The 57,671-nt window shown below is 59.1% G+C and carries 49 protein-coding genes, 1 tRNA gene and 1 other RNA gene (2 of these 51 only partly in view); 30 read left to right on the forward strand and 21 right to left on the reverse strand.

Going from position 1 to position 57,671, the window contains the following annotated elements:
• Positions 1-1,857, forward strand: partial view of a heavy metal translocating P-type ATPase gene (locus OGM60_02110; protein ID UYI99604.1) — the 3' portion only. Its footprint begins 159 nt before the window's first position; 1,857 of the gene's 2,016 nt are visible here — the last part of the coding sequence; its start codon lies beyond the left edge, outside the window; it ends in the stop codon at positions 1,855-1,857.
• Between the two features lie 64 nt (positions 1,858-1,921).
• Here the strand turns inward: OGM60_02110 and OGM60_02115 are convergent, their stop codons facing one another.
• Positions 1,922-2,356 carry a hypothetical protein gene (locus OGM60_02115; protein UYI99605.1) on the reverse strand — a complete coding sequence of 145 codons (435 nt, stop codon included), beginning with the start codon at positions 2,354-2,356 and terminating at the stop codon, positions 1,922-1,924.
• 237 nt (positions 2,357-2,593) lie between these two features.
• On the opposite strand from OGM60_02115, the gene ssrA reads away from it, so the two are divergent.
• From ssrA to OGM60_02155, 8 genes are all read left to right on the forward strand, one after another.
• Positions 2,594-2,957, forward strand: a transfer-messenger RNA (tmRNA) gene (gene ssrA / locus OGM60_02120).
• Positions 2,958-3,317: 360 nt separating this feature from the next.
• Entirely contained in the window at positions 3,318-4,196 is an 879-nt protein-coding gene (locus OGM60_02125) for a patatin family protein (protein ID UYI99606.1), read from the forward strand.
• Between the two features lie 157 nt (positions 4,197-4,353).
• Positions 4,354-4,797 carry a 50S ribosomal protein L13 gene (gene rplM, locus OGM60_02130; GenBank protein ID UYI99607.1) on the forward strand — a complete coding sequence of 148 codons (444 nt, stop codon included), beginning with the start codon at positions 4,354-4,356 and terminating at the stop codon, positions 4,795-4,797.
• A 2-nt stretch (positions 4,798-4,799) separates the two neighbouring features.
• Positions 4,800-5,195 (forward strand): 30S ribosomal protein S9, encoded by a 396-nt coding sequence (gene rpsI, locus OGM60_02135; protein ID UYI99608.1) that lies wholly within the window; start codon positions 4,800-4,802, stop codon positions 5,193-5,195.
• 123 nt (positions 5,196-5,318) lie between these two features.
• A complete protein-coding gene (glmM, locus tag OGM60_02140; protein UYI99609.1) occupies positions 5,319-6,656 on the forward strand; it encodes a phosphoglucosamine mutase in 1,338 nt (445 codons plus the stop codon).
• A gap of 71 nt (positions 6,657-6,727) precedes the next feature.
• Positions 6,728-7,225, forward strand: coding sequence for a PTS glucose transporter subunit IIA (locus OGM60_02145; GenBank protein UYI99610.1), 498 nt, complete (start codon positions 6,728-6,730; stop codon positions 7,223-7,225).
• A gap of 272 nt (positions 7,226-7,497) precedes the next feature.
• Complete coding sequence (gene nagB, locus OGM60_02150) at positions 7,498-8,226, forward strand: glucosamine-6-phosphate deaminase (GenBank protein ID UYI99611.1); 729 nt, start codon at positions 7,498-7,500, stop codon at positions 8,224-8,226.
• Positions 8,227-8,676: 450 nt separating this feature from the next.
• Complete coding sequence (locus OGM60_02155) at positions 8,677-11,673, forward strand: hypothetical protein (GenBank protein UYI99612.1); 2,997 nt, start codon at positions 8,677-8,679, stop codon at positions 11,671-11,673.
• A 58-nt stretch (positions 11,674-11,731) separates the two neighbouring features.
• Here OGM60_02155 and OGM60_02160 read toward each other — a convergent pair whose 3' ends face one another.
• From OGM60_02160 to OGM60_02185, 6 genes are all read right to left on the reverse strand, one after another.
• Positions 11,732-12,031, reverse strand: coding sequence for a YhbY family RNA-binding protein (locus tag OGM60_02160; protein UYI99613.1), 300 nt, complete (start codon positions 12,029-12,031; stop codon positions 11,732-11,734).
• A 158-nt stretch (positions 12,032-12,189) separates the two neighbouring features.
• Positions 12,190-13,020: a methyltransferase domain-containing protein gene (locus tag OGM60_02165; protein ID UYJ00143.1), complete on the reverse strand. Its 831-nt coding sequence runs from the start codon at positions 13,018-13,020 to the stop codon at positions 12,190-12,192.
• A gap of 373 nt (positions 13,021-13,393) precedes the next feature.
• Positions 13,394-14,758, reverse strand: a complete 1,365-nt coding sequence (locus OGM60_02170; GenBank protein ID UYI99614.1) for a PFL family protein — start codon at positions 14,756-14,758, stop codon at positions 13,394-13,396.
• A 108-nt stretch (positions 14,759-14,866) separates the two neighbouring features.
• Positions 14,867-17,422, reverse strand: coding sequence for a homocysteine S-methyltransferase family protein (locus OGM60_02175; GenBank protein ID UYI99615.1), 2,556 nt, complete (start codon positions 17,420-17,422; stop codon positions 14,867-14,869).
• Between the two features lie 9 nt (positions 17,423-17,431).
• Positions 17,432-18,220 (reverse strand): hypothetical protein, encoded by a 789-nt coding sequence (locus tag OGM60_02180; protein ID UYI99616.1) that lies wholly within the window; start codon positions 18,218-18,220, stop codon positions 17,432-17,434.
• Positions 18,220-19,092: a methylenetetrahydrofolate reductase gene (locus OGM60_02185; GenBank protein UYI99617.1), complete on the reverse strand. Its 873-nt coding sequence runs from the start codon at positions 19,090-19,092 to the stop codon at positions 18,220-18,222. The genes OGM60_02180 and OGM60_02185 overlap by 1 nt, the downstream gene beginning before the upstream one ends.
• A gap of 426 nt (positions 19,093-19,518) precedes the next feature.
• On the opposite strand from OGM60_02185, the gene OGM60_02190 reads away from it, so the two are divergent.
• Both OGM60_02190 and OGM60_02195 read left to right on the forward strand, forming a co-directional pair.
• Positions 19,519-21,606, forward strand: a complete 2,088-nt coding sequence (locus OGM60_02190; GenBank protein ID UYI99618.1) for a glutamine synthetase III — start codon at positions 19,519-19,521, stop codon at positions 21,604-21,606.
• Positions 21,607-21,789: 183 nt separating this feature from the next.
• Positions 21,790-22,551 (forward strand): 4Fe-4S binding protein, encoded by a 762-nt coding sequence (locus OGM60_02195; protein ID UYI99619.1) that lies wholly within the window; start codon positions 21,790-21,792, stop codon positions 22,549-22,551.
• A gap of 277 nt (positions 22,552-22,828) precedes the next feature.
• Here OGM60_02195 and OGM60_02200 read toward each other — a convergent pair.
• The 4 genes from OGM60_02200 to OGM60_02215 all read right to left on the reverse strand — a co-directional run bounded on the left by OGM60_02200 (position 22,829) and on the right by OGM60_02215 (position 27,547).
• Positions 22,829-22,905, reverse strand: a tRNA-Glu gene (locus tag OGM60_02200).
• A gap of 299 nt (positions 22,906-23,204) precedes the next feature.
• Complete coding sequence (locus OGM60_02205; GenBank protein ID UYI99620.1) at positions 23,205-25,382, reverse strand: MurT ligase domain-containing protein; 2,178 nt, start codon at positions 25,380-25,382, stop codon at positions 23,205-23,207.
• Between the two features lie 45 nt (positions 25,383-25,427).
• The gene (locus OGM60_02210; GenBank protein UYI99621.1) at positions 25,428-26,471 is read right to left on the reverse strand and encodes a hypothetical protein; all 1,044 of its coding nucleotides are present in this window, start codon (positions 26,469-26,471) and stop codon (positions 25,428-25,430) included.
• Positions 26,471-27,547, reverse strand: a complete 1,077-nt coding sequence (locus tag OGM60_02215; GenBank protein UYI99622.1) for a hypothetical protein — start codon at positions 27,545-27,547, stop codon at positions 26,471-26,473. Before OGM60_02215 ends, OGM60_02210 begins: the two co-directional genes overlap by 1 nt.
• A gap of 500 nt (positions 27,548-28,047) precedes the next feature.
• Between OGM60_02215 and OGM60_02220 the strand changes: the two genes are divergently transcribed.
• The 4 genes from OGM60_02220 to OGM60_02235 all read left to right on the forward strand — a co-directional run bounded on the left by OGM60_02220 (position 28,048) and on the right by OGM60_02235 (position 33,070).
• Positions 28,048-29,271, forward strand: coding sequence for an iron-containing alcohol dehydrogenase (locus OGM60_02220; protein UYI99623.1), 1,224 nt, complete (start codon positions 28,048-28,050; stop codon positions 29,269-29,271).
• Between the two features lie 83 nt (positions 29,272-29,354).
• Positions 29,355-30,455: a glycerol dehydrogenase gene (locus OGM60_02225; GenBank protein UYI99624.1), complete on the forward strand. Its 1,101-nt coding sequence runs from the start codon at positions 29,355-29,357 to the stop codon at positions 30,453-30,455.
• 144 nt (positions 30,456-30,599) lie between these two features.
• Positions 30,600-31,667, forward strand: coding sequence for a glycerol dehydrogenase (locus OGM60_02230; GenBank protein UYI99625.1), 1,068 nt, complete (start codon positions 30,600-30,602; stop codon positions 31,665-31,667).
• A gap of 149 nt (positions 31,668-31,816) precedes the next feature.
• Positions 31,817-33,070, forward strand: coding sequence for a 4Fe-4S binding protein (locus tag OGM60_02235; GenBank protein UYI99626.1), 1,254 nt, complete (start codon positions 31,817-31,819; stop codon positions 33,068-33,070).
• Between the two features lie 132 nt (positions 33,071-33,202).
• On the opposite strand, the gene OGM60_02240 is transcribed toward OGM60_02235, so the two are convergent.
• Both OGM60_02240 and OGM60_02245 read right to left on the reverse strand, forming a co-directional pair.
• Positions 33,203-33,958: a GntR family transcriptional regulator gene (locus OGM60_02240; protein UYI99627.1), complete on the reverse strand. Its 756-nt coding sequence runs from the start codon at positions 33,956-33,958 to the stop codon at positions 33,203-33,205.
• Positions 33,959-34,023: 65 nt separating this feature from the next.
• Entirely contained in the window at positions 34,024-35,049 is a 1,026-nt protein-coding gene (locus tag OGM60_02245; GenBank protein ID UYI99628.1) for a zinc-dependent alcohol dehydrogenase family protein, read from the reverse strand.
• A gap of 359 nt (positions 35,050-35,408) precedes the next feature.
• Between OGM60_02245 and OGM60_02250 the strand changes: the two genes are divergently transcribed.
• From OGM60_02250 to OGM60_02265, 4 genes are all read left to right on the forward strand, one after another.
• Positions 35,409-37,016 (forward strand): alpha-glucoside-specific PTS transporter subunit IIBC, encoded by a 1,608-nt coding sequence (locus tag OGM60_02250; protein ID UYJ00144.1) that lies wholly within the window; start codon positions 35,409-35,411, stop codon positions 37,014-37,016.
• Positions 37,017-37,171: 155 nt separating this feature from the next.
• The gene (locus OGM60_02255; GenBank protein ID UYI99629.1) at positions 37,172-38,515 is read left to right on the forward strand and encodes a 6-phospho-alpha-glucosidase; all 1,344 of its coding nucleotides are present in this window, start codon (positions 37,172-37,174) and stop codon (positions 38,513-38,515) included.
• Between the two features lie 127 nt (positions 38,516-38,642).
• Complete coding sequence (ychF, locus tag OGM60_02260; GenBank protein UYI99630.1) at positions 38,643-39,719, forward strand: redox-regulated ATPase YchF; 1,077 nt, start codon at positions 38,643-38,645, stop codon at positions 39,717-39,719.
• An 11-nt stretch (positions 39,720-39,730) separates the two neighbouring features.
• Entirely contained in the window at positions 39,731-40,114 is a 384-nt protein-coding gene (locus tag OGM60_02265; protein ID UYI99631.1) for a DUF1648 domain-containing protein, read from the forward strand.
• Between the two features lie 9 nt (positions 40,115-40,123).
• Here the strand turns inward: OGM60_02265 and OGM60_02270 are convergent, their stop codons facing one another.
• Positions 40,124-40,513: a hypothetical protein gene (locus OGM60_02270; GenBank protein UYI99632.1), complete on the reverse strand. Its 390-nt coding sequence runs from the start codon at positions 40,511-40,513 to the stop codon at positions 40,124-40,126.
• Positions 40,514-40,589: 76 nt separating this feature from the next.
• Between OGM60_02270 and OGM60_02275 the strand changes: the two genes are divergently transcribed.
• Positions 40,590-40,808, forward strand: a complete 219-nt coding sequence (locus OGM60_02275) for a helix-turn-helix domain-containing protein (protein UYI99633.1) — start codon at positions 40,590-40,592, stop codon at positions 40,806-40,808.
• Between the two features lie 317 nt (positions 40,809-41,125).
• On the opposite strand, the gene OGM60_02280 is transcribed toward OGM60_02275, so the two are convergent.
• Positions 41,126-42,139 carry an asparaginase gene (locus tag OGM60_02280; GenBank protein UYI99634.1) on the reverse strand — a complete coding sequence of 338 codons (1,014 nt, stop codon included), beginning with the start codon at positions 42,137-42,139 and terminating at the stop codon, positions 41,126-41,128.
• A 268-nt stretch (positions 42,140-42,407) separates the two neighbouring features.
• Here OGM60_02280 and guaA point away from each other — a divergent pair, with 268 nt between their 5' ends.
• Positions 42,408-44,006, forward strand: a complete 1,599-nt coding sequence (gene guaA, locus OGM60_02285; protein UYI99635.1) for a glutamine-hydrolyzing GMP synthase — start codon at positions 42,408-42,410, stop codon at positions 44,004-44,006.
• A 257-nt stretch (positions 44,007-44,263) separates the two neighbouring features.
• On the opposite strand, the gene OGM60_02290 is transcribed toward guaA, so the two are convergent.
• The 3 genes from OGM60_02290 to OGM60_02300 all read right to left on the reverse strand — a co-directional run bounded on the left by OGM60_02290 (position 44,264) and on the right by OGM60_02300 (position 47,173).
• Positions 44,264-44,938: a DUF3800 domain-containing protein gene (locus OGM60_02290; protein UYI99636.1), complete on the reverse strand. Its 675-nt coding sequence runs from the start codon at positions 44,936-44,938 to the stop codon at positions 44,264-44,266.
• A gap of 314 nt (positions 44,939-45,252) precedes the next feature.
• Positions 45,253-45,471: a helix-turn-helix domain-containing protein gene (locus OGM60_02295; GenBank protein UYI99637.1), complete on the reverse strand. Its 219-nt coding sequence runs from the start codon at positions 45,469-45,471 to the stop codon at positions 45,253-45,255.
• 535 nt (positions 45,472-46,006) lie between these two features.
• Entirely contained in the window at positions 46,007-47,173 is a 1,167-nt protein-coding gene (locus OGM60_02300) for a WYL domain-containing protein (protein UYI99638.1), read from the reverse strand.
• A gap of 131 nt (positions 47,174-47,304) precedes the next feature.
• Here OGM60_02300 and OGM60_02305 point away from each other — a divergent pair, with 131 nt between their 5' ends.
• The 3 genes from OGM60_02305 to OGM60_02315 all read left to right on the forward strand — a co-directional run bounded on the left by OGM60_02305 (position 47,305) and on the right by OGM60_02315 (position 48,227).
• Entirely contained in the window at positions 47,305-47,529 is a 225-nt protein-coding gene (locus tag OGM60_02305) for a hypothetical protein (protein ID UYI99639.1), read from the forward strand.
• Between the two features lie 106 nt (positions 47,530-47,635).
• A complete protein-coding gene (locus tag OGM60_02310; protein UYI99640.1) occupies positions 47,636-47,950 on the forward strand; it encodes a hypothetical protein in 315 nt (104 codons plus the stop codon).
• Complete coding sequence (locus tag OGM60_02315) at positions 47,919-48,227, forward strand: hypothetical protein (GenBank protein UYI99641.1); 309 nt, start codon at positions 47,919-47,921, stop codon at positions 48,225-48,227. Before OGM60_02310 ends, OGM60_02315 begins: the two co-directional genes overlap by 32 nt.
• Positions 48,228-48,505: 278 nt before the next feature.
• Here the strand turns inward: OGM60_02315 and OGM60_02320 are convergent, their stop codons facing one another.
• Positions 48,506-50,326, reverse strand: a complete 1,821-nt coding sequence (locus OGM60_02320) for a hypothetical protein (protein ID UYI99642.1) — start codon at positions 50,324-50,326, stop codon at positions 48,506-48,508.
• A gap of 985 nt (positions 50,327-51,311) precedes the next feature.
• Between OGM60_02320 and tet the strand changes: the two genes are divergently transcribed.
• A complete protein-coding gene (gene tet, locus OGM60_02325; protein UYI99643.1) occupies positions 51,312-53,231 on the forward strand; it encodes a TetM/TetW/TetO/TetS family tetracycline resistance ribosomal protection protein in 1,920 nt (639 codons plus the stop codon).
• 521 nt (positions 53,232-53,752) lie between these two features.
• A complete protein-coding gene (locus tag OGM60_02330) occupies positions 53,753-54,451 on the forward strand; it encodes a hypothetical protein (protein ID UYI99644.1) in 699 nt (232 codons plus the stop codon).
• A 135-nt stretch (positions 54,452-54,586) separates the two neighbouring features.
• Here the strand turns inward: OGM60_02330 and OGM60_02335 are convergent, their stop codons facing one another.
• Positions 54,587-54,973, reverse strand: a complete 387-nt coding sequence (locus OGM60_02335) for a hypothetical protein (protein UYI99645.1) — start codon at positions 54,971-54,973, stop codon at positions 54,587-54,589.
• A 157-nt stretch (positions 54,974-55,130) separates the two neighbouring features.
• Between OGM60_02335 and OGM60_02340 the strand changes: the two genes are divergently transcribed.
• The 4 genes from OGM60_02340 to OGM60_02355 are packed head-to-tail and all read left to right on the forward strand — an operon-like array spanning position 55,131 to position 56,478.
• Positions 55,131-55,349, forward strand: coding sequence for a hypothetical protein (locus OGM60_02340; protein ID UYI99646.1), 219 nt, complete (start codon positions 55,131-55,133; stop codon positions 55,347-55,349).
• Positions 55,346-55,558 carry a hypothetical protein gene (locus OGM60_02345; GenBank protein ID UYI99647.1) on the forward strand — a complete coding sequence of 71 codons (213 nt, stop codon included), beginning with the start codon at positions 55,346-55,348 and terminating at the stop codon, positions 55,556-55,558. The genes OGM60_02340 and OGM60_02345 overlap by 4 nt, the downstream gene beginning before the upstream one ends.
• Entirely contained in the window at positions 55,551-55,688 is a 138-nt protein-coding gene (locus OGM60_02350) for a hypothetical protein (GenBank protein UYI99648.1), read from the forward strand. Before OGM60_02345 ends, OGM60_02350 begins: the two co-directional genes overlap by 8 nt.
• Entirely contained in the window at positions 55,678-56,478 is an 801-nt protein-coding gene (locus OGM60_02355) for an N-acetylmuramoyl-L-alanine amidase (protein UYI99649.1), read from the forward strand. The genes OGM60_02350 and OGM60_02355 overlap by 11 nt, the downstream gene beginning before the upstream one ends.
• A gap of 698 nt (positions 56,479-57,176) precedes the next feature.
• Here the strand turns inward: OGM60_02355 and OGM60_02360 are convergent.
• A protein-coding gene (locus OGM60_02360; GenBank protein UYI99650.1) for a serine/threonine protein kinase crosses the window boundary here: on the reverse strand, positions 57,177-57,671 show its end. It continues 1,041 nt past the right edge of the window; 495 of the gene's 1,536 nt are visible here — the last part of the coding sequence; its start codon lies beyond the right edge, outside the window; the stop codon is at positions 57,177-57,179.

The raw sequence follows: 57,671 nt of genomic DNA on the forward strand, positions 1-57,671 counted from the left end.
GCCATTGCCGACGCAAAGACGGGTTACGTGATGCAACTCGAGCCGCGCAAGCACAAACTCGTTATGGATCTTGCCACGCTTGTCGGCGCCCACTATGCGCGCCGATGGTTTTTGCCCACGCCCCTGCGTGCGGTGTTTGTCGTGGCCGGTTACATGACCTTTTTGCGCGCCGCCCTTCGTGAGCTCGCGCAGCCGCGCCTGACTGTTCCCGTGCTCGACGCTTCGGCCATCGGCATTTCGTTCGTCAAACGCGACGTCGACACCGCGGGCCAGACGATGTTCCTGCTCAACGTGGGCGAGCTACTCGAGGACTACACCCGCGCCATGAGCGAAAACGAGCTCATCAACTCGCTGCTCGACGTGCCCGACAAGGCGCAAAAGGTCGTCGGTGACACCGAGGCGAGCGTTGCCGCCACCGAGCTCGAGCCCGGCGATTTGGTCGCCGTGCGCACTGGCATGTCCATCTGCATTGACGGCGTGGTCGAGCAGGGGAGCGCCATGGTCAACCAGGCGACCCTGACCGGCGAGCCGCTTGCCGTCGAGCGCAGCGCAGGCGACGACGTGTTCGCCGGCACCGTCGTGGAAGACGGCAGCATCTTGGTGCGCGTGCGCGCCAATACGGCGCAAACCAAACTGCGCTCAATCGTCTCGCTCGTGCAGACGGCCGACTCGCTCAAGTCCGAGGGCCAGTCGCACATGGAAGACCTCGCCAACAAGATCGTCCCGTGGAACTTCCTGCTCGCGGGCCTGGTCGCGCTTACCACCCGCAGCCTCATCAAGACCTCAGCGGCACTGATGGTCGACTACTCGTGCGCACTCAGGCTCACGGGTTCCGTTGCCGTCATGACCGCCATGAGCGATGCCGCCAAGATGGGCGTGATGGTCAAGGGCGCCAAGTACTTTGAGTCGTTTGCCAAGGCCGACACCATTGTGTTTGATAAGACCGGCACGCTCACCGAGGCGCAGCCGCGTCTTGCCTGCGTACTCACCACCGACGGCTGGAGCGAGGATGAGGTCCTGCGCTTTTCCGCTTGCTTGGAGGAGCATTTCCCGCATCCGGTGGCACGCGCCGTGGTCAATGCGGCACGCGAGCGCGGGCTCGAGCACCGCGAGCGCCATGCCGCCGTCGAGTACATCGTGGCGCACGGCATCGCTTCCTCCATCGAAGGGCGTCGCGCGATTATCGGCTCGGCACACTTTGTGTTTGAGGATGAGGGCGCGCAGCTCGATTCCGACATTAAGGAGCGCATTGAGTCCCAGATGCAGGGCCTGTCGCCGCTGTATCTGGCGGTCGACGGCACGGTCGTGGGCGTGCTCGGTATCGAGGACCCGCTCAAGCCCGGAGTGCGCGAGGCCATCGCCGATCTGCATGCGCTGGGTGTCAAGCATGTCGTCATGCTCACGGGCGATTCCGAGCGCACGGCCGAGCGTATTGCGCGCGAGGCGGGTGTCGACGAGTTTAAGGCCGAGCTGCTGCCCGAGGACAAGTACGCCTATGTGGAGCGGATTAAGCGCGAGGGGCGCCACGTTGCCATGGTGGGCGACGGCGTCAACGATTCACCGGCGCTCGGTTTGGCCGACGTGGGCCTGGCGATGGGTGGCGGAAGCGATATCGCCAAGGAGGTCGCCGACATCATCCTGACCGACACGGATCTCGCCGCAATTGTGCGCCTGCGCCGCATGAGCCAGGGCCTCATTGATCGTCTGACGAGTTCCTATTCTAAGGTAATGCTCACCAACTCGGCGCTGTTGGCATTGGGTATTACCGGCATGATCACTCCGCAGACGTCGTCACTGCTGCACAACGGCTCGACGATTGCCTACAGCCTGAGCAACGCAAAGGCGTACCTGCATTAGCGTTTTCGATTGAGTATATGGCCTGCATTCGGGCGGCACCGCAGCCGCCAGGGTGCAGGCCTTTTTAGGCAAGTGCAGCTTTGATGGCGGGACTTTCTGCGAGCTGCTCGGCTGCCTTTTCGTCGGAGCTGTCGAGTGCTGCCAGACTGCGGTAGACCCACTCGTTGACCTGGGTGTTCTTGACGCCTGCGGTCTGCATAAGGGCGCCTACCTCGCGGATTGCTGCGAACAGATCGGCTTTGGGACCCGCGAGCTCGACCTCGATGCCGTGGTAGGCGGACACGCCGCGGTTCTCACTCACATGGTCGATAAAGCCCTCGACGGTCTCAAGCTGCTGGGCGAGAGCAGCATCATCGTCAGCGTCCAGCGCGACGAGTGCGTTCGATACCGTGAGGGCGGGATGTCCGCAGGGGACAAAGTCTTCGATGACATCCATAGCTTCGGTAATGGTTGAGCCCAGGCCTGCGAGGGCATTGACGAGTTGCTGCTTGGTATCCATAGCGGTCCTTTCGATGAAGTGTTTGCTCGGCGAAAATATACGTGACGTGTCCGGTAGCAAAAGTGCGAAGTGCGGCGCACATTAGGGTCTTCACAGCTCGTGCATAGAGCAGCTGTCTGCCTTTAGAACGTGGTAAGATAGCTATCCACGAGCGGGGTTCACCCCGCGTGTTCCTTGAAAAGTCGACGGTTATCGGGTGTTTGCAGCCCCGATGCCATCCAGACTTTCCCGACATTCGGGGGCGACTGGTTTCGACACGATAGCTCTGAGAGAGGAAGCAAGCCGAGGTCTCCTCGCCTCGTTAAATAGGGGTACCGTCAAATTGAATTGACAACAACTCTTCTTTTGAGCCTATGGCTCTCGCTGCTTAGTTTATAGCGGCGCGTCAACCCGGTGATTTCCCCGACACCGGCGCGACGTCATGTTAGGGGAATGCTCCTGCGCACGTAATCGGTATGGCGCAGGCTAAGACCGAACCGGTTAGGACGCCGCGAGCGTGTCGCTGCGCGCAAAGCGTCCGAGACAAAACCAGCGACTGAGCTTGGAGATGCCAATCAGGGGGCTTTCGTGGACCGGAGTTCGATTCTCCGCGCCTCCACCAATAGTTACAGGCAGGTAGAGAAGTGTTTCTACCTGCCTTTTTTTATTACTTACAGATACCGCGGAGAATCGAACTCTGTGCAGGGCGCGGGCGTAAAGAAAACGCGTGAGCGTTTTTAGCCCGCGGGCGAGGACGCCGGCAGGCGGCCGAAGCCGGTGCGGATTTGCGAAGCAAATACGCGGATTCTCCGCGCAACCCGCCGACCCGGAAGGGATGCGATGCCGATCGAATCCCCGCCCCGAATTGACTACTCTGGGGAGGGTGGCTCGACTGCCCAGACCTCTCAACTCCCAAAACACATGCGCCCTCCGTTGTAAAACTGGGTAGAAGAAGGCCAAAACGAAACAGTAGGAGGTCAACATGACTGCAGAAGATAAGGCAAAGAACGCCGGAAAGGTCGCGCTCGTTTTGGAGGGCGGCAGTTTTCGCGGACAGTTTACCGCAGGCGTGCTCGACGTTCTCATGGAGGCCGGCGTCGAGATTCCGGCTGTTTATGGTGTATCGGCCGGCGCCCTCAACGGCGTGAACTACAAGTCGCACCAGATCGGCCGTGCCAACCGCATCAATCTGGCTTTCTGCAACGACAACCGCTTCATGGGTGCCGCATCGTTTGCGTCCACGGGTTCTATTGTGGGCTACGACTTTATCTTCAATGATGTCCAGGACCGCCTGGATCCCTTTGACAACGAGACGTTTGATGCGAGCCCCATCGAGATGTACGCCGTCGCGACGGACATGCTCTTTGGAACCGCCGCGTACCTGCCGGTCAAAAGCGCCGTGCTCGACCTCGATGCCGTGCGCGCCTCGACGTCGCTGCCGCTGGTGACGCCGCCGGTCGAGATTGACGGGCACAAATACGTCGACGGTGGCGTAGCCGATTCGGTTCCCATCGAGCACGTGCTGGAGGAGGCGGGCTTCGATCGCGCGGTTGTCATTGTCACGCAGGACCGCTCGTACGAGAAAAAGCCCTACGAGTTTATGCCCGCCGCGCGCGCCCGCTATGCCGACTACCCCTACCTGCTCGAGGCTATCGAGACGCGCCACGAGCGCTATAACATCCAGCGCATGCATCTGTGGAAGTATGAGCGCGAGGGCCGCGCGCTGGTCGTTGCTCCGCAAAAGCCAGTCGAGGTCGGCCACGTTGAGCACGATCCAGCAAAGCTCCTCGACCTGTATATTCAGGGCCGCCAGGAGGCAAAGCGCCTACTGAGTGATATCGAGGCATTTGTCGAGCGCTAGTGTCGCGACATCATGACCCATGGACGACATGTGCAGAAAGTCTGGTCAGAACCAAAATACCTGTTGACTCGGGCGACGAGCGGGGTAATATGGACGGGTTACTTGCAGAGCCCCGTGAATCTCTGTAACAACACGTACTGTACATGGAGGAGTCTAAGTGATTTCGAAATCGACTCACTACGCCAAGCAGGGCGAGGTCCAGCGCAACTGGGTTCTCGTCGACGCCGATGGTGCTGTCCTGGGCCGTCTTGCCACCCAGATCGCAATGATCCTGCGCGGTAAGAACAAGCCCCAGTTCACGCCCAACAGCGACTGCGGCGACTTCGTTGTCGTCATCAACGCCGATAAGGTCCAGCTTACCGGTAACAAGGCCGACACGAAGACCTATTATCGCCACAGCGGCTACAACGGCGGCCTCAAGGCTGAGAGCTTCCGCCAGGCTATGGAGAAGCACCCGGAGAAGGTCATCGAGCGCGCCGTTCGCGGCATGCTGCCCAAGACCACCCTCGGCCGTGCCCAGATGACCAAGCTTAAGGTCTACGCTGGTGCCGAGCATCCGCACGCTGCCCAGAACCCCACGAAGATTGAGCTGGAGGCTTAAAGATGGCTGAGAACACCGTTGTCTACCAGGGTACCGGCCGTCGTAAGAACGCCGTCGCCCGCGTCCGTCTCGTCCCCGGCACCGGCAAGGTGACCATCAACAAGCGTGACGCCGAGCAGTATTTCGGCCGTCATCAGCTCGTTGAGAACGCCCTTGCTCCCTTCAAGGTGACCGACACCGCCGGTCAGTTCGACGTTATCGCTCTGTGCGATGGCGGCGGCATCTCCGGTCAGTCCGGCGCTCTGCGCCTGGGCATCGCTCGCGCTCTTCTGAACGCTGGCGACTACCGTGCTGACCTCAAGAAGGCCGGTTTCCTTACGCGCGATGCTCGCGTGGTCGAGCGCAAGAAGTACGGCCTCAAGAAGGCTCGCCGCGCTCCCCAGTTCTCCAAGCGCTAAGGTTTTATCTCCTTACGAGATACAATGTACAAGCGGGGCCTGCCGATTGCTCGGCGGGTCCCGCTTTTCTTTTTCGACTAGGGTGGGCGACTGCGTTTTGCCCACTTGGGAAGGAGCGATCCTATGCCCCAGAACATCTTCGGTACCGATGGCGTCCGCGGCGTCGCCAACGCCGACCTCTCGTGCGACCTCGCGTTTCGTCTTGGCCGTGCGGCGACCAAGTTCCTTGGTCCGGACATTTGCATCGGCCGTGACACGCGTCTTTCGGGCACCATGCTCGAGAGTGCTCTGACCGCCGGCATTATGGCCGAGGGCGGCCGACCGCACTGCTGCGGCGTTATCCCTACGCCGGCCGTGGCACTGCTCACCGTCCAAAACGAGCTCGACGGCGGTATCGTCATCTCTGCTTCGCACAATCCGCCGGAGTTCAACGGCATCAAGTTCTTTAGCCGCAAGGGCATGAAGCTTCCCGATGCTGTCGAGGAAGAGATCAGCGCCTGGGTCATGTCCGAGGAGGCCATGGCTGCCGACACGCTGCCGACCGGCGCCGGTGTGGGTCACATCATCAAGATGAAGGACGCCCGCAAGGCATATGTCGATCATGCCATCAGCACGCTCGACGGCCTTAAACTCGATGGCCTGGTTGTTGCTGTCGACTGCGGCCACGGTGCTTCTTGCCAGACCACGCCCGCCGCACTGCAGCGCCTGGGCGCCACGGTCCATGCCATCAACACCGATTACTGCGGCACCGACATTAACGTCGAGTGCGGCTCCACTCATCTTGAGCCCCTGCGTGAGCTCGTGCTGCGCACCCACGCCGACATCGGTCTGGCTCACGATGGCGACGCCGATCGCGTGCTGTTCGTGGACAGCGAGGGCAACGAAATCGATGGCGACTACATCCTGGCCATCTGCGGCTCCGACTTGGCCGCTCGCGGCAAGCTCGCCAACTCCGAGATCGTCTCGACCGTTATGTGCAACCTAGGCTTCTCCATCGCCATGAAGGAGCAGGGCTTCGAGATGGTCCAGACCGCCGTGGGCGACCGCTATGTTCTCGAGCGTATGCTCGAGGACGGTGCCGTCATCGGCGGCGAGCAGTCCGGCCACATCATCTTCCTGGAGCACAACACCACCGGCGACGGCTTGGTGACGGCCCTGCAGCTTCTGGCCGTGCTCAAGCGCACCGGTCGCACCCTCACCGACCTTGCCGGCATCATGAAGAAGTACCCGCAGGTACTTGTCAACGTACATTCCGACAATAAGGCCGGCCTGGACGATTGTCAGCCCATTTGGGACGCCGTCGCTGCCGTCGAGAAGGAGCTCAACGGTCGCGGCCGCATTCTGGTACGTCCGAGTGGCACCGAGCCGCTGGTCCGTGTGATGGCCGAGGCCGAGACGCACGAGTTGACCCAGCGTGTGGTTGACGACATCGTCGAGGTTGTCAAGCGCGAACTTCCCTAATGGTCAAAAACGGGTGCCAAGTGGTAAACTGTTAAAGTTATTTTGATTGATTGGTATGTCCGAGGGGGAGCATGTTCACTAAAGTCCTGAGGTCTTTTGGTATGCGTGGTCGAGTCCTTACGCTGGATGCTCCCATCTCGGGCGACGTCATTCCGTTATCCGAGGTCAAAGACCAGACGTTTGCTACCGGCCTTTTGGGCCAGGGCGTGGCGATTCAGCCTACCGGCACGCGTGTGATTGCGCCGGCAGACGCCAAGGTCGAGGCCATTTTTCCCACGGGTCACGCCGTTGCGCTCAACACGGTCGATGGTCTAGACGTGCTCATCCATGTTGGTTTGGACACTGTCCAGCTTGAGGGCAAGCATTTTAGCGTGCATGCACAGGTGGGTGATGTCGTCCATAAGGGCGACGTGCTCATCGAGTTCGATCGCGAGGCAATTGCTGCCGAGGGTTACGATGTGACGGTTCCCATCTTGGTGTGCAACTCTGTTGAGTTCTCGAGCATCAAGGGCTCCGTTGGCGAGCATGTCGAGGAGATGGATCAGCTCATCGTTGCTCGCGAGCGCTAGTCGCTCCGCTTGGCCTTTAGCCTACAATTCAATCACGTTTACGGAGGGCGCCCTTGAAAGAGGGCGCCCTCCGTGGCAAGATGGGGATTGTCCGAAGCTAAACAGCTTTGGGTCACCGTGGACGGGCAGGGGCCTCGACGCGGTTAGACACGAGACACATATATTACGCGACCTCGCCCTGGTGGCCGCACACGTTGGTTGCGGCCGACGCGGGCCGCGGGCAAGTGCTTGTAAGGGGAGCCTTGCCTCTCTTGTACGAGAAAGGACGCGTAATGAAAATCATTAAAGCTAAAGACTACGAGGATATGAGCCGCAAGGCCGCCAATATCATCTCGGCCCAGGTTATCCTCAAGCCCGATTGCGTGTTGGGTCTTGCCACCGGCTCCACCCCGATTGGCGCTTACAAACAGCTCGCTGCTTGGTACGAGAAGGGTGACATTGACTTCGCCGAGGTCAGCACCTATAACCTGGATGAGTATCGTGGTCTTTCGCACGACGATCCCCAGAGCTATCACTACTTTATGCGCGAGAACTTCTTCGATCACATCAATATCGATCTGAACAACACGCACGTGCCCGATGGCTCCAACCCCGATGCCGCCGCTGCCTGCTCCGAGTACGACAAGATCGTCGCTGCCGCCGGTTACCCGGATCTGCAGCTGCTCGGCATTGGCAACAACGGGCACATCGGCTTTAACGAGCCCGATGACCACTTCTCCAAGGGCACGCACTGCGTCGACCTCACCGAGAGCACCATTCAGGCCAACAGCCGCCTGTTCGACAGCATCGATGACGTGCCCCGTCAGGCTTACACCATGGGCACCCAGACCATCATGTATGCCCGCATGATCCTGGTTGTCGCCAACGGCGAGGCCAAGGCTCAGGCCGTGCACGATATGTGCTATGGTCCGGTTACGCCCAAATGCCCGGCTTCGATCCTGCAGCTGCACACCAACTGCGTTGTCGTTGCTGACGAGGCCGCTCTTTCGCTCTGCGAGTAACGCGATCAAGCGATCTTACATAGCTTTTCAAAAGGCCCTCGCTTTGCGGGGGCCTTTTTAGTGGACATACGCCGTGGCGTATACATGACGGAAACCTTGCCGCGTGCTTGACTGGAGGGTTTTAAATTTTTGTGATTCATTCTATAGCAGATTCTATGCACATTTGCCACCATAGAGTCGCAGGCGGTAGCGAGGAGTAGGCGAGTTGCGCAACTCAAATAAAAATAGCCGACTGCGCTACACTGCAAATGGGATGGGACATGCTGGCAAGCGCATTGACCTGCGCAAAGACCTATTGGTCGGGGGATAAGTTACCATCGGGCCTCGCTGTACAAAAACTTGCCAAACACGTACCGGCAGACAATTAAAAACTCTAAGTCGCGCTATTCACGGGGCGGCTCATATGGTCCTGCAGCTACGGTGTCCATATGGTCGAGTTGAGGAGCAAGCATGGTAAACGATCTGGGCAATACGGACGACCTCGAGTTGATGCCGACGGGCGGCGGCTATATGGTGCGGCGCGATCGCTTGATGAACGAGCTCATCGTTAAAGGGCGCAAGGCGGGAATTGTTTTGCTCTACGCGCCCGATGGGTTTGGCAAGACGTCGGTGTTGCTGCAATACGTGCAGGAGGTTAAATCGGACCCCACGCGAGGGCCGGTTCGGATTATCGAGGCCGACCGCGCGATTGGACGCGAGCTCTTTATGCAGCTCGAGGTTGTCGCCGATGAGCTTAAGGACAAACCTCATTCGCTCGTTGCGATCGATAACGTGCCCAATCTCGAGCAGCACGAAACCGAGGACCTCATCGATCGAATCCGCAGCTTACGTGCTACGGGGACGGGGGTCTTTATTGCCTGCCGCCCCTCCAACCGATTGCTTATCCACGGGCTGGGCGATTCTGTAAAAGTCAATGCGCAGATGCTCAAGGTGCACGCCTATGAGTATTCGTCATGGGCCACGGCGTTCTCAATCAGCACATCGCTTGATTTCTATCGGCTCACACAGGGTGTACCCGAGCTGGTATCTGCCCTGCAGACGGGAATGTATGGACAGGGCGATGTTGCCGGGTTGCTCGAGAACGAAATCGTCAACGTGTACGGTGCGGCGCTGGCCGATCTCGCATCGCTCGAGAACAACCTGTTGTTTACCGTTGCCTGTTTGATGGTACTGATGGGCGAGGGCCGCATTGCGGAGCTAGAGGCGTGCGGCGTGAGGCTTTCGATGGTCGACCAGTCCATCTTTGTGCGCGATTATCCGATTTTTGGCGTGGATCCGTCTGATCGCACCTTTAGGTGTTTGGGCGCTAAGGACAACGCGCGCCTGAGGCTGCGAAAGCTTGTTGCCGAGATCCGTCCCGAACTTGTATCGCGGGCTGCTCGCATTTTGATCAAGGCGGGCCGATGCGATTTGGCCATGGACCTGGCCGACGCGTTCTTGGACCGCCATGTGGTATTGGAACTTGCCGGGCAGTATGGGGCCGATCTTGCCCTGACCGGGCACGGAGGGGACATTTGCCGTGCGGCGTCGGCGATGATCAATGCGGAAAAGCAGGAGCAAGAGCCGGCACCCGCCGAGGCACTCGGCGTGTATCTGGCGGCTGTCAGCGTGTGCAATACAAAGCCAGCAAGGTATATGGCGTCCGTTATCGAACGTGTGGGTGACCAGGCGGCCCGCGAGGTCGACCCCGCTACCTGGAAAATAGCCCAGGCGCTTACTATCGCCTTTTACGGCGACAATGACCTGGGGCTTCCCGCCAACCCTGTTGTGCAAGAACAGACATCCTGCGAGGTGCTCGACATGCTGTCCGCGCATATCGAGGTCAAGCGCCACCTAACCGAGCGAGCGGAAGACGGCAATGTTCTCGCGAAGCTCAAGGCGTGTAAAGCTTATGATTGCGAGCTCGACATCGCGGGGATTCTCATACAGGCCGACCATATGCTGGTGGAGCTGTTCGACGGCTCGTTTACTAAACCCGACGAACGCGATGACAAGATGGCGCAGATACTCGAGGCACTCGATATCCGCGGGCTTAAGGCGCCATCCATTTGGCTGCGTATGGTGTTGGCGGCGCGGCGCCTGCTCGCGGGCTTGCCCGTGACCGACGATGTGGCGTTTGGCGAGCTCGACCGCTTTGCGGTGCGTGTTCGCGACAATCAAATTCAGCTGTTTGGGTTATTGCTGGAGGGCTGGCAATCGCTGGCGGAGGGGCGGCCGGTCAACGCAAAGTTCCGTGCGGTCCAGGTGCTCAAGCTTGCCGACGAATCGATTACGTACATGCGCGAAAACGCTTTGCTGCTGGAGCGCGTGGCGTATCTGCGCAATACGTCGCTGGTATCGGTTCGCGAAGAGGCGGAGCTGCTCGATATTAGCAAGACGCAGGTCGGCGGCTCAGAAGCCTGGGTCGTGGCGCTGCACCTGGCCGCTGCAGGCCGCGATAGCGATCTTGCTGCCTGGATGTCTATGAATCGCTCGGGGATTTTAGACCCATCGTATCGTCTTTTTGCACGTCTTGCGATGCATTGCCTGGGCGAGCCTGCCGTTAGGATTCGCAAGAAGCTTCCGGTGCGTGAGCTGTCGCGGTATTCACTACGCGATGATTTTGAGGGCGAAAGCGAGCACCTGTTCCAGGCGGGCGAGGTTGAGGCTGTCGATACGATCGGCCATATTGAGATGCGCATGTTTGGCACATTTCGCGCCGAGCGCGACGGCTTTCCCATCACGGATAAGATGTGGCGTCGCAAAAAGGCGGCAACACTTGCCGAGCGGCTCGCGTTGGGCATGGATGCCATGGTCGACCGCGAGACAATCGCCATGGAGTTGTGGCCCCATGCCGAGTTTAGCGCGGCGCGCAACAATCTGTATTCGACGGTATCGCGCTTGCGCTCGGCTTTGGGTCCAACGCCGGATGGCAAGTCGTGCGTGCTCATCCAAAACGAGTGCATAGGGCTCAACGGCGACTACGTTAAGACCGATGTAAGGCTCTTTGACCAGCTGAGCCGCGAGATCCTGGGAAACCGTATGGGCGCGAGAGGCCCTCACCTGGTTGAGCTTTGTCTTAAGGTTGAGCAGCTCTACGCGGGGCCGCTGTATGTTCCCACCGGTTGCAACCCCACGTTTTTTACGCGCATGCGCCACATTATGCAATCCAAGTACATCGACTGCATGATTAGGGGAGCGAATGCCGCTCTCGAGGAAAATGACCTGCAATCGGCAATTTGGCTCGTTGAATCGGGGCTTCGCCAAGAGACTGCGCGCGAGGACATGGTTCGCTGTGCCATGCGCGTTTACGGTGCGGCGGGACGACGCCGCGATGTTGTCGAGCTATACAGCGGCCACATGCACCACCTGCGAGAGCAGGTTCAAGGCGTGCCCGAGCCCGAGACAAGGCGCCTGTATGAGCGCCTGGTCGAAGGCAGGCTCAAGCGCGTGCTTGTCGAGCGATAAAAAACGGGCGCCCGAATCACTCGGACGCCCGCAGACTACTCGGTATGGCCAGTCGGTTTTAGACGAGCTTGATCTTCTCGATATCCTTGCGCGAGGACTCGCGATACAGCGAGAACTTGCGGCCGATAACCTGAACGACGTCGGCGTGGCAGCGCTCGGCGAGCTCCTCGGCGGCCTCGCGGGCAGAAAGGCTGGAGCCGTCCAGCACGGAGCACTTAACGAGCTCGTGCTTCTCCAGGTAGGCGACCGTCTGCTCGACGGTGCCTTCGTTGACATCGGACTTACCGATGATGATGGCGGGGTTGAGGTGATGGGCCATGCTGCGAAGCTGCTTGACCTGGGCTCCTGTCAGTGCCATGGGTTCTCGCTTTCTATGTATGGGGCGCCCCGCAATGGGGCCTTAATCTACGTGAGCTGTCCCAAGATAGCGCAGGAACGGCGTGGTGTGGAGCGCGTTTGCCCAGTTCGCAAAGAATGCGGATGCCGGGCGGGAAGACGATGCAAGCTTTAGATGGGCTACGGGCGGGGTACGGAGACCGGCTCCCAGGCGATAAACGCCCATCGGACTTTGCGGATGTGGTCGAGCATGTAGCGTCCCTGCGGTACGCCCTTGGATCCCGGCTCACCGGCATGCGGGTTCTCGATCATGTGGTGGGCGATATAGTTGCGCAGGCGGTCGATCTTGTCCTCGTTGCCGTGCTCGAGCATGCGAGAAAAGTCTGCCACGCCTGCCTCGAGACTATCGAAGGTGTCGCGGCGGGGTGATTCAAAATACGTGACCTGTGGCAGTGCACCCATCTGAATAAGGATGTTAAAGGCGTACACAAAACCATTGCTGCAGGTAACCGAGGCGCCGATGGCATTCATCAAGTGCAGGTCATAACGCGGGCTCGAGTTGGCGACCATCGTAACGGCACAACGCCGACGAGCCGTTCGATCAAGCTTGGCAAGTGCGCCTTTTAGGTTGGTCGTGGTGACAGAGCGACTGGCAAAGGCAACATCCACCGCTTTTGCGACCGGTCCAACCAAATCCCAATCATCATCCCAAGCAAGCTCAAGCGGTGTAATGCAATCCTCGAGCCCATAGTACTCAATGCCAGCATCAAGCGTGCCCAACATAGCAGGAGAGAAGTCGGCAGCAATTACGGAATGCCCAGCCTGAGCAAGCGGAATAGCAATCGACCCAGCCCCACACCCCATATCGAGCACCGACTCACCAGGCTCAAGCGCCAACAGCTTTATAAAATCCCGAGCATACGGGGCAGTCTCCAGTGGACGAAAATGCCGAGCCCGCTTATCCCACTCAAAAGAATCATCAGCCCGATGCCGATCAGCTTGCAAGCGCATCCATTCGTCATTCCAATCAGCAGAAAGAAGCTCAGAGCGAGCATCCCCATCAACCACGGGCCAACCTCCTAGCAACAAAAAAGCGACTCCTCCCAAAAGAAGAGCCGCAACCAGCATATATCAGAAAGAACCGATCCAACGCCAAACCGCCATACCAGCAAAGTAGGGCAGAAGCGAAGCGACTGCCAAAGGGATAGAACCCAACCGAGGTCCCGTTGTGCGTGAGCCCCGGGGAGGGCAAATATATAAGGTCGATCGCGAGTTCCGCACGAGCCGGAGAGCACTTAATGTGCTCTCCGTGCGAGTCAGGACTGTCCGAGCAGGCGACCTTATATATTTGCCCTCCCCGGGGCTCCTCGCCAGTCCCCCTCAGCTAGTTCTTCAGCGAGTTCAGCGGTGCCGGGAAGCGTCCACCACGGTGTGCAAGCACGGTGCCGGCGTTGGGGTTCACCGGCATGATGGGTGCACGGCCAAACAGGCCGCCGTACTCAACGCAGTCGCCCACGCCCTTGCCGATAGCGGGAATCACGCGCACGGCCGTGGTCTTATTGTTGATGACGCCGATGGCCATCTCGTCAGCGATAATGCCGGCGATGGTCTCGACCGGGGTGTCGCCGGGGATGGCGATCATGTCCAGGCCAACGGAACACACGCATGTCATGGCCTCGAGTTTCTCGAGCGAAAGCGCGCCGGCCTCGACGGCGGCGATCATGCCGGCGTCCTCGGACACGGGGATAAAGGCGCCCGAGAGACCGCCCACGCTGGAGCTGGCCATGACGCCGCCCTTCTTGACGGCATCGTTGAGCATGGCGAGCGCGCAGGTCGTGCCGGGGCCACCGCAGGTGCCCACGCCGATGATCTCGAGGATGCGCGCGACGGAGTCGCCGATGGCGGGCGTGGGAGCCAGCGACAGGTCGACAATGCCCTTTTCGACACCCAGGCGACGGGCGGCCTCGCGGCTCATGAGCTCGCCGGCACGGGTGATCTTAAAGGCGGTCTGCTTAATCTTTTCGGCGACTTCCATCATCGATGCGGAATCGGGCAGCGTCTCCAGGGCTGCAGCCATAACGCCGGGACCCGAGACGCCTACGTTGATGACGGCGTCGGCCTCGCCACCTCCGTGGACGGCACCCGCCATAAACGGGGAGTCCTCGACCATGTTGGCAAAGCAGACAAACTTGGAGGCGCCAACGGAATCCTCGTCTGCCGTAAGCTTGGCGGCATCGATGATGGTCTGAGCCGCCATGAGCACGGCATCCATGTTGATGCCGGCGCGCAGGCTAGCGACGTTGACGCTGGAGCAGACGCGGCTGGTGGCGGCGAGCGCCTGGGGGATGGACTGGATGACACGGCGGTCGGCGTCGCCGATGCCCTTCTGGACGAGCGCGGAGAAGCCGCCCAGGTAATCGATGCCGAGCGTCTCGGCCGCGCGGTCGAGGGCATGCGCGATAGGGGTGAGGTTCTCATCCTTGCAGCAAGCGGCAATCTGCGCCACCGGGGTGACGGAAACGCGCTTGTTGACGATGGGGATACCGTACTCGCGCTCGAGGTTCTCGGCGGTCTCGACCAGGTGCTCAGCCGTGTGCGTCACGTGGTCGTAGATCTTCGTGCACATGCGGTCGAGGTTCTCGTCACCGCAACCCATGAGCGAAATGCCCATGGTGATGGTTCTGATGTCGAGGTTCTGTTCCTCAACCATGCCGCGGGTTTCCGCGATTTCTGCGGGCGTGATTGCCATCCTTGCGCTCCTATCTGCCAAAACGAGCATAGTCTTATCTATTCTAACGTGCCGCACGTGCCAAGTGGCGCGTGCGGCACGTTTTGGTGCTCGGTTGTTTCCGTTGTGTTACTGCCCAAAGACCTCTTCGGCGATGCGCGCGCTTTCGGCGGCGTCCTTGGCGTAGTAGTCCGCGCCGATCTGCTTGGCATATTCGGGGGTGAGCACGGCGCCACCTACGATGATCTTGACGCCCGGCACCTCGGCATGAAGCAGCTTGATGGTCTCCTCCATGGCGACGACCGTGGTAGTCATAAGCGCCGAGAGGCCGACGAGCTTAATGTCGCGTTCCTTGACGGTCTTGAGCACCTCCTGCGGGTCGACGTCGCGACCCAGATCAAAGACGGTGTAGCCGTAGTTATCGAGCAGCATCTTGACGATGTTCTTACCGATGTCGTGGATGTCGCCCTTGACGGTGGCCACGCAGATTTTGCCCTTGTCGGCAATCTCGCCGGCGGGCATCAGGCGCTTGATGGTGTCAAAGCCAGCACGCGCGGCCTCGGCCGAGGCCATGAGCTGCGGCAAGAAGAACTTTCCCTGGTCAAAGAGGACTCCGACCTCGTCGAGGGCGGGGATAAAGTGGTTGTTGATGAGGTCCATGGCGTCGTGATCTGCCAGAAGACGTTCGGTCTCGGCTGCGATCTCGCCTTTGCGGCCCGAGACGACCATGTGGCGGATGGGATCGTCATCGGCGCTTGCGGTGGTGCTTGCGGCAGGCGCGGCATCGCTCGATACTGCTTGAGCTGCTGCCGGGTTAGCGGCGATCTTGTACGGATCGGTCCAGCCGGCGTAGCGTTCGATGTATCCGGTCGAGCCCTCGTCCTCAACGCTCAAGACGCGATAGCTGTAGACGGTATCCATAAAGCGCTTGGAGCCCGGGTTCATGATGGGGGCGTCCAGACCCGCGCCAAAAGCGGCGGCCAAAAAGACCGAGCCCAGCAGCGGGCGAGCGGGCAGGCCAAAGCTGATGTTCGACACACCGAGCGCGCACTTGACGCCCAGGCGCTCCTTGCACAGGGACATGGCGCGCAGGATCTGTTCGGCCTGGCGTTGATTGGTCGAGGCGGTCATGACCAGGCAGTCGATGAGGATGCGGTCCGGTCCGATGCCGTAACGGGCAGCCTCGGCCACGATGCGCTCGGCGATGGCGAAGCGAGCCTCGGCAGTATCGGGGATGCCGCCTTCGTCGAGTGTGAGGCCGACGACGTTGGTGCCGTAGTGGGCGACTAGCGGGAAGATCTCATCCATGATCTGCTGTTTGCCATTGACCGAGTTGATGATGGGCTTGCCGGCGTAGCGGCGCACGGCTGCCTCGACGGCTGCGGGGTCGGTGGAGTCGATCTGCAGCGGCAGCAGCGTGGAGCCCTGGAGCTGCTCGGTCGCCTGCTGGATGATCTTGACCTCGTCGATCTCGGGCAGGCCTACGTTGACGTCCAGGATGTCGGCGCCCTGTTCCTGCTGGCTGATGCCCTGGCTCACGACGTAGTCTAGGTCGCCGTCGCGCAGGGCCTGTTGCAGGCGCTTTTTGCCGGTGGGATTGATGCGCTCGCCGATGACGGCGATCTTGTGGCCGTCACAGGGAAGGTCCACGACCGTCTGGGCGCTCGTGACCGACATACTGGGCTTGCGGTGACGTGGGCTGGGCGTGTGGTTGTCGATGAGGGTGCGAAGTGCCGCCATGTGCGTGGGCGTGGTGCCACAGCAGCCACCCACGACGCTCACGCCGTCCTCAATCATGCCGGCGACGGCCTCGGCGTATTCGGGTGCCTGGATGTCAAAGACGGTATTGCCGTCATCGTCCACGCGGGGCAGTCCCGCATTGGCCTGCACCATAACGGGCTTGTCCGTAACGGTGAGCATGCGTGCGGCGAGCCCTCGGAGCTCGGCCGGTCCCTGGCTGCAGTTGATACCCAAAACGTCGGCGCCGATGGCGTCGAGCGTAATGGCGGCCACCTCGGGACTCGTGCCCAGGAACGTGCGACCGTCTTCCTCAAAGGTCATGGTGGCAAAGACGGGCAGGTCGGAGTTCTCGCGGCAGGCGAGGACGGCCGCCTTGATCTCGGCAAGGTCGGTCATGGTCTCGATAATAAAGAGGTCCACACCCGCATCGACGCCGGCACGCACTTCCTCGGCAAAGAGGTCATAGGCCTCGTCGAAGCTCAGGGTGCCCAAGGGGCGAAGCAGCGCGCCGATGGGACCGATATCGCCGGCGACGTAGTGGGCGCCGGCCGCGCGGGCGCAGGCGACGGCGGCGGCAAAGACATCTGCCACGGTGGCGGCACCGTCGAGCTTGTGGGCGTTGGCACCAAAGGTGTTGGCGGTGATTACGTCGCAGCCAGCCTCGACGTACTGACGCTGAATATCAGTGATAACCTGGGGCTCCTCAAAGTTGAGCAGCTCGGGCAGGGCGCCGGCCTTCATGCCGGCCGCCTGCAGCATGGTGCCCATGCCGCCATCGAACAGCAGGTGCCCCGTGCCCTCGATGGCGGCGCGCAGGCGATCGTCCTTAATGCGAAGGTCGCCGATCGTGCGCGTCTTGTACGTGGCGCCGTTACAACGCGCAGTATTGACGGGCGCTGCCAGCGCGGTACCGTCGGAATCATGAGTGATAAGCGGAGTAAACATCGAGGGCTCCTAATGGCTGGAATAGCAGGTGGTGTGGGCGGCGCGGAAGCGACAGTGCTCGCGCATGCGGCAGATATTGCAGGTGGGGCGGCTCTGGGCGTCGTGGACCTCGCCGTCAAACAGACCGATCACCGCGGTCACGCTCTTTGTGGGCATGAGCAGGCTGGTAGGCGTGACGGTAAGCCCGATGAGCCGCGTAGCGTTGAGCGCAGCAACGATTGAGCGCTGGGCCGTAAGCGGGCAGTCGCCGTAGCCGGGACTGAAGCGCCAGTTACCGGCGAGTCCGTGTGCGGCGGCCGCAGCCTTGACCTGCTGGTCCATCTGCTCGACGGCGGCTTCTACATAGGCAGAGCATGCGGCGTCGAGCACGGCTCCCTCCAGGGGCTGCTGGGCTCCCGTGGTGCGCAGACGACGCTCGGCGTCCATGCCGAGGGTGCATGCCATGAGTGCGGCAAAGCGGGCGTCTTTGAGGTGGCGATAGATATCGCGACCGCGCAGCTCAACGTTGGTGCCGACCAAGCGAATGCAAGGATCGCCCTGTTCATCGACTCCCGTGGCATCGATGGCAAATGTGCGGCGCACGCCGCGGGGCTCAATGTCCAGCTCCAGACGCTCAACGACAAGCTCAATACGCTGCGACAGCTCTGGCTCAATCTGCTGGCCGCCGTAGCCCAGGTAGCGCAGCATCTCGGCACGGTCGACACGAGGGTGGTGGGCAGCGTCGATACGATAAAGCGCCGGCGACGCAAGGTCGGCCGGCACTTCAACAACGGTTATATCGGCGTGCGGTTTTTCCATTACCCCAGGCGCTCCATAATGGTCGCGGCGATTGCAGGACGGTTCATAGTGTACAGGTGCAGACCGTCGGCACCGTGCTCCTTAAGGTCGCAAAGCTGACGAGCAGCATAATCTACACCGGCCGCCTGCAGGCTCTCGGGGTCGTTCTCGTACTTGGCGAGAATCTTGATGACGGGGGAGGGCAGCGACGCACCGCACATAAAGACCATGCGGCTGATCTGCGACTTGCCCATAAACGGCATGATGCCCGCGGTAATGGGCACGGTGATGCCGGCCTTGTCGGCAAGCTCGCGAAAACGGTAAAAGCACTCGTTATCAAAAAAGAGCTGCGTCACAAAGAAGCTCGCGCCGGCGTCCTGTTTTTGCTTGAGGTGCTCGACCGAGAGGTTGAGATCCTCGCAGGCAATGTGGCCCTCGGGGTAGGCTGCGGCACCCACGCAAAAGCCGGCGTCGACGAGCTCGGGGATAAGGTCGCGGGCGTAGGCGTAGTCCGAGGCGGGCTTGTCGTCCTCGGTCGCGCCAGCGGGAAGATCACCGCGCAGGGCCAGGATGTTTTCAACGCCGGCGGTGCGATACTCGTCGATCTTGGCGGCGATGTCGGCGTGGGTGCGGCCCACGCAGGTGAGGTGCGCTACCGAGGGCGTATCGAATTCGCTCGAAATCATATGCGCGATGGGGGCGGTGGTGGCACCGTTACCCGAGCCGCCGGCTGAGCAGGTGACCGAGACAAAGCTCGGCGAAAGCTTGCACAGATTGCCTGCCACTTTGCGAGCCGTGTCGAGGGTCAGCTCGCCCTTGGGTGGGAACATCTCAAACGAAACGGGTACGGTGCCCTGGGATGCTGCCTGCTTAAAAAGCTCGTCGACGCGCATATCGTGCTCCTTTAGATACGTAATAGTGCGATGTGTTGTAAGGATTCTACAGCACCACTGTGCCACGATGGAGTTTCACTCGCTATTTGGGGATACCAATCGAAAATGCTTCGCTATCGGCATTTCCTATAACAGTGCGGTCAATGTAGGATGGGGCTATATCGAATGGTATCTGATACGAAATACCAGTTAATAAAGCCCCGTCCCAAATTGACTACCCTTAAACCATGGGGAGAGGTCTGCAATTTATGCAGTTGATTGGCTGTTGAGGGTGGCAACGCCGCCTCGATAGGGTAACCTCATTGATTGGTTTCGCGACAGCAACATAACGGTAATGTCGCGGAAACACGGCGAGTCTAAGCTATGACTCGTTCGTTAGTAATCAACACCGCTTCTCACGCGGTGCCGATACGAAGGGAGTTCCGTATGGCCGAACTTACTGACCGCTTCGGGACCATGGTGTTCTCTGAGGAAGTCATGAAGGATTACCTCCCCAAGGACATTTGGAAGCGCCTTGCTGCAACCCTCGAGGGCGGTGAGCCGCTCGACCTGGACGTGGCCAACGCCGTTGCTCATGCCATGAAGGTCTGGGCCATCTCCAAGGGTGCGACGCACTACGCGCACTGGTTCCAGCCGCTTTCGGGCATTACTTCCGAGAAGCACGATAGCTTCCTGGAGCCCAACCACGACGGCACCGCCATTACCAAGTTTACGGGCAAGAACCTCATCCAGGGCGAGCCGGACGCCTCCAGCTTCCCCAACGGCGGCCTGCGCGCTACCTTCGAGGCCCGTGGCTACACCGCTTGGGATCCCACTAGCCCCGCCTTTATCAAGGACGATGTCCTGTGCATCCCCACGGCTTTCTGCTCCTACACGGGCGAGGCCCTGGACAAGAAGACCCCGCTGCTGCGTTCCATGACCGCGCTCTCGCGTGAGTCTAAGCGCGTTTTGGCGCTGTTTGGCAAGACCCCCAAGAAGGTCGTTCCTTCCGTGGGCGACGAGCAGGAGTACTTCCTGATCAAGAAGGACGCCTATCGCAAGCGCAAGGACCTGGTCATCACCGGCCGCACCCTCTTTGGTGCTGCTCCCTGCAAGGGCCAGGAGCTCGAGGAGCACTACTTTGGCGCTATCCGCCCCACCGTCTCGGCCTATATGAAGGACCTGGACGATGAGCTGTGGGCGCTTGGCATTCCCGCCAAGACCAAGCACAACGAGGTTGCTCCCTGCCAGCATGAGCTCGCACCGGTCTATGGCGAGGTCAACGAGGCCATCGACCAGAATCTGGTCATGATGGAGAAGATGAAGCTCATCGCCTCCCGCCACGACTTGGTCTGCCTGCTGCACGAGAAGCCCTTCGAGGGCATCAACGGTTCGGGCAAGCACAACAACTGGTCGCTTGGCACCGAGTCCGAGAATCTGCTCGATCCGGGCGACACCCCGCTCGACAACCTGCAGTTCATCGTCTTCCTCACCGCGGTGATCGAGGCCGTCGATAACTATCAGGAGCTCCTGCGTGCCTCCGTTGCCTCTGCCGGCAACGACCATCGTCTGGGCGCCAACGAGGCTCCTCCGGCGATTATGTCCATCTTCCTGGGCGACCAGCTTACCGAGGTCGTCGAGAAGATCATCGATGGCAAGGCTTCCGTCCATGCCACGCGCGGCGTGCTCGACCTGGGCGCCGATACCCTGCCCAAGCTGATGCAGGACAACACCGACCGCAACCGCACCTCCCCGTTTGCCTTCACCGGCAACAAGTTCGAGTTCCGTGCCTGCGGTTCCGAGCAGAACGTTTCCGACTCCAACCTGGTGCTCGATGCCGCCGTGGCCAAGTCGCTCAAGTCCTTCGCCGACGCGCTTGAGGGTACGCCCGAGGATGAGTTCCAGGACGCCGCGCTCGAGTACTGCAAGAAGGTCCTGACCGACCACCAGCGCATCCTGTTCTCCGGTGATGGCTACTCTGACGAGTGGCCCGTTGAGGCCGAGAAGCGCGGTCTTGCCAACAACAAGACCACGGCTGACGCCCTGCCCGCCTTTGTTTCCGATAAGGCCATTGCGCTCTTTGAGGAGACGGGTGTCCTGACCAAGGCCGAGGCCCAGTGCCGCTACGACTGTAAGCTCGAGAAGTACAACAAGCTCATGAACATCGAGGCCACCACGATGGTTCGCGAGGCGCGTCGTACCTATCGCCCGGTCATTACCGCCTATGCCACCAAGGTCGCTAAGGGCCTTGAGACTATTCGTGCCGCTGGTGCGGAGGCCGCCATGCAGTGCGAGCAGAACACGCTCAACAAGCTCTGCAACGGCATCACCACCATCAACGACTCCATCAAGGCGCTCGACGCCGTGCATCAGAAGGCCGAGGCTCTCGATGGCCAGGAGCAGGCCAACGTGTACGCGCACGAGGTCGTTCCCGCTATGGATACGCTGCGCGCCGCCGTGGATGCCATGGAGGAGATCGTGGCCGCCGACTACTGGCCGGTCCCGACCTACGACGACATTCTGTTCTATGTGTAACAGACACGTTTGATTTTGCGTGTGAAGGGGTCTCGCCTGTGTGAGGCCCCTTCTTTTTTGCCGCTTTGACCTGCTTTGAACTTGCAGCCGAGCGGGCGTTTCACGCGGGACATCTTAAAAGTTGTAACCTGTTTTGGCACGCGGACGTTTCGGCCGTTTGTTCATAAAGGGGAGGATTATCCGATGAAGGTATTCGATATCGTGTTTAGCCCGACCGGCGGAACGGAAAAGGCGTCTGGCTACATTGCCAATGCGTTGGAAGGGGAAACCGTTGCTGTAGATCTGACCGATAGCGGGCTTGGTTTTCGCACGGTTGCGATGACAAAAGAGGATGTAGCCGTGATCGCGGTACCCTCGTATGGCGGGCGAGTCCCGGCTGTGGCTGCGGAGCGCTTGGGTATGATGCGGGGAAACGGTGCGCAGGCGGTTCTGGTTTGTGTTTACGGAAACCGCGCGTATGAGGACACGCTGGTCGAGCTTGAGGATGCGGCGAAAGATGCGGGCTTTCGGGTGATCGCGGCGGTTTCTGCCATCGCCGAGCATTCTATTGTTCGCCAGTTTGCAGCCGGTCGGCCTGATGCACAGGACGCGGCGCAGCTCGCTGGGTTTGCGGATCAGATTCGGCAAAAGATGTCTGCAGGAGATGCTTCTGAGCCGGCTATTCCGGGTAATCGTCCCTATAAGAAGGCCGGGGGTACCGGCATGGTGCCTAGGGCCACAAAGGAGTGCACCGCCTGCGGGGCTTGCGTCGCAGCGTGTCCCGTTGGCGCTATCGATAAAGACGATCCCAAGCGGGTGGACAAAAAGGCCTGCATTTCCTGCATGCGCTGCATTGCCGTATGTCCGTGGGGCGCTCGCGCGGTAAATCCCGTCATGCTCTCTGCGACTACCAAGATGTTGAGCAAAGTTTGTGCCGAGCGGAAGGAGTGCGAGCTGTTTATCTAGCGCAGGGGCTTTGAGTCTTCTTCATCTAATGTCAAGAAAGAACGAACCCGTGCGATGGTAACTCGCACGGGTTCGTACATTTTTGAGTTGGTGCCCCCAGCGGGATGTCCGCGTGCGGCTGGCGCCGCCCGCTTCCGCTGCGTCGCTTCACTCCTTGCGCACTGCGCTGGAAAACGCTTGCGCGTTTCCTCAGCTCCGCACCCTGTCGGGTTCGAATCCCGGCACATGGGTAGCAAAAAGCCCGCTACCGAATTGGCAACGGGCTTCTCAGATTCTGTGGTGCCCCCAGCGGGATTCGAACCCGCGATATCCACCTTGAAAGGGTGGCGTCCTTGGCCGCTAGACGATGGGGACAGCGGGAAAGAGTATAGCAGACTTTTTTGCCGGCGCGTATATCGTTGGCAAACTGGAAAACCACCACACAGGAGCTGGCTCCCTATCCTGATTTTCAAATATCTCAATCTGTAACATCTGGGCGGGCAAATCGGCTCTATCTGTTACAGATCGAGACAAACGGCGGGCGTCGGGACGAATATCTCAATCTGTAACAGTAAGACGACTTTTAACGGTCTAGATGTTACAGATTGAGACAAACTGCCGTGGCAGGTCAAAACCACCACAAAGGTGCCTGTCCCCTTTGTGGTGGCGGGGCGTTAGAGGAGGAGCTTCATCGCGGCGTCGTGGGCGGCGTGCTCGTAAGTGTCGTCGAGGGGCTTGAGCGGCAGCAGAGCGGTGGCCCGTGCATCGCCACGGCGCTCGAGAGCGTGGGCGATGAGCCAGTCGGCGAGCTCGGGGTTCTTGGGCAGTGCCGGTCCGTGTAGGTACGTGCCGATGACGCCCTTGTAGATGATGCCCTCAAAGCCATCGTCGCCGTTGTTGCCGGTACCCGTGACGACGGACGTTCCGAGCGGCGTGGCCTCTGCATCGAGCAGGGTGCGGCCGCCGTGGTTCTCGAATCCCACAAAGGGCTCGGGTGACAGGTCGGTCTTGACGGCGACGTTGCCGATCAGACGGTCGGAGCCGCGCACGGTCTCGGCGGCAATGACGCCCAGGCCCTCGATGCGATTCTCGCCCATATAGTACGAATGGCCGAGCAGCTGATAGCTGCCACAGATAGCGAGCAGCGAGCCGCCATCCTCAACATAGGCCGCGACCTTGTCTTTTTGAGCGAACAGCTCGTGTGCCACGGCCAGCTGATCGCGGTCGGAGCCACCGCCCATCATGACGATGTCGGCGTCGGTGAGATCGAGCGACTCGCCCATACGGACCTCGTCCACGCGCACGGGGATGCCACGCCAGGCGCAGCGGCGCTCGAGGGCAATGACGTTGCCGCCGTCGCCATAGAGGTTGAGGGCATCGGGATACAGGTAGACGATGCGTAGCGGGCGCGAAAGCTCGACCGGCGCAATGTCGGTGGGGACAGCGCTGCCATCGGCGCGCGTTACGGCGTGGGAGGCGACCGAGCTCGCATCGGTGCTCTTAAGCTCGTCGAGCTCCTTGATCAGCGGCGGGAAGGCCGTGTAGTTGGCGACGGCGTAGAAAGTATCACCAGCCTCCTCGTCCGCCACGGCACCGATCGCCTGCTCGATATTCGAGATGATGGCGGAGTCGATGCCGGCGTACTTCAGGCGTACCTGCATATCGTGCGCGCGTGTACCCCCGACAAAGGCGATAAGACCTGGGGTATCGGCGATGCGCTCGAAGTCGACGTCGTAGATCCACGATACATCGTGGCCGTCGGCGTCGTTGTCGTTCAGGAAGAAGGCGCAGAGCCTGCCGCCTGCCGTTTTAATGGACTGGATCTGGCGATCGAAGCCCACGGGATTTTTGGCCAGATTTGCCTCGACGGTACGGCCAGCGATTTCCCAGCGGCCCATGCGCCCGCCGGCGGGGACGTAGGCATCGAGCGTGGGCTGCAGATGCGCCGCGTCCACGCCCAGCTCGCGCGCCGCAAAGAAGGCGGCGGCAACGTTGTAGACCATGTACAAGCCGTTGTAGCGCGTGGCGATGTGCGTTGCGGGTGCGTCGGTATTGGGTCCAAAGTTCAGGTCAAAGCCGTAGCCGTCGCAGGTGAGCTCAACGCCTGTCACGCGACGGAGCAGCGCTGGGCGACTCCAGCCGCACGAAGGACAATGATAGGCGCCGAGCTGGCCGTATTGCACGTAGTCGTACTCCAACGGGGTGTTGCACTGCGAGCAAAAGCGCGAGTCGCTAATGCGGTCAGACTCGGTGTCGGTGGCGCCGTCGATGCCAAAGGCGATGCTTGCATTGGGAACGCGCGCGGCGATCGCGGCGCACAGCGGGTCGTCGGCGTTATAGATGAGCGTCGTTGTCGGCGAAAGCTCCAGCGCGTGGGCGATGACGTCCTGGGTGTGGTCGATCTCACCGTAGCGGTCCAGCTGGTCGCGGAACAGGTTGAGCAGCACAAAGTAGGTCGGCTTGAGCTTGGGCAGGACGCGCACCGTGTAGAGCTCGTCGCACTCAAAGACGCCTACGCGCTTGCTGCTGGCGGTTCGCTTAAGGTTGCCGCGCGCCTCGAGCAACGCGCCCACCACGCCCGGCTCCATGTTGTTTCCGGCACGGTTGCATACCACGGTGGCGCCGCTGGCGGCAACGGCATCGGCGATGAGGTTGGAGGTGGTGGTCTTGCCGTTGGTGCCGGTGATCACCACGCTGCGGTCGACAAGGCCCGCGAGGTCGCTTAGCAGCTCGGGGTCGATCTTCATGGCGATACGGCCGGGGAGTACGCCGCCCTGGCGCTTAAGGACGGAGCGCAGTCCCCAGCGGGCGATATCGCTCGAGGTGCAGGCGAGAGATGAGCGGAAGTTCATGAAGCCGTTCCTAACGTGAATGACATGGTCGTGACGTTTGTGCCGTTAAAAGCCGTAGCGGCGCGCAAATTCCTGGGCAAGCTGCGATACGTCTTCGCAAGCGCTGGCCCAGGGGGCAAAGTCGGGAGTATCCGAGATGATGCCGTCGGCCTCCCAAACTGCCTGATGCGAAAGGTCCCAGGGGTCGTGCGGTTCGGGCCGGCAGGGAAGATACGGCGTCTGATACATGGGGTTCAGCAAAAAGAACGCGCCGCCCTCGCAGCGGTTGGCAAACTCACGCAGCGCGCGTGTCGCCGGGCGCATCTTGTTCGTTTTGAACAGCAAGATCGTGCGGGCGAGCAGGTACCAGGGGGAGTTCTCGAGGGTATCGGCCCCCATCTGCTCCTCGAGCTGGTGGGCCAGGGCAAAAAAGCCGTCCTCGTCTTCTAGGCGAGCGAGGGCGAGTAGCACGGTGCCTGCAGCTCGGGTGGGATAGCCTTCCGCCTTAAGGACGCGGCGGGCGTAGTTGGCGGCAGCACGGTAGCGAGCGCTCGCCATGCACAGCTGCGAGATGGCCTCGAGCGTGTGGAGCCACCCGATAAGCGCCGGCTCGCTTACGGTGAGATCGGCCGCCGTCACGCCGTCTGCCAGCACCTTGTTGGCCCAGTAGTGCGGGGCCTCCATGTCGAACCCGGGCACGCTTTGCTGCAGGTAATCGGTCGTGGTCGCCTCGAGTTTCATCAGGTCGCCCAGACAGGCGTCGACGGGCGTGTCCGCCAAAATGATGGCGAGCAGCTGGGCATCGACGGCCAGCGCGTCGACGCGGACGATCTTGAGCAGCTCATCGCGCGTATCGTCGAACAGGTGGTTGCGCGTCTGTTCAAACTCCTCGTCGCTGCCCATGTCCTCGATGCGATGGAGCTCGTCGAGCAGGTGGCGGTGGACGCCTGCATAGGACAGCAGTGCCTGGGCATGCTCGGTCTGCGCATACTTATGAGGGTTGACGCTCACGTCGTTATGGACAAGCTCGCGTGCTGCATCGGTGAGTTCGGGGTGCGACGCAAGGTAGGCGCGCTCCAGGTAGGCGGGGATGTAGACGCTCGGATCCATTAGAGGTCTCCTCCCTTAAACGGCAGGCCCTGCTCGGCCGCCCGCAGGATGCGCTCGTCAATCTGGGAACGCACGATATCGTTGGTGGCGACCCAGGCGGCAAAGCTGGCGTTGTCGGGGGCGCCCAAGCCCTCTTGCAGTACCGGCGTCGCCTCGGACAGCGCAAGGACAAGCTCGTCGGTGGAGCCCACGCCCACGTTGACGCGGGCATAGACGCCATCGGGAAACTCGGTTTGGAAATAGAGCGCCTCGGCTGCGTGTGGGCACGAGCGTGCAAGGATGCGCAAGTAGTGCTCGGCACCCTCGTAGTCCAGCTCGCGCCAGGCAGCGCTCATCAGCGCGATGAGCGTCCATGGGTCCAAGTCGCGCTCCGCGTCCTTGGGACGACGGCGTAGCGGCGTGTTGGTGAGATAGGGGACGGAGTGGGCAGAGCGAAAGCGCTTGAGCTCCTCAGCGGGGTATTCGAGCTTCGCCATGGCGAGCATCGCGGTGTGACGGACGCCGGCCGGATCGTTGGGGGCAAAGTCGAGGCTGCAGTTTGCGGCTTCGAGCGACATGCGATAGCGGCCGCTAATGAGGGCGCGCGACGCAAGGGCGGCAAGCCAGCGCAGGTAGGGGCGGCGCATAAGGTCGCCTGCGGCCTCACGCTCGTAGGGGTCCTGCGCCGAGGCGATCTTGAGTGCCAGGTCGTGCTCGACTTCATCGCGCTTGGATACCAGGTACTGTACGTACTCCTCGTTGGAGTTGGCGGTGAGGGCGGTCAGCATGCGCTGGGCATCCCAGTTGGTGGGGTCGAGCGCGGCTGCCTCGCGAAGCATGTTCTCGGCAGCGGCCTCTTCTTGCTCTGCCTGGGTATCGTCAGGGATAAAGGGAATGCGGTAGTCGACAGCCTCGACCACCTTGGCAATGAGGTGCCCGGCGCGGTCGCGGTCGTGCACGATGAGCGGCGCGGGGTTGCGGGTGAATTGTTCCATCAGACGCTCTACGGCGGCACCGTCGGTGAGCGGGATATTGTCGCGGCGCAAGGCCTCAAGAACGAGGCGATGGCAATCCTCTTGAATGGGATCGAATGCCATGGGGCCTCCTTTGCTGCGGTTAGGGTTCAAATGTCTCTATATAAGGTTCTAGTTTACCCGCATGTGGCACACCGGGGGTGCCGCACTTGGACATGCACCTTTGCACCACGAAGACGGATGTCGCACAAATGTCGGCACCTTGGACGACTGAGTGGTATCACGATGCCGCAAACGGTCGATTTTTGGCGGCGAACGGGGCACATTTTGGAGGGCCACAGTCCTGCCCGGGATATGTGGTCAACCTTGATAAAACGTTTGCCCAGCTTGGGAGTATGAATGCCCCACAAGGGTCTTCAGGGATAGAAAAAACGTTTCATCATTGTCGGCTTTAGGTGAATAACTGACCAACCAGAACGGTAGAATAATGTTTGTCTGAGCGTTGAGACGTTTAGACATCGCGCATTGTCATCGCCGGCAACGCGCAAAACGGTCCTAACGGAGCCAATCGGGTGCTCCGTTATATACGCAAGTCTAAGAGGGGCTTGTTTAGGAGGCACAGTATGGGACGTTTTACCAATCCTCGCGATCTGTACTTTGGTGAGGGCGCTCGCCACGAGGTGAAGAACCTCAAGGGCAAGAAGGCCATCATCGTTTCTGGCGGCAGCTCTATGCGCCGCGGCGGGTTCCTGCAGGACGTTGAGGCCGACCTCAAAGAGGCCGGCATGGAGGTCAAGCTGTTCGAGGGCGTCGAGTCCGATCCGTCCATCGAGACGGTCATGAAGGGCGCCGAGGCCATGCGCGAGTTCGAGCCCGACTGGATTATCGCCATCGGCGGCGGCTCGCCCATCGATGCCGCTAAGGCCATGTGGGTCTTCTACGAGTATCCCGAGGAGTCCTTCGATAACATCATCCAGCCGTTCAGCTTCCCCGAGCTGCGTCAGAAGGCTCACTTCTGCGCCATCTCCTCTACCTCCGGTACCGCTACCGAGGTCACTGCCTTCTCCGTCATTACCGACTACGCCAAGGGCATCAAGTACCCGCTGGCCGACTTCAACATCACCCCTGATGTCGCCATCGTCGACCCCGAGCTCACCTACACCATGCCCGCCAAGCTGTGCGCTCACACCGGCATGGACGCTCTGACCCACTGCATGGAGGCCTACGTTTCCACCTGCGCCTCTATGTTCACCGACGCCAACGCTCTGCACGGCATCCGCGAGATCGTTGAGTGGCTGCCCAAGTCCTATGCTGGCGACCATGAGGCCCGTCAGCACATGCACGAGGCTCAGTGCATCGCCGGTATCGCCTTCTCCTCGGGCCTGCTCGGCATCGTTCACTCCATGGCTCACAAGACCGGTGCTGCCTTCGAGAACGGCCACATCATCCACGGTGCTGCTAACGCCATGTACCTGGGCAAGGTCATCCAGTGGAACTCCAAGGATCCCCGTGCTGCCGAGCGTTATGCTTACGTGGCCAAGGAGATCCTGCACCTTCCCGGCGAGACCAACGAGGAGCTCATCGCCGCGCTCGTCCAGAAGATTCGCGACCTCAACGACCAGCTCAACATTCCGCAGTCCATCAAGGATTACGCGAATGGTGGCGTGAAGGTCGACGCCGAGAACCCGCAGATGGTCTCCGAGGAGGAGTTCCTCGCCAAGCTTCCCGAGATCGCCGCGAACGCCGAGACCGACGCCTGCACGCCCGAGAACCCGCGTGAGACCAAGGCTGCCGACTTCGAGAAGATTCTCAAGGCCTGCTACTACGACACCGACATCGATTTCTAATCGACTCTTGTTATCGTAACGAGGGGCTCCGCACGTATCTGTACGGAGCCCCTTTCTTTTTTATTTTAGAGAATGGGATAGTTATGGCTTCAATTTTCAATAGCCCCAGCAAGTACATCCAGGGCCCGGACGAGCTGGCCAAGCTCGGTTCCTATGTCGAGCCGCTCGGCGCTAAGGCCCTCGTCATCGTGACGCCTTCGGGCAAGAAGCGCGTCGGTGCCAAGATTGAGGGCGGTTTTGCTGAGGCTAAGGCCGAGCTGCTGTTTGAGGACTTTAACGGCGAGTGCTCCAAGGGCGAGGTCGATCGCCTGGTTGCGCTCGCTCGCGACAACGGTTGCGACATCATCGTCGGCGTCGGTGGCGGCAAGATCCTCGACACCGCGAAGGCCGTCGCCTATTACCTGGAGTCCCCGGTTATCATTTGTCCCACCATTGCTTCGACCGATGCCCCGTGTTCGGCGCTTTCGGTGCTCTATACCGATGACGGTCAGTTCGACAAGTACCTCTTCCTGAAGGCAAACCCCAATATCGTCCTTATGGATACGACGGTTATCGCGGCGAGCCCGGTGCGCCTGACGGTTTCCGGTATGGGCGATGCGCTCGCAACCTATTTCGAGGCTCAGGCGACGCACGATGCCGACGGCGGCACCTGCGCTGGCGGCAAGGGCGGCATGGCCGGCCTGGCGCTCGCCAAGCTCTGCTACGAGACGCTTATGGCCGATGGCGTCAAGGCCAAGGTCGCGCTGGAGAAGGGTGCGCTCACGCCTGCCGTCGAGCACATCATCGAGGCCAACACGCTGCTTTCGGGCATTGGCTTTGAGAGCTCGGGCCTTGCTGCTGCTCATGCCATCCACAATGGTCTGACGATGCTGCCCGAGTGCCACGGCATGTATCACGGCGAGAAGGTCGCCTTTGGCACCATCGTCCAGCTGGTACTCGAGAATGCCCCGACCGAGAAGCTCGAGGAAGTCTTGGGCTTCTGCATTGAGCTGGGCCTGCCGGTCACGATGAAGGAACTTGGCGTTGCCGAGCTTACGCGCGAGCAGGCCATGATTGTTGCCGAGGCTGCCTGCGCGCCCGATGACACCATGTGCAACATGCCGTTTGAGGTAACTCCCGAGATGGTCGCAAACGCCATCCTGGGTGCCGACGCGCTGGGCCACTACTATCTCATGGATGAGTAAATCAAGCTAAGGAAGGGGCAAAGCCAGCAGATGGCTTTGCCCCTTTTTGCTATGGTGCAAAGTGGCCTGTCTCCAATGCACAAGTTGGTGCAGGGGGCAGGTTACTTTGTACCAATCGTTGTTTGATGAAGGGCGGATTCTCGTATGGCGCTTCCCATGGTTTATGGCGGTCCCGGCCGGTATGTTCAGGGGCCGGGCGAACTTTCGCGTCAGGGCAGGTATTTGTCATGGTTGGGCTGCGCTGCTTATGTCTTGTTTGACCAGGGCACCGAGGATCGGCTGTGCAAGCAGATCGTCGATGGATTTCTGGACGAAGATCTAAGTGAGCCGTTCTTTAAGATTTATGACGGTCCGTGTACGGAAGACGCCGTTGTCGAAATGGCTAAGGAAGCCCGGGCCGAGTATTGCGACATGGTGGTGGGTATTGGCGGCGGCAAGATACTCGATATTGCCAAGGCCGTTGCGTTTTATGCCGAGATGCCGTTGTGCGTATGCCCCACGGCGGCTTCGATGGACGGTCCGTGCAGCGCGATTTCGGTGCTGTATCACGAGGATGGGTCGTTCGACCACTACCTGATGCTCGAGAAGAATCCAGACCTGGTCGTGGTCGATACCAACGTGGTCGCGGCAGCCCCACTGCGTATGACGGTCGCTGGCATGGGCGACGCACTGGCAACGTACTTCGAGGCGCGTTCGTGCGCCGCGGCGCACGGTACCAACGAGCACGGTGGCGAGCCGGGGCACTTGGCTCTGGTCGCGGCTCGCGCCTGCTACGACACGCTCATGGAGTGCGGCGTCGCTGCCAAGCGCGATCTCAAAAAAGGGCGTACATCGCCGGCGGTTGAGCGCCTGATCGAGTGCAATATTCTGCTTTCGGGTGTTGGCTTTGAGAGCGGTGGTTTGGCGCTGGCGCATGCCATCGCCAACGGTCTGACGATTCTGCCCGAGTGCAAGGCAATGCATGGCGAGGCCGTGGCATTTGGCCTGGTGGTGCAGCTGCGCCTGGAGCGTGCACCCGAGCTTGATCAGGTGCTCGAGTTTTGCCAGCGCGTTGGTCTGCCGACGACGCTCGAGGAGCTGGGCCTTGGCGAGATTTCCGATGCCGATCTGCAGAGTGTTGCAAATGCGGTCTTTAGAAATGAGCGTAATATGGCCAACGAGCAGGCCAAGGTGACAAAACAAAAGCTCGTGCAGCTCATGCGCGAGGCATAGCTTGCGCTTGATTGACCTTGTGCAATCGAGGCAGCGATAGGCTGTGGGTTATTTCCCTCAAGGTGCACCGCGTGTAATTTGCCCGAGGTGTGGGCCGATAGCGTATCATTATCTCTTGCTTGTTTGCACTGCTCAGGGAGGGGCCGCGCATGGCGCAGGAACACGATCTGTTTGATGACATTATCGAGATCAGCAAGGGTTTCGACTTTCTTAAAAACCCGCTTGGCGGCGTGACCGATGCGCTCGATCCGTCGGCACCGCAGTGGAATCCTGCCGACTACAAGGAGCGTCCGCGCGGCAACACCATTCCGTGCCTGACCTGCAAAAACGAAAAGAGCGGCTGCACCGCGTGCATGGACGTGTGCCCGGTCAACGCTATCGAGGTCGAGGAAGACGCCATTGAGATCCTCGACTCCTGTCGCAAGTGTGGCCTGTGCGCCGCTGCCTGTCCGGCCGAGGCGATCATCTCGCCGCGCCTGGCGCCTAAAAACCTGTATGACGATATCGTCTCTGCCGCTACGAGCCACGAGACCGCCTACGTCACCTGCACGCGCGCCCTCAAGCGTATGCCGCGCGAAAACGAGGTCGTCGTTGCCTGCGTGGGCGATATTACGGCCGAGACCTGGTTCTCGGTACTGGCGGACTATCCCAACGTGAGTGTGTACCTGCCACTGGGCGCGTGCGATAAATGCCGCAACACCGGTGGCGAGGATATTCTGGGCGAGGCCATCGCCACTGCCGAGGAGTGGGCCGGTACGGGCATGGGCCTGGAGGTCGACCCCAAGAGCCTCAAATGCCATAAGCGCCGCGAGTACGAGCGCAAGGAGTACATGGAAAAGATTGCCCGCACCACGGGCCTGACGGTGACCAAGCTCAATCCGGCGACGGCGGCACTGGCCTCGGTGACGCAAAAGCTCAAGGCCCATCGCCATCAGATTACCCAGCTGGAGCGCACGCTCAACACCATGTGCGGCACCACGACGACCAAACGTCGCCGTTCGCTCACGCACGGGCGGCAGCTGGTGCTCTCGACGCTGCAAAACCACCCCGAGCTTGCCCAGAACATGCAGGTGAGCACGCCGGAATGCGATTTTGACAAGTGCACGTCGTGCGGCGAGTGCGTCAACGTGTGCCCCACGTTTGCCTGCGATTTGGTGGGAAGCGGTCGCTTTGCGCTGGAGTCCACGTATTGCTTGGGCTGCGGTGCCTGCGTCAAGGTGTGCCCCGAGCATGCGCTCAAGTTGGTTGAGCATGACGCGTCCAATCTGGTCGTCGTCGATCCCGAAGCCGAGGAAAAGGCTGCCCAGAAGGCCAAGGCTCACGAAGAAGCTGAGAAGGTCAAGGCCGAGGCAAAGGCCAAGCTGGACAAGATGCTCGACCAGGTGGAGAAGCTCGCGGACTAGCTAAAAGAGCGTAAATGATGGCCGGTGGGACAGGTACTGCCCCGCCGGCCAAAAATAGTTGCGGTGGAATAGTTCCTGTTTTGCCCTTAAGCTGGCCATTCTAGGAACTATTCCACCGCAACTAATAGATGGTTAGCTCATACTGCTCTGATGGGTCTCGCTGCCGTTATTGCGGCGGGTGACCGTTTCGTGGAGTAAAAAGAAGCTGGGAACCTGCTTTGTCTCGGTGTATTCCATAAGGATGCCGTCGGCGTTGTAGGTCTGTCCGCGTACAACGGCGAGTGCGTTAAAGTCGTCGAGATCGAGTACGCGTGTATCCTCGGGCGTGGGATGCTCAATCGTTACATCGCGTTTGCCCGTGGCAATCTTAATTCCAAGGCCTTCTTCGAGGTAACGATAAATCGATTCGTTGACAATCTCGGGTGTCAGCCCCGGTACCTGTGAGCTTAGGTAATAGGAGTCGTCGGAGCACACGGCTCGTCCGTCTGCATAACGGATGCGTTTGGCACGTGTGAGTTCACAGCCTTCGGGAAACCCGGTAATCTTGGAGAGCGCCTTGTTACAGACGAGGAGCTCAAAGACAGTGGTGACCGTTTTGAGCTCAAAGCCTCGGCTAGCTGCGATTTCCTTAAAGGTCTCGAGTCCGCCGCCGCCACGATTCGTCTCGTCACTGATGTTGCGAATGACGCGCATGCCTTTGCCTTGTTGGGGGAGCACGTAGCCATCTGCCGCAAGCATCGAGATGGCGCGACGGACCGTCATGCGCGAACAGCCAAACAGCTGCGTGAGTTCAGTCTCCGAAGGCAGATAACTCTGATAGGCGTATGTGCCGTCGTCAATCGACTGCTTCACGTTGTCATAAATAGTTTGGAAGATGGCTCGCGCCATGACGGTCTCCTAGAGCTGGGTGCGTGAACGACGGATGAGGGCCGTCCGCGCAGGTGTCAATCGATTTATTTGCTGGGGTCGATTATATATTTACCCATGGCGCGCAGGGCCGGGTCTGACAGGATGGCGCCGAGTTCGTCGAGGGAAGCCACCTTGGCGACCATCGAGGATACGTCGAGCCTGCCAGAGTCGATGAGCTCGAGCGCGCGACGCTGCGTATAAGGGTTGATGTAGGACGAGGTAAGCACAAGCTCCTTCTGGAAGACCTCGAAGGGCTTGACGGTGATTGTCTCATCGGGCTTGGTGAGGCCGAACATCATGACCGTAGCCTTGTGGCCGGCGATCTGGATGGCCTGCTCGATGGTGACGGGCTTGCCAACACACTCGATAACGACATCGACGTTGCCGACGCCCTCCTGCTTCAGGCGGGCCGGGACGTCCTCGTGGATGGAATCAATTGCCAGGTCGGCGCCGAGTTTGAGCGCAACCTCGCGCTTGCCTTCGACAGGCTCGAGCAAGACAACCTTGGTGGCGCCGGCGTTTTTAGCAAGCTGCATCATGAGCAGACCGATCATGCCGCCGCCGATAACGACAACTGTGCTGCCGGGCTTGATGTTGCACATATCGATGCCGTGCAGGCAGCAGGCGACGGGCTCGGTCATAGCACCCTGCTCAAAGCTGGTGTGATCACCCAACTTGTAGACTTGCTGCATATCGACGGAGCAGTACTCGGCAAAGCCGCCGTTAACGGTGGTGCCGTAACCGGTCATATGCTCGCAGTAGTGGTTGATTCCGTCGCGGCAGGGTTCGCAGCAGCCGCAGGGATGGTTTGGGTCGATGCACACGCGATCGCCCGGTTTAAAGCCAGCGACGTCGCTGCCCACGGCCTCGACAACGCCCGCAAACTCATGACCAAGGACCGTGGGCGGGGTAACGTCGGCTGCACCCTTGTCGCCTTCATAGATATGAACGTCGGTACCGCAGACGCCGCAAGCTTTGACGTTGATCAGAACGTCGCGCTTGCCCACGGCCGGCTTTGCCGATTCCTCGACTCTGAGGTCGTGCTTTCCATAGAAGACCGCGCTTTTCATGGTGACTCCTTAACGTGGCGGTGGATATTGTAATGAAGTATAGGTATGTCTATATGAATAGACAAGCACATCTAGACAAGTTAAAAAGAATTATAAAATGCAGCCATCAGTTATGTCAGATTTACCAGGCGAAATACTGGACATATACCGTTTACGGCCAATAATCAACCGTTTACCGACGGTAGTATTAATGCTAACTTGTATAGATAAGTGATGTGATAAAACGTAAGTGCAAGAAGTCAGGGAAGCGGGCCCACCCGTCCTATTGCACGAGGTACACGCAAACGGCGCGTCTGCGGTCTCGAGTGAAGCCAAAACCGCAGTCGCTCCGAATGAAGAGAGGGGGATTCCCCGTCATGATGCAAAAGATACAACGTTTCGGCGGTGCAATGTACACGCCTGCAATTCTTTTCGCATTTTCCGGAATCGTCGTCGGCCTGGGTACGCTGTTTACCACCGAGGCGATCTTTGGCGAGATGGCCACTGCGGGCCATCTTTGGTTTGATTGCTGGAATGTGCTGCTCCAGGGTGGTTGGACGCTCTTTAACCAGATGCCGTTGCTGTTTTGCGTAGCGTTGCCAATCTCGCTCGCGAACAAGCAGAACGCTCGCTGCTGCATGGAGGCTTTGGCCATCTACCTTACCTTCAACTACTTTGTAAGCACAATCTTGGGGCAGTGGGGCCCTGTCTTTGGCGTCGACTACTCTGTCGAGGCGGGCAGCGGTACTGGTCTTGCCACTATCGCAAGCATCAAAACGCTTGATATGGGCATCATGGGCGCGCTCATTATCTCTGGTATCGCCACGATGCTGCATAACAAGTTCTTCGACACCGAACTTCCTGAGTGGCTGGGCGTGTTCTCGGGCTCCGTGTTCATCTATATGATCGGTTTCTTCGTTATGGTTCCGGTCGCTCTTATCGCCTGCCTGGTGTGGCCGCATGTTCAGGCTGCTATCTCCGCCTTCCAGGGATTCATCCTTTCCGCCGGTACGTTTGGCGTGGGTGTCTTTGCTTTCTTCGAGCGCGTGCTGATCCCTACAGGCCTGCACCACTTTATCTATACGCCGTTCTATTACGACAACGCGGCGGTCAACGGCGGCATCTTTGCTGCTTGGGCCAACATCCTGCCCCAACTGGCTGCCGATCCGAGCATTGCTCTTAAGGATGCCGCACCCTGGGCTGCCTATACCTGCCCTGGTTGGACTAAGGTCTTCGGCTCGCTTGGCGTTGCCATTGCGTTTTATATGACCGCCAAACCCGAGCGCAAGCAGCGCGTCAAGGCTCTGCTGATCCCGGTCACCCTTACCGCTATGCTTTGCGGTATCACCGAGCCGCTTGACTTCACCTTCCTGTTCATTGCGCCCGGCCTGTTCGTCGTCCACTGCGTGCTCGGAGCGCTCGGCTGCATGGCTCAAAACCTCCTTGGCGTCGTGGGCATCTTCGACGGCGGCATCATCTCGATGCTCTCGTGGGACTGGCTGCCCCTTTGGGCCGCACACGGTCTGCAGTACGCCATCTCCATCCTTGTCGGTCTGTGCTTTACCGCTCTTTGGGTCGTGGTCTTCCGTTTCCTGATCGTCAAGTTCGACTTTAAGACCCCCGGTCGCGAGGATGACGATGTTGAGGTCGAGCTCAAGTCCAAGGCCGACTACAAGCAAAAGCAGGGCGGTGCTGCTGCTGGCAAATCGGTCGCCCAGAGTAAAGATGATGAGCGCTTGGTGCTTGCCGAGAACATCCTCGATCTGCTCGGTGGCACGGATAACATCATCGATGTAACTAACTGCGCTACCCGTCTGCGCGTTAACGTCAAGGACAAGAGCGTCGTTGCACCCGAGGCTTCCTTCAAGGCGATCGGTACGCATGGCTTGGTGGTCCAAGGTCAGTCAATCCAGGTCATCATCGGCCTTACCGTCCCGCAGGTTCGCGAGAAGTTCGAGAGTCTTCTGAAGTTCGAGAGTCTTCTGTAAACCATCGTCTATCGAAACAAACGGCCTTGCAGAGCCGGTATGCACCGCAAGGCCGATTCTGGAGATAAAAAACTCCACTTCTAGGTAACAATTCCAAACCGTACAGGCCGCGTGCGGGGATGGATTGAGCAAGCGGCCAGAATGAGGAGGACATCATGTCCAAGAAAAACTATGCCGTGACCATTGCCGGCGGTGGCTCTACCTTCACTCCGGGCATCGCTCTGATGCTGCTTGAGGAGCGCGACCGCTTCCCGGTCAACAAGGTGACCTTCTACGACAACAATGCCGAGCGCCAGGAGACCGTGGCCAAGGCCTGCGAGATCTACTTCCACGAGAACGCCCCCGAGGTTGAGTTCAGCTACACCACCGATCCCGAGACCGCATTCACCGGGACCGACTTCGTGCTTGCTCACATCCGCGTTGGCCTGTACGCCATGCGTGAGCTCGACGAGAAGATTCCTCTCAAGTACGGCTGCGTTGGCCAAGAGACCTGCGGTGCCGGCGGTATCGCTTACGGCATGCGCTCCATCGGTGGTGTCATCGAGATCCTCGACTACATGGAGAAGTACAGCCCCAACGCCTGGATGCTCAACTACTCCAACCCCGCGGCCATCGTCGCCGAGGCCTGCCGCGTGCTGCGCCCCAACAGCCGCATCATCAACATCTGCGACATGCCGATCGACCTCATGGATAAGATGAGCCGTATGTGCGGCATCAAGGATCGTCGCGAGCTGCAGTATAGCTACTACGGCCTCAACCACTTTGGTTGGTGGAGCAAGATCTACGACAAGGACGGCAACGACCTCATGCCGCAGATTAAGGAGCACATGGCTAAGAACGGCTACTTGGACGGCATCGAGCACGAGGCCGGTAAGGAGCAGCATGTCGAGGAGAGCTGGATTCACACCTTCGGCAAGGCCAAGGATGTCTATGCTGTAGATCCCGAGACGATTCCCAATACCTACCTCAAGTATTACCTGTACCCGGACTATGTCGTCGAGACGTCTGACCCCAACTACACTCGCGCCAATGAGGTTATGGACGGCCGCGAGAAGAAGGTCTTTGGCGCTTGCCGCGACATCATCGCCAAGGGTACTGCCAAGGACGGCGGCTTTGAGCCCGACGTACACGCCAACTACATCGTCGACCTTGCCTGCGCGCTGGCCGAGAACACGCTCGAGCGCTTCCTGCTGATCGTCCCCAACGATGGTGCTGTGCCCAACTTCGACCCGACGGCCATGGTCGAGGTGCCTTGCATCGTCGGTTCCAACGGCTTTGAGAAGATTTGCCAGGGCCCGATCCCGCAGTTCCAGAAGGGCCTGATGGAGCAGCAGGTTTCCGTCGAGAAGCTCGTTGTCCAGGCTTGGGTCGAGGGCAGCTACCAGAAGCTCTGGCAGGCGCTCACGCTCTCCAAGACCATTCCTTCGGCAAGCGTTGCTAAGCAGATCCTGGACGAGCTCATCGAGGCCAACAAGGATTTCTGGCCCGAGCTTAAGTAAGGACTACTGTCTAGAACTCTCACGCATCTCTGCTTCATTTGCGCCGCCGCGGTGTCCGGATTCGCCCGGATGCTGCGGCGGCGCTATACTTATGAAGTTTGAAGTACCTGCACCAAAAGGAGCTGTCGTGTCCCTTTCCATCGGTATCGTGGGCCTGCCCAACGTGGGCAAGTCGACGTTGTTCACCGCGCTTACCAAAAAGACCGGCCTTGCCGCCAACTACCCGTTTGCCACGATCGACCCCAACGTGGGTATCGTCGATGTGCCCGATAGCCGCCTGCAAAAGCTCGCCGACATCGTTAACCCCGGCCGCATTGTGCCGGCTACGGTCGAGTTCGTCGACATCGCTGGCCTGGTGAAGGGCGCCAACGAGGGCGAGGGACTGGGCAACCAGTTCTTGGCCAACATTCGCGAGACCGACGCCATCTGTGAGGTCGTGCGCTACTTTAAGGACCCCAACGTTATGCGCGAGGTGGGCCGCACGGGCGAGTTCGTCGACCCCGCCGGTGACGCCGATACCATCATGACCGAGCTCATCCTGGCCGACATGGGTACGCTCGAGAAGCAACTGCCCAAGCTCGAGAAGGAGGCCAAGCGCGACAAGGAGCTCATGCCTAAGTTCGAGGTGGCCAAGCGCCTGCTTGCCTGGCTCAACGAGGGCAAGCGCGCCGCATCCATGGAGATGACCGACGAGGAGCGTGCTGCCGCCAAGGGCCTGTTCCTGCTCACTATGAAGCCCATCCTGTATGTGGCCAACGTGGACGAGGATATGCTCAACGACGATCTGGCGCCCATCGATGGTGTCAAGCCGCTGCCCATCTGCGCCAAGATCGAGGCAGAGCTTTCCGAGCTCGATCCCGAGGACGCCGCCGACTACCTGGAGAGCCTGGGCCTGGAGCAGCCCGGTCTGGACGTGCTCGCGCAGGCGGCCTATAAGCTGCTCGGCCTGCAGTCGTTCTTTACGGCCGGCGAGATGGAGGTCAAGGCCTGGACGGTTCGTCAGGGCGCGACCGCCCCGCAGGCCGCCGGCGTCATCCACACCGACTTTGAGCGCGGCTTTATTAAGGCCGAGGTTATTGGCTATGACGACTACATCGAGCTCGGCGGCGAGCAGGGCGCCAAGGCCGCCGGCAAGCTGCGTATTGAGGGCAAGGACTATGTCATGGCCGATGGCGACGTCGTGCACTTCCGCTTTAACGTGTAAGGACGACGCGCATGTTTAAATATGGCAAAAAAGCTGGCTACATGGGTATTGCGCTGCTCGTACTTGCGGTGATTCCGCTGGTGGTTGCAGCGTGTGTTATCCCCAACATTGGCCCCGAGGTGGCAACGAAGTTTAACGCAGCCGGCGAGGTGACGCGCTGGGGTAAGAGCTACGAGCTGCTGGCACTGCCGGTGCTCAACCTGCTGCTGAGCGTGGCGACGTACTTTACGGCGGGACGCCAGGCAAAAAACAACGAGGACTCCGCTGTGATGGCACGCCTTGCGTGCGAGCGCTACCTGCGTAACGGCTGCATCACGGGCGTGTTCCTCAATGTAATCAACGTCTACTTTATGTATTCGGCGATTACTGGAACGGGCTTTGGCTTTGGTTTCTAGCTTGTCCTTTTAGGCAACGAGCCTGCACGCATATTCAATGGCTGCTGTGAGGCCGCCGCTCGATCGTGGTTTAAAGACCATGTCGGCGGCGGCCTCGTTTTCGTATCCGGCGCCGCGAAGAGTGAGTGCGATACCGGATTCCAGGAGAAGGGGCAGACCGTGTTGGCTGGTTGCGATTACGACAGCCTGATTGAGCGAGCAGCTGTGCGCTTGGCATTGGATGGCAAGTTCACCTTGCGCCGGGCAAGGGACCAGAACGGCGGCGACGCGACTTGATAGCAATGCAAATGCTGTGCGCTCATCGGGCGAAAGGCATTCTGCTTCAACGATGACGAGCTTGGGCGGCGCGCAGTTTGTGCGAAGCGTGGCTCGGTACATGCGGACCGAAGAACCCGACATAGAAAACTCCTGTGTATTCGGCAAAACGTAAACTATAGTTTACGTTTATGTTCGGCTCCATTTCAAACTCGGCTGCATGGACGAACGTGCGAAACAGATTCTTGGCAGGCGGGTCGAAGAGACACGCAGGGACCTTGGTATCTCCAAGGTTGATTTTTGTGTGGCGACAGGAATCAGCCGACCCTACCTCGACCGAATCGAAGATGGGACGGCAAATTTCACGCTCAAGGTTCTATTTAAGATCGCGCCCGCACTCGGCATGACGGTGTCAGAGCTTCTTGAGGGTATCGAGTAGCCTTTTTTGCTAGATTTGCCGCTTGTTGAACGGGTCCCCCCGACGGCGGCGTGCAAAAACGCGAGTATTCAGCATCCCTCAATAATTTGACGGCAGCCGGGGCCACAAATACGACGCGTAATGTTTTGGACTATCCACAAAATTCAATAATATGAGGAATAACAAGCGCGCGGAACGAGTCTTTCGAGTCGAAAGGCAATTTACAGCCAGCGGTTTTAACGTTCCCGGAAGGGGCGGATGCTGAAAACTCCGCTTTTTGCACGTTCCGAGGGGTACCACGTGCCCTACAAGGCCCAAAGAGGCGGATTTTGTTTTAGCTACGCCATCGGGATACGGTCGTGGTTGACTTGGCTGTAGAACAGGCGTTGAATCTCTGCCGCATCACGTGACTGGCCGAGTGCCCACATGGTTTTGGCCACGAGCGTCTCGGTTGTCATATCGTCGCCGCGTAGAATGCCCGGATGGTCGGCGTAGGCACGGCCGACCTCATAAACACCCAAATCGAGGCCCTCCTCGGGGACCTGTGTGGTCATAACGACGGTGCGACCCGAATTGACCCAGCGGAAAATTGCCTCTTGGAATGACTCGCCGGACTCGCCAAACTCGGGGATACCGCCAATGCCAAAGGTCTCCAGAATCACGGCGTCGTAGCTATCGGCAAGGGCGTCAAGGATACCCGGGTTTACGCCGGGCGTCAGCTTAAGGACAAACACGCGCGGGTCGATGCTATCGTAGAAACGCACCGGGTTTTCGCCCTGATGCGTGCCGTGAAGCCCGTTGCGCACGATGCGGTCGTTGCGGATGTAGGCAATGGGCGGATAGTTGACGCTAATGAACGCGTTAAAGCTCATGGTGCGCTGCTTGCGGGCGCGCGTACCGGCAATGGCGACGCCGCCAAACACGATAGAGACGTCGTGCGAATGCTCATCGAGCGCATAGAGCAGGCTCTGGTACAGATTGAGTTTGGCGTCAGTAAAAGGGTTGCCCATGGGCTTTTGCGAGCCGGTGAGTACGATGGGCTTGGGACTGTCCTGAATCAGATAGGAAAGCGCTGCCGCGGTGTAGCTCATGGTGTCGGTGCCGTGCAGAATCACGAAGCCGTCGTGGTCGGCATAACCCTCGACGATGACGTCGCGGATACGCATCCAGTCACTCGGGCGCATATTGGTGCTGTCGATGTTCATGGGCTGCACGACGTCGAGCTCGCAGAGGCCCGAGATCTCGGGGACGCTCTGGGCGAGTTCCTCACCGGTCAGGGCGGGGGAGAGGCCGTTGCCGTCCTCGGTCGATGCGATGGTGCCGCCCGTGGCGATGAGAAGGATGCGCTTCATGCTGGTATTCCTATCGTATTTGCCGCCACAGAGGCGGAGTCGTTCGGCAGTATTGTGTCACAGGGCGTCCAATGTTCAAACGTATTACATCATCTGCAACGTTTGGTAACACTTCAATTGCCGTCTAATAGGGGCCCAGGTCGTGCGTTTGCCGTGCGCTGATGGCTGTGAGCGACGAGAAACCCCCATATAACGTGTACACTATGAAAGATATTTTCGTTCATTCACGCGGGTGGGCACCGGCTCCCCGCCAACAAGAGGGGGAACCATGGATCAAAAGGCTTCCGCAAAGGTCCTCGTACTCGACTTTGGTGCGCAGTACGGTCAGCTCATTGCCCGTCGTGTCCGCGACCTCAACGTGTATTCCGAGATTGTCCCCTGCGACATCTCGGCCGACGAGATTCGCGAGATGAACGCCTCCGCGCTCATCCTTTCTGGCGGCCCGGCCTCCGTGTATGCCGAGGACGCTCCGTCTATCGATCCCGCCATCTTTGACCTGGGCCTTCCCGTCCTGGGCTTTTGCTACGGCCATCAGATCACGGCCGTGACGCTCGGCGGCAAGGTCGGCCACTCCGAGGTAGGCGAGTACGGCCGCGCCACCATCACGCGTACGGCCGGCGCCAAACTCTTTAACTCCACGCCCATGGAGCAGACCGTGTGGATGAGCCACCGCGACGCCGTGTCCGAGGTGCCCGAGGGCTTTACCGTTACCGCCAGCACCGACGTATGCCCGGTTGCCGCCATGGAGTGCGTTGAGCGCAAGATTTTCACCACGCAGTTCCACCCCGAGGTCAAGCACTCCGAGTATGGCCAGCAGCTGCTGAGCAACTTCCTGTTTGAGATCTGCGGCCTGGAGCCCAACTGGAGCATGGACAACCTGGTCGAGACCATGACGGCTGAGTTCCGCGAGAAGGTCGGCGACGACCGCGTGATTCTGGCCCTGTCCGGCGGCGTCGACTCCTCCGTCGTGGCTGCGCTGGGCGCCCGCGCCGTGGGCAAGCAGATGACCTGCGTGTTCATCAACCACGGCCTGCTGCGCAAGGGCGAGCCCGAGCAGGTGGAGGAGGTCTTCACCAAGCAATTTGACGTCGACTTTATCCACGTTCATGCCGAGGACCGCTACGCCGAGCTTCTGGCCGGCGTGACCGAGCCCGAGGAGAAGCGCCGTATCATCGGTACGCAGTTCTGGAAAGAGTTCTTCGCCGTGGCGCAGCAGCTCGAGACCGACGGCAAGCCGGTCAAGTACCTGGCTCAGGGCACTATCTACCCCGACATCATCGAGTCCGGCGCTCGCAAGACGGGCGGCAAGACGGCCACTATCAAGAGCCATCACAACCTGATCCCGTTCCCCGAGGGCGTGCACTTCGACCTCATTGAGCCGCTCGACCACTTCTTTAAGGACGAGGTCCGCGCGCTTGGTCTGGCGCTGGGCCTGCCGGGTCACATCGTGTTCCGTCAGCCCTTCCCGGGCCCGGGTCTTGCCATCCGCATCATCGGTGCGGTCGACAAGGAGAAGCTCGAGATCCTCAAGAATGCCGACGCCATCGTGCGCGAGGAGCTCGACGCCTACAACCAGCGCCTGTTTGAGCAGACCGGCGAGCGCAACTCCGAGCACAGCTGCTGGCAGTATTTCGCGGTCCTGCCCGACATCAAGTCCGTTGGCGTTATGGGCGATGAACGCACCTATCAGCGCCCAATCATCCTGCGTGCCGTCGAGTCCAGCGATGCCATGACCGCCGACTGGGCCAAGCTGCCCTACGACGTGCTGGCCCGCATCTCGGGCCGCATCGTTGCCGAGGTTCCCGGCGCCAACCGCGTGTGCTACGACATCACGTCCAAGCCGCCGGCGACCATCGAATGGGAATAGTTGATATCTAGCGTTTCCGAGCCCCTGACCTGCACAAACAGGTCAGGGGCTTTTCGTTTGGCAACCGCTGGACAATCTTTATGGTTTCGCGCCCCGTGAACAGGGGACGTAGCACTGTTCACGTCTGGGCCCATATCGGCACTGATCATTGCCCGCGCTGCTTCTGCTTGCGCTTCAGCTTCCGCTGCTCGAGGCACGTCGCCCGGAGTTCCTCGCCAGAGGAGAGCTGGCCGTTCCTTGCGAAACCGTGAGACCACCTATATCCGCTTGCTGTGGGCTTGCTTGAGCCAGTTCCTCTTGAAAGAGCCTATACCTCCGAAGAACTTGTTGTACGTCTCACCGTTCTCCTTGGCCTCGTACTTGACCAAGGCAAGTTCGATAGTGCAGAGGTAATCCGCCACTTGCTCGAGGCGGTAGTCGGTCATCGAGGTTTTACGGCGTCGGACGACTCCTTTTGAGAGGACCTTGCCCACCGAGCGGTCGAGCGCCTGCTTGACAATGTCCTGACCGTTGTCGTAATAGACCTTCACATCGTCGAAGGACTGGAAGAAGCCCAGGTGTTCAATCATGGCGGAGGAGATGTCGCGCCCCATGCGCTCCATTAGCCTTGCCGGGTCTTCGAACTGGCTGCGGCGGTAGACGAACGTGATATAGGAAATGGGAAGTTTGCGGACGAACGAGGAGAAGTAGGCGAGCATCACCTTGCGCTGCTCGATGTTAAGAAACTCATAATCCTTGTGCCCGTTCATGAGAGGCTCGGAGTGAAACGGAATGTTAGGGAGATCGGCCCAGGCAAGTTTGGCCTCATAGCCCGTGACCGCCTCGGCGATGCTGTCTGCCTGGTCGTGAAAGACGAGTGTGAGCAGGTAGTAGCGAGCTTTGCCGCCGCGGTCGCCGCTCTCGTCGACGAAGATGCTGAGTTCCTTGGCCAATGGGGACTCCTAATGGAATGGATAAAAAAATAGCCGGGGGACTCCCCCGGCACTTGGAGGTAGCTTAATGGGCCACCAATAACCTTATAGCATGTGCTGGCGGTGAGTGCAAGGGGGGCGAGCCGGTACATTGCGTCGCGGCTTATGCGCAGCATCGCGCACACCTCATCGGCGCCGAATATCGCGTTGGTCGATGCGATGAGCCTCACCTGGCTCCTGCTAATGCTCTTGGTCATGGTCGTCCTCGAGCTCCTTTCGTCTCGAGGCTTTCTCGCATGCCTGGCCGCGGGCGGCTCCCGGGGCGGTCGCCGCCGTCATTTCTTGCCGCTCCTCGACTCGATGTAGGCGTCCACGGACGCCCTCGAAACCAGGAGCTTCCTGCCGAGCCTGTAGGAATCGATCTCTCCCGACCAGATGAGGTCGTACGCCTTGTTTCGGCTCGCCCTCATGTACTCCTGCATCTCGATCACCGTCATCCATTCGTCGCGATCTTGGTTGCCCTCGGGCGCGGCGCATTCGGCTGTGCGTGCCACGGTTCCTCCAATCTTCCCGTGCGGCACCGTGCGGGCACGCTGCACGACACCGTGTGCCTTTTCGTCTGCACGACGATTGAACCGCCTGATGGCGATTGGTGAGCACGGCAGGAGCGGAGACGGGTCGAAGTGGGTCGAGCCGGTCGGGTCTCCATGAAACGGCCATGAGCCGCGTGCCTTAGCTCGCAGCTAAGTCCCTGAAAAGTAAAAGGCGCCCATGCGGGCGCCTGCCTAGTAGCTGGAGTTGTTCGGTTGTGGTCGGAATGCTCGTCTTCCGCGGTGCTGTCGTCCGGGGTCCGGCATCTGTCGTTCGCCTCTTCTGTCGTGTTTGATGTTGCGTGTTCTGCGAGCGACCTTGTGCAGGTTCTTCAACCCGTTGCCCCAGGTGCACCCGGATAAATGGTACCCATCCGTTGGGACACGACCTGCTGTGGTTGTCATTTCGGACGAATGGGAGCAGACGAACGGCGCGAGGATGCGAGCCGAATTCGAGTTAGTCAATATTGGCTTTTGAATCGGACCGATTGGGATTGCCTCATTGCCGGCAGCTCTTCGAGTCCAATCGTGAAATAGCTGCATCCAGTGCGGCTTTGTAGCCCTCTGATGCTGCTTCGTAATCTTGGATATAGGATTCTAGGTCGGAGGCGACGGCATTCGGGAAGCTCTCGACCCACCGTTTCCCCTTAGGCTTCGCCAGCCTCACCGCGCCGTCCATCCCGAATAGCCACCTGTAAAAGGTCGGAGACGGCATCGCGCTGACGCAGGCGTAGCCGATGACGTTTCTTTCGTCGCTCTCGTCGATGTGACAGAATTTGAGGTCGTGGCCGAACCTTTCGTAAACGTACTTGGCATGAGTGCCGGATACTTCCAGGAACAGCTTTCTGGCGGTGCCCGAGCCGAACATGTCGACCCGCTGGCGCGTGTCCGCGACCACGCGCGTCCTCAGCGCCTCTACCTTATCCCGATCCGACACCGGTTTTCCGGTGACAACCGGGTCCGCGATATCGTCTAGTCGGTAGAAGTAGGGACTGGGGGAACCGCCTTCGTCGATATGCATGCTCTCGAGATAGTAGCGGCCGAAGCTGAACACGATCGCCACCGGGTCCTCCTCGTACGGCCCAATCTTTACGGTCGATCCGTTCATCAGGTGAACCTGCTTCTTGAAGGCGAGCCTTTCGTTCATGCGGATCGCTCGGGATGCGGCATGGAGGACGTTGAAAATCGCGTCGGTGTCCCTGCCGGCCTTGCGGTCGACGAACACGGTCTCCACGCTTTCGTCGACGTCATAGTCGGAGGAGAATGCGAGCACCTTCGAGGAGATCTTGTCCTTCCGCCCCTCGCCGATGAAGGAGCTCGTCCCCAGCACGTCCGAGATGAGGATCGCCTCCTCGGATGACAGGGGTTTGTTTACGGCCCTGAACCCGACGTTCTCGCCGTGGCCAGGTATCGCCATGCGGATTCCCATGGGCATGCTTTCGCTTATCTGGTGCAGGTCCTTGAGAATGGCGTTCTCCGACGTCGGCCTCTCGGAGCAGATGCCTATGACGCGCGCGATTTCCGATGCGGATATGCCCGTCCTCTCATCGGTGAAGCGGACGAGGAGGTCGAGGACGGACAGGATCCTGCTTCTCGATGTGCCGCTCGCCGCGAATCCGGCTTCCTTTAACTCGGAGATCTCCTCCTCGGTGAATGTCCTAGACATTGCAGGTCCTCCATAAACAACTTTATTGCCTATGAAATTGTAGGCAATCCAAACCAGTCAGAGGAGACGAAATTCCGATGGCGGTTGAAAATAAGGGTCGAAGCAATGGAAGAGAGAGTAGGGAGCCAACTATGAACGACGCCGGACGGGCGGTGAACGCCCCGACGATTTCGTCAGCCGATGCCGTAGCGGAGGCGGCGTGCGATAACGGAAGGAGGATCCTCGGCTTTTCGCCGGAGCAGCTGATCGCCGCTTGCGGTCTGGCCTTGATGGGCATCGCTGTTTTAGTCGGGTCGAACTACAGCCTCTCTATCGCCAAAGGTGATTTCAGGCTTGATCTGCGCCCTGCGTGCTAGGCGATGCGCCCACGCGGAAGCAACAACCGCTGTTGTGGGACGCGGCGTCGTCGACGCGTGACGCGCCCCAAGGAATTAACTCTCGATTCGAATGATAGGAGACGATATGGAATGCAATGATTTCCCCGAAGTTGGCACCAGGTTGACGTACGGGGAGGCGATCCCCGTTTACGATCGCTTCGAGCGGTCGATGCTCGAGAAGGCGTACGGGGCCGGGCTCCTGCCCGCGGCGGGGCTGTACGACCTGCTCTGGCAGCTTGAGTCGCTCGCGCAGAAGTTCGGAATCGAGGGCAAGGGGGGCCTTCTCAAGGCTCAAGAAGGAGATTCGGTCGTTTTCGAGCGAGAGGACCGCTCTGGCGAACGGGGTGAACGGCGAGAGGTTCTACCTTTTGCAGAACCAATCGGCGCTCAAGCAGCATGATGAGACTCATCTTTTCAAGGTCGGAATCGACGGAAACAAGCTTGCTGATGACCTCGACGAAGCTCTCGAGCTGCTTTCGAAAGAGGCCTCAAAGAGCGACGAGTACGGCGATACGTATTCGCGCGACTGGATGGAGCGAGCTTCCGACAAGCAAGAAAAAGACCCTTTCTTGAAATGGGCCGGAATCGGGTTTTGCGCGATGATGGTCTGCCTCGGAATCTCGATGCTCGTCCATTCGGTCTTCCAGATCGGCTTCTGCTCCAAGTGGTTTCTCTGATGCGGAAGCTGGCAACTAGGACGACCGTCGTTCAGGTCATCAACTCATAGACGCGTCAACGTGGGGCTTCTCGTTTCGTCGATAGATGACGGAGATGTTTGACCTGCGAATTTGCCACCAGCGTGCAAGCCACGGCGCTGCCTCACCTGCGGTTACGGACTGGTGGCTTGCGCCCGGGAAGGCATGAACCCTACGGACATTCCTCGCGCTCCCGCCCTTAAAACCGGCCACGATGGTCTTTAGGGCGGGAGCGCGAGGTCCACGCCCTGGGTTCGAAGTCACTCTGCGCTCGTGTCCCCAAGGTAATTTCCGTCTCTGTAGATGACCTTTTGAGGCCCCATGAGCTTCAGCCCCTCACCGCAGATAATCAGCATCCCTTGTTCAACCAATGAGGGAAGACGGTCAGTTGGGTACGAGATATCGTAACGCTTATGCGATCCGATTCTCTTGAAGTACACACCCGAGAACGATTGGGCTTTTCCATATCGGTCGGGATCGGATTCTTCGTCGTCGGGGCAAGCAAACAAGGCGGCCTCGGGGGAATCGTCGCCATCGAGATAAAAAACGGGAAACTCAAGAGGATTGCCTTTAGGAACGGCCGCCGATGCCACGTAGTTGCAGAGCTTCCACTCCTCGCTTTTCTGCACGCAATCGCTTTCGATGCCGAGGAGGCTTCGCATTTCAGTATCGATGCTGTAAGAACCTAGGACTAAGTAGAAAGCCAAGAGGACTGACGACCGGGCGCTTTCCATCTCGGTCCAATCGTAGAGATTGTCTTTGTGAGCAATGCCGTTCCTCATCGTTCGAGCGCTTTGGAGTGCGCGAATTATCGACTCGTACGTATCCTCGCTTATCGCCGTATCGAGAAGGTCTTCATTGCGGCTGTACAGCTGCTGCTTCTCGCAAACATAGTCGCCGAAGAACCTTGTGAGCCTACCGAGGTCTAAGACATATTCGAAACCATCCGTGAAAAGCTCATCGTTGATTTCGATTTCTCCGTCCTTGACTTCTATGTGTCGCGATTTGTCGGGAACGCCATCTCTTTTCGCAGGCAGGTAGTAAGGGTTTTCTCCGAGCTTTTTGCCGTAGTAAATACGCCTACTCTTCGATTTCGAAGTCTTATGTATGGCGTAAAGAAATCTGTACAGGAATTGTTCGAGCGATTTGAAGTACTCCAACGCGATGGGGGCGAAATCTATGCATCCTGCATGCGTTAAAGAATCCCTTAGCCATTCTGCGGTCTGGAAGCTTACTGCGAAATCCGTGTCACCGGTCAACGCCGAGTATCTGCCGTCTACGACAAAGCTCTTGTCTATGGCCATTCTCTGTTCGGACCCCAATTCCACGTCTGGTTTGTAGCCGATCAGACGGTCTCGGATGTCTCTCCTGAAATGGCCCATGCGCAAATGGTTAAGCGATTTGGTTATGCTCAAGCCATAGTAGGAACGCGCTTTCTGCCTAAGCTCAACCACAGCCTCCTCGAATTTGTCGAACTCCTCTTGTGGAAAGAACAGGCGGAAGAACTCTTTAACCGAGATGTAGGGCGTAGCGTCCTTCACCGACTCGTAATTGAGAACCTCCCTCTTCGCTCCGTCCATAACCAAAGAGACGTAGGTGATTTTCGATACCCCAAAGTTTTCCCTCAGCGAATCCTCAAGCTCTTTCGGGAGACTCTGGTCTAATCCAGGTTCCTTGAATACAAAAACGCTCGGGGAGCCATCGACATCCACCTTGATTATGCGGACCACCCTCTTGCTCGCTTTGAGGACGGTCGGCCCGGCTAGGCCGTCTTTTGGGAGATATTGGTAAGCATCGCTTCTGCGAACGCGGGCACGTAGTGTTATGTATCCATATTCTGTAAGAAGCATGGAAATCGACTCGCAAATCAGTCGATACATGCACTCATTGGCTCTGTCCATGATGAAGGTATAGTTAAGCCGTTCGGACCCTGAGACATTGCATAGATTTTCAGGTATTAAAGAGGTTCCTCCCCTCGACTCGGAATAGCCGCTTTCATCCCTCCAGCCATCTCGAATTTTCTTCAACTCGCTTAAGCCTTCTCCAAGAAGGAATTCTTTGTAGATCGGTTCGCTATTCATCCAATACCTCGTTTTCTCTGCGTGTTTACAGCCTTGCACGAGCGAATCGCTCCCATAGGCGTATCGCGGACCGCATATGAAAAAGGAGGCTACGGAGGCGGGCCAAAAGTGCTGGCTCGGGCCATGCCGCCGTCACCTATATTTTCAGGCTCCATTGCCTGCGTTGGATGGCATTATCTCACCGCGTTGCCTCGGGAGCCATCCCGTGCGGCGGACAAAGGCAAACCCAGGGGCAGTTAGTGGAGAAGCCGCTATTAGGCCCCTAATCGCGAAAGCGGTTCAACTCATGAGTAAGCCACCTGAGACTACTCACTTTTCCCACGAATGGCGAAGGGTCGCGACCTGGGGTTTTGCAAATGGCGCGCAAACCACCCGCGCTGATTCACTTACTATGGCCGGGAGGTCAGCAAAAACAGTTCTTTGTCAGAAAGGATTTACGAGGTCTGCGCCGAGAGAGACAGTCTAAAGGGAAAGGTCAGGGACTACGAGCGGGTCAGGCGGGCCATTGGCACGGAACAGGCGGACAGAATATTAGAGGCCGCTTACCAGCAGGAACAGGCTGAAAAGGAACGGAAACGGGCCGCAAGGCAAAAAACAAGGGTAGGCGCACGGTAATCACCAAAACCGGAGGGTGTTCCAGTGAATGCCCTCCTGATTTATTTGGGGAATCGGGTAAAATAATTTCTTGTTTTTAGAGCGTACTATGATATACTGTTATTATCTTGATTTGAGGAGTCTACCAAATATGCGGCAAGGTAATCTTAAATAAAATTTGATAATGGGCGCAAAAATGCTTGCCCCTTGCAGGGGCTTAGTTTTTGTACCCAATTTAAGAATACTTTTGCCTTTTTAGTAAATATCGTGACGGACAGCGGCTCATGTAAGCCGTCATACTTCTGTTTGTCCGAAGTCATGATCCCCAGCGGTAAAAGTATTAGCCGCTGGGGATTTTTGCGCCCATTTGGGCCTTGTATGGAGGATAGACATGAACATTATCAATATCGGGATTCTTGCCCATGTAGACGCTGGAAAGACAACCTTGACGGAGAGCCTGCTATATGCCAGCGGAGCCATTTCAGAACCGGGGAGCGTCGAAAAAGGGACAACGAGGACGGACACCATGCTTTTGGAGCGGCAGCGTGGGATTACCATTCAAGCGGCAGTCACTTCCTTCCTGTGGCGCAGATGTAAAGTCAACATTGTGGATACGCCCGGCCACATGGATTTTTTGGCGGAGGTGTACCGCTCTTTGGCTGTTTTAGATGGGGCCATCTTGGTGATCTCCGCTAAAGATGGCGTGCAGGCCCAGACCCGTATTCTGTTCCATGCCCTGCGGAAAATGGACATTCCCACCGTTATCTTTATCAATAAGATTGACCAAACTGGCGTTGATTTGCAAGGCGTGTATCAGTCTGTTCGGGATAAGCTCTCCGCCGATATTATCATCAAGCAGACGGTGTCGCTGTCCCCGGAAATAGTCCTGGAGGAAAATACCGACATAGAAGCATGGGATGCGGTCATCGAAAATAACGATGAATTATTGGAAAAGTATATCGCAGGAGAACCAATCAGCCGGGAAGAACTTGCGCGGGAGGAACAGCGGCGGGTTCAAGACGCCTCCCTGTTCCCGGTCTATCATGGCAGCGCCAAAAAGGGCCTTGGCATTCAACCGTTGATGGATGCGGTGACAGGGCTGTTCCAACCGATTGGGGAACAGGGGAGCGCCGCCCTATGCGGCAGCGTTTTCAAGGTGGAGTATACAGATTGTGACCAGCGGCTCATCTATCTGCGGCTATACAGCGGAACGCTGCGCCTGCGGGATACGGTGGCCCTGGCCGGGAGAGAAAAGCTGAAAATCACAGAGATGCGTATTCCATCCAAAGGGGAGATTGTTCGGACAGACACCGCCCACAAGGGCGAAATTGTCATCCTTCCCAGCGACAGCGTGGGATTAAACGACGTATTGGGGGACGACACCCGGCTTCCTCGTGAAAGGTGGTGCGATGCCCCCCTCCCCATGCTGCGGACGGCGATCACGCCGAAAACGGCAGCGCAAAGAGAACGGCTGCTGGACGCTCTTACGCAAATTGCGGATACTGACCCGCTTTTGCGCTACGAGGTGGATTCCATCACCCATGAGATCATTCTTTCTTTTTTGGGCCGGGTGCAGTTGGAGGTTGTTTCCGCTTTGCTGGCAGAAAAGTACAAGATTGAAACAGCGGTGAAGGAACCTACCGTCATTTATTTAGAGCGGCCGCTCAAAGCAGCCAGCCACACTATCCATATTGAGGTGCCGCCCAACCCATTTTGGGCATCCATCGGGCTGTCTGTTACGCCGCTCCCGCTTGGCTCCGGTGTACAATACGAGAGCCGGGTTTCCCTGGGATACTTGAACCAGAGTTTTCAAAACGCTGTCATGGATGGTATCCGTTACGGGCTGGAACAAGGCTTGTGCGGCTGGAACGTAACGGACTGTAAGATTTGCTTTGAATACGGACTTTATTATAGTCCGATCAGCACGCCGGCGGACTTTCGCTCATTGGCCCCGATTGTATTGGAACAGGCATTGAAAGAATCAGGGACGCAGTTGCTGGAACCTTATCTCTCCTTCACCCTCTATGCGCCCCAGGAATACCTTTCCAGAGCTTATCATGATGCGCCGAAATACTGTGCCACCATCGAAACGGCCCAAGTAAAAAAGGATGAAGTTGTCTTTACTGGCGAGATTCCCGTCCGCTGCATACAGGCATACCGTACTGATCTGGCCTTTTACACCAACGGGCGGAGCGTATGCCTGACAGAACTGAAAGGGTATCAGGCCGTTGTCGGCGAGCCGGTCATCCAGCCCCGCCGTCCAAACAGCCGCCTGGACAAGGTGCGCCATATGTTCAGTAAGATTACTTGATACACCACAGCAAAGAAGGTTACAGAATTATGTAGAGCTCCACATAATTCTGTTGCATTTTCCAGCCTCTTGTGATACTATTTTGATACTAAGAAAATTGACAGCCGAAAATAGCAGGTAAAATATTAGCAAATTTGCGAATATTTTACCTGTAAATTCAAGAGAAATACTTCCTCATATACTTGAATTTGTCGAGTGGGAGTAGGCTGATAGGGTTCTGACCTGCACTTTTGAGTGACGCACTGTGCCGCTGAGTTTCGTTTCGTACGACAGTCATGGCAAAGCCACCAGCGACGGCGGTGAGTAAAAACGATTTCCTAGCCTCCGTTCCCGCGTTGGGACGGAGGCTTTTTCTTTGGTCTTTTACTCCCTTTCACCTGCTATTTCGCTATTTACTCCCAGTGTTTCAAGATGGCAAAGCACTGGGCGGTATTCGGAGGAATGGGAGTAAGGATTTATCCCAAGTGAGTAGACGTGCGATTTTTGTCCCCGGGCCCCGAAACGGGGACGTTTCGGGGCCCGTGAAACTCAAATCGAACTCAATGGGCGGCACCGACGGCTTCGTGCCGTTCCAGACCTCCGGCGCCTCCGTCCTCAAGCTGGGGGCGGGTGGCGTTCTGACTGACCCCGAGTACGAAGTCCGCACCTGGCTCAACGCCACGCTGTTCGCCGACGGCGAGCTCAAGATCGGGTTCGCCAAGGCCGATGCGACAGGTCGCGAGGTGCTGGCCTCCGACACGCTTTGCGCCAACGCCAAGTACGCCGCGATCCAGGCGACGCCCTGGGCTTCGTTCGGCAAGAGCGTGAAGCGCGTGACCATCGCCGCCGACACATCGAGGGTCGCCAACGTGAACCTGAACTACTGGTTCTACAGTTGCAACGCCCTGACCTCGGTCTCTGGCATGGCGAACCTGCGCGGCGTGGCCTACATGAACCGTACGTTCAACTCGTGCTCCGCGCTCACCGAGCTCGATCTGCGGGGCATGAGTCTGGCGTCGCTTTCTAGCATGCTCTACACGTTCGGTGCCTGCACCGCCCTTGAGCGCATCCTGGTCGATGCCGACTGGGGGCTGCCGAGCGGGTGCACGGGCTCTTCCACGTTCTACAACTGCAAGGCCATCGCGGGTGGCAACGGCACGACCTACGACTCTAAGCAGACGACGTACGCGATGTGCCACATCGACCGCGAGGGGCAGGCGGGCTACCTCACTGCCGGGTAGCGGCTTGGGACTGAGCATAATGGCACCCCTGGCAGCTGCGCAGGCGCCCTTCCTGCGCTGCTGCCAGGGGTGAGCGCGCCGCCCCCGTGGTGTGGGTTAGGCGATGGGATGCGGCGGCGTGTAGCGAGAACTGCTTTACTCCTCGATTTCGGAAGATAGGTGAACCTTCCCCTTTATTTGAGGCTTCTGCTTTTCGATCTGGCGATAAAGCCTGTTGTACTCGATAGCCCACGGCCTTTCGATTTTTCGCAGAGCCAGAAGGTTCATGTGGCTAGTCGTATATGCCCTTGCCTTTTCTTTGGAAAAGCCTTCGTACATCGTCAGGTATCTTGCGAAATCACGCTGGAAGAATCCTTCGTAGCGTTCCTGCGACAACAGCTGCTCCGCTTCTCCTCGAGGCAAATCCCAGTGTTTTTGCAACAGGCCCAGGATTGCTTCCGTGGATGCAGGAGTCTCGTTAAGAGCCGCTACAGCTCTCAAGAGACTTTCGTCGTACCCCTCCTCGTAAAGCCGGCTTTCCATTTCTACCTCCCGTTAGCGACTCTTTCGAACAATCGTTACTGTGCTTTTTCTTATTTTACCTCGCTTTTTATAGCAGCGATTCAGCTACCAGCTGATTTGTGACCGCAGCGGATGATGGGGCCGTTGAAGTTGGTCCATGTTCTGCTGGGAGGTCCTTGTGGAGTCTATTGCGGTGGCGCTCATCGGCGTCGTGACGCAGGTCGGGGTGATCGCGTCGAACTCGCGAAGCCGCGCGGTGATGGAGCTCAAGATTGACGAGCTCGCGCGGCGCGTTGAGAAGCACAACTGCCTCATCGAGCGCACCTACAAGCTCGAGCAGGACATGGCCGTGGTCAGGCGCGACGTTGACGCTCTTGAGGAGAGGAGCGGCAGATGAACCGTTTTCTGACGAGCAACGAGCGGCAGTGGCGCTTTATGCGCACGGTCGTCCAGGGCGTCCTGGGCGTCGTAGTGGCCAACGTCGACCTGCTCATGGGCGTGGCCGTGCTCGACCCCACGCGGCGCGCGCTGTGCGTGGCCATGGTGATGGCCGTGCTCTCGCCCGTTATTGCCGAGCTGGGAAAGGCGGGCGATTCCTATGAGTGAGTACGCAAGCGAGGAGGAGCGCTGGGAGGAGTTGCGCGAGCCCGGCTGCGAGCCCGACACGCCCAGCGACTTCAAGCCCGAGGAGGGCGAGGACGCGGGATTCAAGGAGGTCAGCGCCAATGGGGCATAGCATCCTGTTCAAGCAGTGCGGCAGCGACCGCATGACGCGCAGGCGCTCGCACGCCATCGACCGCATCGTGATCCACTACACGGCGACTCTGGCGTCGGCCCGCAACAACGCGATCTACTTCTCGCACAACGAGCGGCAGGGGTCGTCCGCCCGCTACTTCGTGGGCGACATCACCGACGAGATCTACCAGAGCGTGGCCGAGGGCGACACCGCCTGGCACGCCGGCAACTGGCTCATGAACTGCCGCAGCGTCGGCATCGAGGCCGTGAGCGCTAGCGAGGACTACAGCGAGGTCGAGGCGGGCAAGCTCGCCTGGCTCGTGCAGACCCTCATGAAGCGCTACGGCATCTCCGAGGGCGGCGTCATCCGCCGCTACGACGTGACCGACAAGATCTGCCCCGCGCCCTACATCGCCGCCGGGCGCAGGGCGGCCCTGCGCCCGCGCATCTGCCGAGGCGCCGGGTCTTCGGACACCGTGGCTGCGGGGTCTTCCGGCAGTGGCGGCTCTGCGCCCTCGGGTGACGTGGCGAGCCTGGCGTGGCGCGTCATCAACGAGGAGTTCGGCAACGGCGAGGCGCGTAAACGGGCCCTGGGCTCGCGCTACTTCGAGGTGCAGGCCGAGGTGAACCGGATTCTCTCGGCGGTGGTTCCGGCGGTTCTTCTTCGTCCGGCAGTGGCGAGGTCGACATCGACGCGCTGGCACGCACCGTCATCAACGGCGACTACGGCAACGGCGAGGAGCGCAAGCGACGGTTGGGCTCCAACTACGCCGCCGTGCAGCGCTGTGTGAGCCAGATGCTCTCGTGAGGCGGTTTCGCGAGGAGCTGGCGGAGGGCTGGCAATCGTGGCTTGCATCCCTGTGTTGCTGGCGGCGGCCGTTCTCATGCCAATCCCTTGGATGCTTGGATTGATATACAACAAATAATACTTTTTGATGAGAGGCGCAGGTCAAGTTTGGACTGCGCCTCTTTGTTTGGACGGTCGGGGGGTTACGAACAATCCTGAACGGAGCGCTTCCGAGCGTTGCGGAGTGTAAGAGACGATTTTTAAAACAGCATATTCTACCTGCGGTTTTGTTGATTATCGTTCTGAACCGTTTTGAAGTGCTCTATGGTCTCCGATTAGCTCGCGGCTAAGTCCCTGAAAAGTAAAAGGCGCCCGTGCGGGCGCCTGCCTAGGACCGAGATTCGTTCGATTGTGGTCGGAATGCTCGTCTTCCGCGGTGCTGTCGTCCGGAGTCCGGCATCTGTCGTTCGCCTCTTCTGTCGTGTTTGATGTTGCGCGTTCTGCGAGCGACCTTGCGCAGGCCTACCGGCCCGTTGCCCCAGGTGCACCCGGATAAATGGCACCCATCGGTTGGGACTCAGCTTATCGAAATCGAACTATATGGGAGCGAGCGGAAGGGTGAACGGCCTAGGGTGCAACCAAGATGCCGTCTATCGTATCGTTTTCCCTAGACGAACGCAGGCCTGCGCTGCATTAATGAATCTACACGGAGTCGTTGAGAAGGTCTTCCAGCATCGGGTCTATTCCGCTGGTGATAATATCCTCAATCAGATGCTGGGCATGGAAACGGTTGATTTGCCATGCTACATATGAAAGCGTTTGGCAGGCACGCTCCTTGATGTCGTATGGCGCCTTGCTTAAAACAATCGACTTTGCGATGTCGGCAAATGGATCGTGGTCTTCCCATGTCTTGCAGACTTGCGTCATGCTCTGGTCGATAGCATCCATGACAAAGGCCGCATTGCCGTTGTCGATTTCCGTAAATTTGACAACCGTTTTAGCGAACGCGGGGTTTGACGCTACCCGTGAGCACAGCTGCTCATCGGTCATTTCGAGAATCCATTCGGCAACCTCTCCGTCGAGGATTCCCCGTGCTGCCTTTTCCGCAAGTTTCGTTTCCCGGTCCGCATCTGCTATCGAAGACAACCTTCGCTTTATCGCGCTCAAAAACTCTGCCGCATCCTGGTATCTTTTCGA

This window comes from Coriobacteriaceae bacterium (genome assembly GCA_025757745.1).
Taxonomy (GTDB): domain Bacteria; phylum Actinomycetota; class Coriobacteriia; order Coriobacteriales; family Coriobacteriaceae; genus Collinsella.

Bases quoted from the DNA above. Each gene is read 5' to 3' on its own strand.
- OGM60_02115 (UYI99605.1), bottom strand. From the start codon at position 2,356: ATGGATACCAAGCAGCAACTCGTCAATGCCCTCGCAGGCCTGGGCTCA.
- OGM60_02125 (UYI99606.1), top strand. From the start codon at position 3,318: ATGACTGCAGAAGATAAGGCAAAGAACGCCGGAAAGGTCGCGCTCGTT.
- rpsI (UYI99608.1), top strand. From the start codon at position 4,800: ATGGCTGAGAACACCGTTGTCTACCAGGGTACCGGCCGTCGTAAGAAC.
- glmM (UYI99609.1), top strand. From the start codon at position 5,319: ATGCCCCAGAACATCTTCGGTACCGATGGCGTCCGCGGCGTCGCCAAC.
- OGM60_02145 (UYI99610.1), top strand. From the start codon at position 6,728: ATGTTCACTAAAGTCCTGAGGTCTTTTGGTATGCGTGGTCGAGTCCTT.
- nagB (UYI99611.1), top strand. From the start codon at position 7,498: ATGAAAATCATTAAAGCTAAAGACTACGAGGATATGAGCCGCAAGGCC.
- OGM60_02155 (UYI99612.1), top strand. From the start codon at position 8,677: ATGGTAAACGATCTGGGCAATACGGACGACCTCGAGTTGATGCCGACG.
- OGM60_02160 (UYI99613.1), bottom strand. From the start codon at position 12,031: ATGGCACTGACAGGAGCCCAGGTCAAGCAGCTTCGCAGCATGGCCCAT.
- OGM60_02165 (UYJ00143.1), bottom strand. From the start codon at position 13,020: ATGCGCTTGCAAGCTGATCGGCATCGGGCTGATGATTCTTTTGAGTGG.
- OGM60_02170 (UYI99614.1), bottom strand. From the start codon at position 14,758: ATGGCAATCACGCCCGCAGAAATCGCGGAAACCCGCGGCATGGTTGAG.
- OGM60_02175 (UYI99615.1), bottom strand. From the start codon at position 17,422: ATGTTTACTCCGCTTATCACTCATGATTCCGACGGTACCGCGCTGGCA.
- OGM60_02180 (UYI99616.1), bottom strand. From the start codon at position 18,220: ATGGAAAAACCGCACGCCGATATAACCGTTGTTGAAGTGCCGGCCGAC.
- OGM60_02185 (UYI99617.1), bottom strand. From the start codon at position 19,092: ATGCGCGTCGACGAGCTTTTTAAGCAGGCAGCATCCCAGGGCACCGTA.
- OGM60_02190 (UYI99618.1), top strand. From the start codon at position 19,519: ATGGCCGAACTTACTGACCGCTTCGGGACCATGGTGTTCTCTGAGGAA.
- OGM60_02195 (UYI99619.1), top strand. From the start codon at position 21,790: ATGAAGGTATTCGATATCGTGTTTAGCCCGACCGGCGGAACGGAAAAG.
- OGM60_02205 (UYI99620.1), bottom strand. From the start codon at position 25,382: ATGAACTTCCGCTCATCTCTCGCCTGCACCTCGAGCGATATCGCCCGC.
- OGM60_02210 (UYI99621.1), bottom strand. From the start codon at position 26,471: ATGGATCCGAGCGTCTACATCCCCGCCTACCTGGAGCGCGCCTACCTT.
- OGM60_02215 (UYI99622.1), bottom strand. From the start codon at position 27,547: ATGGCATTCGATCCCATTCAAGAGGATTGCCATCGCCTCGTTCTTGAG.
- OGM60_02220 (UYI99623.1), top strand. From the start codon at position 28,048: ATGGGACGTTTTACCAATCCTCGCGATCTGTACTTTGGTGAGGGCGCT.
- OGM60_02225 (UYI99624.1), top strand. From the start codon at position 29,355: ATGGCTTCAATTTTCAATAGCCCCAGCAAGTACATCCAGGGCCCGGAC.
- OGM60_02230 (UYI99625.1), top strand. From the start codon at position 30,600: ATGGCGCTTCCCATGGTTTATGGCGGTCCCGGCCGGTATGTTCAGGGG.
- OGM60_02235 (UYI99626.1), top strand. From the start codon at position 31,817: ATGGCGCAGGAACACGATCTGTTTGATGACATTATCGAGATCAGCAAG.
- OGM60_02240 (UYI99627.1), bottom strand. From the start codon at position 33,958: ATGGCGCGAGCCATCTTCCAAACTATTTATGACAACGTGAAGCAGTCG.
- OGM60_02245 (UYI99628.1), bottom strand. From the start codon at position 35,049: ATGAAAAGCGCGGTCTTCTATGGAAAGCACGACCTCAGAGTCGAGGAA.
- OGM60_02250 (UYJ00144.1), top strand. From the start codon at position 35,409: ATGCAAAAGATACAACGTTTCGGCGGTGCAATGTACACGCCTGCAATT.
- OGM60_02255 (UYI99629.1), top strand. From the start codon at position 37,172: ATGTCCAAGAAAAACTATGCCGTGACCATTGCCGGCGGTGGCTCTACC.
- OGM60_02265 (UYI99631.1), top strand. From the start codon at position 39,731: ATGTTTAAATATGGCAAAAAAGCTGGCTACATGGGTATTGCGCTGCTC.
- OGM60_02270 (UYI99632.1), bottom strand. From the start codon at position 40,513: ATGTCGGGTTCTTCGGTCCGCATGTACCGAGCCACGCTTCGCACAAAC.
- OGM60_02275 (UYI99633.1), top strand. From the start codon at position 40,590: ATGGACGAACGTGCGAAACAGATTCTTGGCAGGCGGGTCGAAGAGACA.
- OGM60_02280 (UYI99634.1), bottom strand. From the start codon at position 42,139: ATGAAGCGCATCCTTCTCATCGCCACGGGCGGCACCATCGCATCGACC.
- guaA (UYI99635.1), top strand. From the start codon at position 42,408: ATGGATCAAAAGGCTTCCGCAAAGGTCCTCGTACTCGACTTTGGTGCG.
- OGM60_02300 (UYI99638.1), bottom strand. From the start codon at position 47,173: ATGTCTAGGACATTCACCGAGGAGGAGATCTCCGAGTTAAAGGAAGCC.
- OGM60_02305 (UYI99639.1), top strand. From the start codon at position 47,305: ATGAACGACGCCGGACGGGCGGTGAACGCCCCGACGATTTCGTCAGCC.
- OGM60_02310 (UYI99640.1), top strand. From the start codon at position 47,636: ATGGAATGCAATGATTTCCCCGAAGTTGGCACCAGGTTGACGTACGGG.
- OGM60_02320 (UYI99642.1), bottom strand. From the start codon at position 50,326: ATGAATAGCGAACCGATCTACAAAGAATTCCTTCTTGGAGAAGGCTTA.
- tet (UYI99643.1), top strand. From the start codon at position 51,312: ATGAACATTATCAATATCGGGATTCTTGCCCATGTAGACGCTGGAAAG.
- OGM60_02335 (UYI99645.1), bottom strand. From the start codon at position 54,973: ATGGAAAGCCGGCTTTACGAGGAGGGGTACGACGAAAGTCTCTTGAGA.
- OGM60_02345 (UYI99647.1), top strand. From the start codon at position 55,346: ATGAACCGTTTTCTGACGAGCAACGAGCGGCAGTGGCGCTTTATGCGC.
- OGM60_02350 (UYI99648.1), top strand. From the start codon at position 55,551: ATGAGTGAGTACGCAAGCGAGGAGGAGCGCTGGGAGGAGTTGCGCGAG.
- OGM60_02355 (UYI99649.1), top strand. From the start codon at position 55,678: ATGGGGCATAGCATCCTGTTCAAGCAGTGCGGCAGCGACCGCATGACG.